Genomic DNA, 40433 nt, shown 5'->3' on the forward strand with positions numbered 1-40433 from the left:
CCCGACCGGCGACGCAGACCCGGCACGGCCGGGGGCCGTGTGCCGTCAGCCCAGGCCGCAGGCCGGCTCTGCGGCGGCCGGGAGCGGGGCGGGGACGCCGATGCCGGGCAGGCCGAGCATCACCCCGGCCGACGGGGCGGCGGCGGTGCGCCTCTCCCAGGCGTCGCCCGCGCGGGTGGACCGTACGGCGAGCGGCGGGCCCTCGGCGAGGAGGTGGTGCGGGGCCGCGTAGGTGATCTCGACGGTCACCACGTCGCCGGGGCGCACGGCCTGCCCGGGCTGGGCGAAGTGGACGAGGCGGTTGTCGGGGGCGCGCCCGGAGAGGCGCCGCGTGGCACCGTCCTTGCGGCCCTCGCCCTCGGCGACCATGACGTCCAGGGTGCGGCCGACCTGCTTCTTGTTCTCGTCCCAGGAGATCTGCTCCTGAAGGGCGGACAGGCGCATGTACCGCTCCTGGACGACCTCCTTGGGGATCTGGCCGTCCATGTCGGCGGCCGGGGTCCCGGGGCGCTTGGAGTACTGGAAGGTGAACGCGTTGGCGAAGCGGGCCTCGCGGACCGCGTGCATGGTCTCCTCGAAGTCCTCGTCGGTCTCGCCGGGGAATCCCACGATGATGTCGGTGGAGATGGCGGCGTCCGGCATCGCGGCGCGCACCTTCTCGATGATGCCGAGGAAGCGCTCCTGACGGTAGGAGCGACGCATCGCCTTCAGCACCCGGTCGGAGCCGGACTGCATCGGCATGTGCAGCTGCGGCATCACGTTCGGCGTCTCGGCCATGGCGGCGATGACGTCGTCGGTGAAGTCGCGGGGGTGGGGCGAGGTGAAGCGGACGCGCTCCAGGCCGTCGATCCTCCCGCAGGCGCGCAGCAGCTTGGAGAAGGCCTCGCGGTCGCCGATGTCGGAGCCGTAGGCGTTGACGTTCTGGCCGAGCAGCGTGATCTCGGAGACGCCCTCGGCGACCAGGGCCTCGATCTCGGCGAGGATGTCGCCGGTGCGGCGGTCCTTCTCCTTGCCGCGCAGCGCCGGGACGATGCAGAAGGTGCAGGTGTTGTTGCAGCCGACGGAGATGGAGACCCACGCGGCGTAGGCGGACTCGCGGCGGGTGGGGAGGGTGGAGGGGAAGGCCTCCAGGGATTCGGCGATCTCGATCTGCGCCTCCTCCTGGACGCGGGCGCGCTCCAGGAGGACCGGCAGCTTGCCGATGTTGTGGGTGCCGAAGACGACGTCGACCCAGGGGGCCCGCTCGACGATGGTGTCGCGGTCCTTCTGGGCGAGACAGCCGCCGACGGCGATCTGCATCCCGGGGCGCTTGGTCTTCATGGGCGCGAGCCGCCCGAGGTTTCCGTACAGCTTGTTGTCGGCGTTCTCACGGACCGCGCAGGTGTTGAAGACGACGACGTCGGCGTCACCGTCAGAGCCTTCGGGGGCGCGGACGTAACCGGCGCCCTCCAGGAGACCCGACAGCCGTTCGGAGTCGTGGACGTTCATCTGGCACCCGTAGGTGCGCACTTCGTAGCTCTTCTTGACGTCCACTGCTTCGCTCCGGTTGCCGCTGCTCATGGGACAAGGGTAGGCGGTTGCCGGGCAGGCCCCTCCCTTCCCCGTCCGCCGCCGGCCGGGCCCCATGGGAGGCCTGGCCAGCGGGGCGGGTGAACTGGCAGGATCGCGCGCATGTCCCACGCCCCGTCCCGATCCGCCCTCCGGCGCCCCGTCCAGGCGGGCGCCGTGCTCGCGGTGGTGCTCGGGTTGCTCGCCTGGTGGCTGCTGCCCCAGCGGGAGAGCCGGCCGAGCGGGCGACTCACCTTCTCCACCGGGGTGCCCAGCGGCGTCTACCAGCGGTACGGGGAGCGTCTCGAAGGCGCGCTGGCCAAGGACATGCCGGAGGTCTCGATACGGCTGCGCACCAGCGAGGGCTCGCAGCAGAACCTCGCCCGGGTGGCGGCGGGCGAGGCCGACTTCACCATCGCCACCGCCGACGCCGTGGCGACCTATCTGCGGGAAGGCAGGCCGGGGGCCCAGCGGCTGCGCGGCTGTGTCCGGCTGTACGACGACTACGTCCAGCTGGTCGTCCCCCGCGGCTCCGACGTCCGCGCGGTCTCGGATCTGCGCGGCAAGCGGGTCGGCGTCGGCCAGGAGGGGTCCGGGGTCCGGCTGATCGCGGACCGGCTGCTGACGGTGGCGGGTCTGGACCCGTCCGAGGACATCACCCCGGTGCCGGTGGGCATCGACACCATGCCGGTGCGGCTGGTGCAGGGCGGGCTCGACGCCTTCTTCTGGTCGGGCGGGCTGCCGACCGCGGCGGTGCAGGAGCTGTCCCGGAGCTTCGACATCCGGCTCGTCCCCTTGGAGGCCTCCCTGGTCGCGAAGTTGCAGGCGGCGTCCGGCCCCACCCGGTTCTACCGGTCGGCCATGATGCCCGGCGACGCCTACCCGAAGGCCCAGCAGGCCCAGCCGGTGCCCACGGTCGCCGTCGCCAATCTGCTCGTGACGACCGACCGCACGGACCCGGCGATGACGGAGGCCTTCACCCGGACGGTGATCAACAGCCGGGACCGGATCGGCCGCGAGGTCCACGCGGCGCAGCTGGTGGACCTGCGGACGGCGATCTACACGGACCCGCTGGACGTGCACGACGGGGCGAAGAACTACTACCGCTCGGTGAAGCCCTGAGGCTCGCGCCCGGCCCGGGCCCCGCTCGGGGCGCTCACCCCTGCGGCAGCTCGCGGGGCAGGGAGACGGTCACGCGCAGGCCGTGCGGTTCCTCGCGGTCGTACGCGAGCGAGCCGCCGCCCGCCGCGAGGAGCACCCTGGCGATGGACAGGCCCAGCCCCGACCCGCTGACGTTCTGGTGGCGGGTGCTGCGCCAGAAGCGGTCCCCGACGCGCTCCAGCTCCTGCGGGGTGAGGCCGGGCCCCCGGTCGGCGACCACGACGGTGGTCGCGGCGGCGCCCGGGGCGACCGTGACCCGTACCTCCTCCCCGGCGGGCGTGAACTTCAGGGCGTTGTCGACGACCGCGTCCAGTGCGCTGGAGAGCGCCACGGGGTCGGCCCAGGCGGTGGCGGCCGGGGCCCCGCCCAGGGTGAGGCGCACCCCCTTGTCATCGGCCATCGGGCGCCAGGAGGCGATCCGCTCGGCGGTGAGCGGGACGATGTCGATGAGCTGGAGGTCCGCCTCCGCGTGCTCGGCCAGCGCCAGGTCGAGGAGATCGTCGAGGACCCGGGCCAGCCGCTTGCCCTCGGTGCGCACGGCGGCGATCTCCTCGCTGCCCTCGGGCATCTCCAGGGCGAGGAGCTCGATGCGCAGGAGGAGGGCGGCGAGCGGGTTGCGCAGTTGGTGCGAGGCGTCGGCGACGAAGGCGCGCTGCTGCTCCAGCACGTCCTCGACGTTGTCCGCCATCTCGTTGAACGAGCGTGCCAGGCGTCGGAGCTCCGGCGGTCCGGCCGAGGCGGCGACCCGCGAGCGCATGCGGCCGCCGGCGATGTCGTGGGTGGCGGCGTCAAGGGTCCGCACCGGCAGCAGCACCCAGCCGGTGAGCCGGAAGGCCGCGCCGATCGCCACCAGCAGGGCCAGGGCCTCGCCGAGACCGATGGCCCACCAGATCCGCAGGGTCCGGGACCGCATCTGGCCGGTGGGCGAGTCGAGCACGACGACGGCGACCACGTCACCGTCCCGCACGACGGGCGAGGCGACGACGACACGGCCGTCGCGCCAGGGCCAGATCTGCGGGGGGTCGTGGGACCGGCGCCCGAGCAGCGCCTCGTTGAAGGCCGTGCGCCCCTCCCCTTCCGCGGGAAGACTCCAGGAGCCGGGGGCCTTCGCCAGGGCGCGGTCGTCCCGGTAGAAGACGCCCGCCCTGATGTCGTACACCGAGGCGTAGAGGTCCAGGTCGGTCTGGAGGGTCCGCCGTCGCTCGTGGCTGTCCGGGGAGGTGTCGGTGATGGACTGCGCCAGGGCGGCGAAGCGTGCGGTGTCGTCGATCCGGTCGATCACCAGGCGCTGCTGTTCCGCGGCGGCCACGCTCACCCCGAGCGGGAGGCCGAGGGTGAGCAGGATGGCGGCCATCAGGATGATGAGCAGCGGAAGCAGACGGGTGCGCACCGGGGCTCGGGCCGCCCGCTACGCGGACGGCGCGACGAGCCGGTAGCCGACGCCCCGTACGGTCTCGATCAGGGCGGGCAGCCGCAGCTTGGACCGCAGGGAGGCGACGTGGACCTCCAGGGTGCGTCCGGTCCCCTCCCAACTGGTGCGCCAGACCTCGCTGATGATCTGCTCACGGCGGAAGACGACACCGGGTCGCTGGGCGAGGAGGGCCAGCAGGTCGAACTCCTTGCGCGTGAGCTGGACTTCGGCGTCATGGACGCTGACCCGCCGGGTCGGCATCTCGATGTGGACGGGCCCCAGGCGCAGCGCGGCGACCGGCATCGGCCCGGTGTCCTCGCCCCCGGTGGTGCGCCGGGCGACCGCGTGGATACGGGCGAGGAGCTCGCCGGTGTCGTAGGGCTTGACCACGTAGTCGTCGGCGCCGAGATTGAGCCCGTGGATGCGTGAGCGGACATCGGCGCGGGCGGTCACCATGATCACCGGGGTGGCGGTGCGCTTGCGGATCTTGCCGCAGACCTCGTAGCCGTCCTGGTCGGGCAGGCCGAGGTCGAGGAGGATCACCCCGAAGGGCTCCTTCTCCGGGGGCAGCAGCGCGCGCAGGGCGTCCTCGCCGTTGCGGGCGTGCACGACCTGGAACCCGTGGCGCGCGAGCACGGCGGACAGGGCCGCCGCGACGTGGTCGTCGTCCTCGACGAGCAGCAGTCTCATGGCCCTCCCCTCTCCGTCCTCCGGGCCCTTCGGCCCCTCGGGTTCCGCTCGTGTTCCTGTGACCGCGGCAGTGCGTCACCTGGTGAGGCCCGACATTAACCCGCGCGCCGTCCACCCGGTTCCCGGTGGGGGCTTTCGTCCGGTCCGCGCCCGGGACCACCTTCGCTCCAGGCATCCACGCCGATGAGCGGCGCGCCAGTCAAGGGCCCGCAGGCCGCCTCCGGGGTTCCGTTATGCACCCGGTACACCCCGGGACGAGGTGTGGCGCCCCGTTCACACGGTGTGTCCGGGTGAGGCCGGATCGTTATGCTCAATTTCCGCTCAGATGTAATGACGCTGGTCGCACCGCGTCATTAGTGTCCTGTGGCAACCGAGGAGGACGGAGCAAGAAGCCGATGAGCGGAGTTTCAGTGACCAAGGCCGCCGAGGATGCCGCGCCTGCGGCGAACGACCTGGTCGTACTGAGCGACGTCAACAAGCACTTCGGCGCGCTGCATGTGCTCCAGGACATCGATCTGACCATCGCCCGTGGCGAGGTCGTGGTCGTCATCGGGCCTTCCGGGTCCGGCAAGTCCACGCTGTGCCGCACGATCAACCGCTTGGAGACGATCGATTCGGGCGCGATCACGATCGACGGCAAGCCCCTGCCCCAGGAGGGCAAGGAGCTGGCCCGGCTGCGCGCCGACGTGGGCATGGTCTTCCAGTCGTTCAATCTCTTCGCGCACAAGACGGTGCTGGAGAACGTCATGCTGGGCCAGGTCAAGGTCCGCAAGGCGGAGAAGAAGGCCGCGGAGCAGAAGGCCCGGGCCCTGCTCGACCGGGTGGGCGTCGGCGTGCAGGCCGACAAGTACCCGGCGCAGCTCTCCGGTGGCCAGCAGCAACGCGTCGCCATCGCGCGGGCGTTGGCGATGGACCCGAAGGTCATGCTCTTCGACGAGCCCACGTCGGCTCTCGACCCGGAGATGATCAACGAGGTCCTCGAAGTCATGCAGCAGCTGGCCCGGGACGGGATGACGATGATCGTCGTCACCCACGAGATGGGCTTCGCCCGTTCCGCCGCCAACCGCGTCGTGTTCATGGCCGACGGCAAGATCGTCGAAGAGGCCGCGCCCGACCAGTTCTTCAGCAATCCGCGCAGCGACCGGGCCAAGGACTTCCTGTCGAAGATCCTTCACCACTGACGCCTACGACCTACGACCTAAGGACTGTTCCCATGAAGCTCCGCAAGTCGGCCGCCGTCGCGGCCATCGCCGTGCTGGCCCTGACCGCGACCGCCTGTGGCGGCAAGGAGGGCTCCGCCGGCGACAAGCCGGGCGGCACCAAGCCCGGTTCCTCCGAGGCCCCCGAGCTGCCCACGTACACGGTGGCCAAGGACGTCGACCTCGACTCGCCGGTCTTCAAGAAGGCGAAGGAGCGCGGCAAGCTGATCATCGGCGCCAAGGCCGACCAGCCCTACCTCGGCTTCGAGGACCAGTCGACCAAGGAGCGCTCCGGCTTCGACATCGAGATCGCCAGGATGATCGCGGCGGACCTGGGCTTCTCCGACGAGCAGATCGAGTGGAAGACCGTCGACTCCGGCATCCGCGAGACGGCGATCTCCAAGGGTCAGGTCGACTACTTCGTCGGTACGTACACGATCAACGACGAGCGCAAGAAGCAGGTCGGCTTCGCCGGTCCGTACTACAAGGCCGGCGCGGACCTCCTGGTGCGCAAGGACGACACGTCGATCACCGGCAAGGAGTCGGTGAAGGGCAAGAAGGTCTGCTCGATCGTCGGCTCCACCCCGCTCCAGGAGATCAAGAAGCCGGAGTACGGCGCGAGCGTCGTCGAGCTGGCCAAGTACTCCGACTGCGTGCAGCAGCTGCTGACCAAGCAGGTCGACGCCGTCACCACCGACGACTCGATCCTCAAGGGCTACGCGGCCTCCAACCCCGAGAAGCTCCGGGTCGTCGGCAAGCCGTTCACCGACGAGCCCTACGGCGTCGGCCTGAACAAGGACGACAAGGTGCTGCGCGAGGCGATCAGCGACTCGCTGGAGAACCACATCAAGGACGGCACCTACAAGAAGATCTACGACGCCACGCTGGGTCTGTCCGGTTCGGAGTACTCCGCCCCGCCGGCCATCGAGCGCTACTGACGCCGTCCGCCGTCCCCCGGCCGACCGCGCGTCCCTGACGCCGCACGCGTGACCCGGGCGTCCCGTACCCCGCCGCTGCCCGAGCCCTCTCGGGCGCGGCGGGCGTACGGGGCGCGCCTTCCCCTGCCCTGATGCCGCTGACCGCCGACGCGGAGACCTCATGAACGTACTGCTCGACAATTTCCCAGAGTTCCGCGACGGCTTCATAGGAACCGTGTCGATCACCGCCGTCAGCTCGGTTATCGCCCTGGTCCTCGGTGTGCTCATCGCCGGATTCCGGGTGTCGCCCGTGCCGCCGCTGCGCTTCTTCGGCACCGCCTGGGTGACGCTGATGCGGAACACCCCGCTGACCCTGCTCTTCCTCATCTTCTTCTTCGTCGTGCCGGAGATCCTGTTTCCGGGGATGAGCTCGTTCGTCCTCGGCTCGCTGGCACTCGGCTTCTACACCTCCTCGTTCGTCTGCGAGGCGGTCCGCTCCGGCATCAACACCGTGCCGCTGGGCCAGGCCGAGGCGGCACGGTCCATCGGCATGACGTTCGCCCAGACCCTGCGCATCGTGGTGTTCCCGCAGGCGACCCGGATCGTCATCGCCCCGCTGAGCAGCATCTTCATCGCACTCACCAAGAACTCCGCGATCGCCGGCGCCTTCAGCGTCGCCGAGCTCTTCGGCTGGCAGAAGCTGATGAGCGACCGGGGCTACGACATCGTCCCCGTCTTCCTCTGGGTGGCCCTCGGCTACCTGGTCGTCACGTTTACCATCAGCGGCCTCTTCCGGCTGCTGGAGCGTCGTATGGAGGTCGCCCGATGAGCGCCAGCGTTCTCTACGACGCCCCGGGGCCCAAGGCCGTCGTCCGCAACCGGATCTACGCCGTCGTCGGCACCCTCGTCATCGCGGCGCTGATCACGGTGAGCCTGCTGCGACTGAGCGCCAAGGGCCATCTGGCCCCTGAGATGTGGGACATCTTCAACTACACGGGCATCCGGCAGAACATCGCCGACGCCCTGGTCGCCACGCTCAAGGCGTTCGGACTGGCCGCGGTCGGCTCGCTCGTCCTCGGCGTGGTGCTCGCGGTCGGACGCCTCTCCGACCACCGGCCCGTCAGCTGGGCGGCGACCACCTTCATCGAGCTGTTCCGCTCGCTGCCGCTCCTGATCACCATCTACGCCATCTGGGTCGGCTTCCTCACCGACTACTCGATGTGGGCGCTGGCGCTGGGCCTGTCCATCTACAACGGCTGCGTGCAGGCCGAGGTGCTGCGGGCCGGCATCAACGCGGTGCCCAAGGGCCAGAGCGAGGCCGCGTACGCGCTCGGCATGGGCAAGACCCAGGTCATGGTCAGCGTCCTCATACCGCAGGCCGTCCGGTCCATGCTGCCGACGATCATCAGCCAGCTCGTGGTGACGCTCAAGGACACCTCCCTCGGCTTCATCATTCTCTACCCGGAGCTGCTCCAGACCGCGCGGCTGATCGCCTCCAACACCCTGGTCAACTCCCAGTACCCCTACGTCTCGACGATCGCCGTCATCGGCACCCTCTACATCGGCATGTGCCTGCTGCTGTCGGCACTGGCGACCTGGGTCGAGAAGCGGGGCCGCCGAGCCAGGACCGGCATCACGGTGGCCCCCGGGATCGAGACGCCCGGCATCACGGAGGCGGGCGCGGCCACCGGCCCGCAGCCGGGGGGCGCAGGGGGCGCAGACCCGAGGGCCGACGGCGCCGGCGGGACCGGCGTGGCGAAGGACTGACGCCCGTCGGCGCGATCGTACGAGGCAGCGGCGCACGCGTCGCTGCCTTGGTCACTTGACGCAAGCACCACCAGTGGGTTGCATACGTTCTGTGATCACGCACCCGGCTTCCACTGCCACGTTCCGCTTGACCGTACGGGCCGGAGGGTACGCGCCGTGGACCCGGTGATCGTCGTCGGCGCCGGGCCCGTCGGTCTGACGCTGTCGCTCGCCCTCGCCGCCCAGGGCGTCCCCTCGGTCGTCCTCGACGAGGGGGCCGGAGCCAAGGAGCCCCGTCTCGCCCGCACGGTGGTCCTGCGCGAGGACACCGCCGACCTGGTGAGCCGTCTCGGCTGCCGGGACCTGGACCGGGCCGGGCTGCGCTGGACCGGCTGGCGCTCGGTCCGCCGGAAACAGCTGGTCCGTGACGTGCCGCTGGGCGGGGGCCCGGGGGGTGAGGGCGACGGGCCGCTCAGCACGCTGCCGCCCGCCCCGCTGCATGTTCCGCAGCATGCGCTGAGCGCCGCCCTGCGCACGGCGGTCGCCGCGACCGAACTGGTCCGGCTGGTGCCGACGAGCCGGGTCGGCGCCCTGGAGCAGGACCCGGCCGGGGTCACCGTGCACAGCGGGGGGTCCGGCCCGAGGTGGCGCGGAAGTTATCTGGTCGGCTGCGACGGGGCCCGGTCCACCGTGCGCAAGCTGCTCGACATCCGGTTCCCCGGCCGTACGGCGGTGGAGCGGCACGCCGTCGCGGCTCTGCGGGCCGAACTGCCCTGGCCCGGCGAGGCCGTGCTGCACCGGCAGCCCCCCTGGCGGACCGGGGGCCCCGAGGTCACCGCCCGGCCGCTTCCGGACGGGGTCTGGCGGGTGGACTGGCTGCTGCCGCCGCGCGGCGAACTGGTCACCCCGGAAGCCCTGGTCACCCGCATCCGCGACACCCTGGCCGGCTGGTGCGGCGAGACCCCGGCGTACGAACTGCTGGACACCGGCGTCCACACGCTGCACCACCGCCTCGCCCGGCGCTGGCGGCGGCAGCGGGCCTTCCTGGCGGGGGACGCCGCGCATCTGCTGGGGGCCCTGGGCGCCCAGGGCCTGGACGAAGGCCTCAGGGACGCCGAGAACCTGGCGTGGAAGCTGGCCCACTCCTGGCACCACGGCCACGCCGACCAGCTCCTCGACAGCTACCAGGCCGAGCGCCGGGCAGCGGTGGCCGCCCGGCTGCGGGCCGCCGACCAGTCGCTGCCGATACTGCGCGGCGGCGGAGGGCTGCGGACCCTGGTCCGTGGGGCCGCCCGCAGCCACGACACCCTGCTCGCCGACAGCCACCTGGGGTGCGGAGCCCTCGGCGCGCCTCCGTCGTACTCGCACTCACCGCTGTCGCCTCCGCACGTCGAGGCGCACACGGCCGTGGGTACGCCCCCCGGTGCGCCGGTGACCGATGTACGGGTCACGGCCCCGGACGGGACGGTGACCCGGCTGCGGGAGCGGCTCGGACAAGGGCGCCCGCTGGTCGTCCTGGTCGCGCCGGGCACGGGTGTGTGGGACCGGCGGCACTGGCAGCGGGCGGGCGTCATGCCGCGCCTCACGGAGGCTGTGGCGGCGCTGCCCGTCGCCGCGGAGCTGCTGGTCACGGAGAGCTACCCGGGGGCATCGGCCCACACCGTCCTCCTTGTCAGGCCGGACGGCCACCTGGTGGCGGCCTTCGGCGGCGTGCGCCCCGCGGAGCTGCTCGCCGCGGCGCGGGCCGCACTGGGCGGCGCTCCCGGCGCCGAGGCGCCTTCCGCGGAGGGCGAGGGGGGCGGCGGGGAGTGCTGCGGGCGTGGGCCCTCGGAGGCCGGGCCGGGGCGCGACGGGCCCCCGGGCGGAGACGGACCGGACCGTGACGGGCTGCCGGGCCGGGAGGAGCCGCCCAGTGGGAGCTGGCAGCCGGGCCGGAGCCGACTGACCGACGGGGGCGAGCGCCTTGGCGGGCGCGGCGACGGGGCCGCGGGCGAGCTGAGTGCGGGACGTGCTCCCCGCTTCCCGGCACGGGTTCACGCCGACGGAACCGCCGACGTGAACTGACCCGCCGTCTGCCGTCACAGCCTCGTACGGCGCGCTGTGGCACGTGGCCGTCGCCGACGCGCGCCTCCGACGGACCGGCGGTCCGTCGGAGGCGCTGAGGCCGGAAGGCCGACCGGTCGGGGGGCCTGACTGGTCGGGGGCCTTGGTGGGCAGCCGGTTCCTCCCGGGACACCGTTCACCGAATACGAGGCGCCGCAGCGGCGGGCGCGGGCTCCGGGGCGGCCACCATGCCCGGAAAGGCTCGGCCGCGGCTCGCGGAAGGCGGTCGTGGGCGACGAGAGGCACCCGACGGGCTTGGCGAGCACCCCGCTGCGGCAGCGGGGACCGCACCGGGCCGTCCGCCTCATGACCGCTTCCCGCTTCCCGACCGCGAGACTCCCGGCAGCAGGGCTCCCGGGAGCAGGCAGAAGCTCCTCCCCGGGGTCCCGCTCCACCGCGGGGAGCCACGGTGCCCGAGCGGAGGAAGAAGACCCGGTGCGTCCAGGCCGGGGAAGGGCAGCCACCGCCCTGGTGGGGCTGCCCCCTCCCCTGCGGCCCCTCCCCCGCGGGCTCCAGACGACTGTTCGAGGCCGGCTGTTCTCGCCGGCCCGCCTCGCACGCCACACACCCGAACGCCACGTTCCAGTGGAGCGATCGCCACGCGTGACCGACATTCACCTCACACAGAGGCCCGAAATGTACGGAGATGACGCACTCATGGCGACCCCCGTCCTCACCCCCGGCCAGCTCGACGACGAAGCTGCCCGGCTGCACGACAGTCAGGCGTGGCAGCAGATCGTCACGGGCTGGGAGTACACCGCGCCGGAGCCTGCGCTCGCCCCGGCGGAGCCGGCGAGACCCGGGCGACCGAAGGAGCGGGCAGCCGGGCGGACCGCCGACTGGCGGGCCCTGCTCTCCATGCCCGTGGACCGGCTCGTCGAGGACTCCCTGCGAGCACTGCCGGCGGCTCCGCCGCACGAGCGCCCGCTGCCGGGACGGCTGGGCGCGATGCTCCCCGACCTGGTTCACGTCTGGCGTCGGGTCGGCCAGGCCGATCTACGGCCCTCTACCCATCTCGGCTACGCCCGGCAGATCCTGACCGAGTGGGGTTGGCAGAACACCCCGTACCGGCTGCGCGACGCCCGCGGCGCACGCTGCGTCTGCGGCGCTCTGCTCTCCGCGCACCGGCTCGGATATGGCTCGCTCGACACCGTGAACCGGGCCGGCGCGTGGTTGATCACCGAACTGCGCTCCCAGGGGTGGCCCGGGCTGATCGGCCCCTGGAACCGCCACCCCGGCCGCACGGCCGCAGACGCCCTCGCTCTCCTCGACGCCACTATCCGCCGCGCCTCCCTGGCCGGACACTGAGCGACGAACCCTTGAGCGTGCGACGCCACCGGCTCGTCGTGATCCCTCCTGAACCAGCGGGCCCCGGTTCCGCGCCGGTCCCCGTGCCCTTGCCCGCAGGGCTTGCGCCGGGGCCGGGACACAGCCGTCGCGGAGCGGCGCCGCCTCTCCGCCGAGGCCCCGGCTGGACGTGCCGGAGCCCTCAGCCGATCTGCTCGGAAAGCATGATGATGATCCCCTCCGGGCCCCGGACATAGCAGAGCCGGTAGCTGTCTTCGTAGCGCTCCACTCCACCCACGAGCTGCACACCACGGGCCCGCAGCCCGGCCACGGCGGCGTCGATGTCATCGACGGCGAAGGCGATGCGGCGGATGCCCAGGGTGTTGGCCGGCGCGTGCCCGTCGCCGACCCTCGCCTTCGGGGCACGGAACTTCATCAGCTCGAGCCGTCCGTGGCCGTCCGGAGTCCCGACCATCACGACTTCCACGCGCACGCCGTCGAGTCCCACCACGCGATCCACCCAATCACCCTCGACCGGTCCCTCGCCCAACACCTTGAGACCGAGTTCGACGAAGAAAGCCTTCGCGGCCTCAAGGTCCTCGACCACGATGCCCACGTTCTCCATGCGTTGAATCGTCATGCCCCGGACGGTAGCGACAGAGCGGAACAGCTACAACGACATCTCGGGACGGCCCGGCCGGCCGGGTCCTCGCTCATGACCTGCCTGACAGCCTGGCTTCTGTGGCCGGGACGGCGCACCCGTGCCGCCACGCCAGGCGGCTCCGGGCCGGTCCGGGCCGGAGCCGCCTGACCTTGCGGGCCCGCGCGCCCGGGCCCACGGTCCGTCCTCCCGGAGGAGGCCTCCTCCGGGAGGGGGCGCTACCGCACCGCCGTCCACCTCACGCCCCGCGTGGGTCGCGCGCCTGAGACCGCCCCGCCGGGCTGCCCGCCTCGTGGGTCTTCCGGCTCGGGGCGAGCGCCTCAGGCCGTGCGCCTCCGCCACCCGTCCACGCCCCTCCGCCTCAGAAGGGCTCGTCCAGGCCCTCTGTGTCCTGGCCTTCTTCCTCCAGCGCCTGACGCACCACCCGCAGGGCCATGCCCTCCCCGTACCCCTTGCGGGCGAGCATCCCCGCCAGGCGACGCAGCCGCTTGTCCCGCTCCAAGCCCCGTGTGGAGCGCAACTTGCGGGCCACCAGCTCGCGGGCCCTCTCCTCCTCCTGGTCGGCGTCGAGCTTCCCGACCGCCTCGTCGATCACAGCGGAGTCCACGCCCTTCGTGCGCAGCTCACGGACCAGCGCGCGACGGGCGAGCCCCCGGCCGTGGTGCCGTGACTCCACCCATGCCCCGGCGAACGCCGCGTCGTCGATCAGCCCGACGTCCTCGAAGCGTGCGAGAACCTCTTCGGCGGCCTCGTCCGGGATCTCTCTCTTGCGTAGAGCGTCCGCGAGCTGTTTGCGCGTTCTCGGCGTGCCGGTGAGCAGCCGCAGGCAGATGTTGCGCGCCTGCTCGACCGGGTCACGCGGCTCCCCCTTCTCGGCCCTCGACGAGGAAGGGGAGCCGCTGCTTCTGGTGCCGGAACGGGCACGGCGGCCCGATCCTTCGCCGAACCCGCCGCCCGTGTCCGCCCCGCCGCGCGAGCGGCGTCCGGACCGCCCTGCGGCGCCGGCCTCCGGCTCGGGGGCGGACTCCTCGCAGAGTCCGTCGCCGAATCCGTCACCGAATCCGGGGGCGACGCCGGGTTCAGCTGGGCTGCCCGGCCATTCCGTACGACGCGTCACGGCCTAGCTCTTGGCCGCCGCGGTCTTCGCCGGCTTGGCCTTGGCCGCCGCAGCGGTCACCGGCTTCGCCGCCCCCTCGGCCGCCGGGCCCGCAGCGGTCTCCGCGGGGGGCTCGTCCACCGGGGCGTCCGGGCGGACGCCGACGCCCAGCTTCTCCAGGATCTTCTTCTCGATCTCGTTGGCGAGGTCGGGGTTGTCCTTGAGGAAGTTGCGGGCGTTCTCCTTGCCCTGGCCGAGCTGGTCGCCCTCGTACGTGTACCAGGCGCCGGCCTTTCGGACGAAGCCGTGCTCCACGCCCATGTCGATCAGGCCGCCCTCACGGCTGATCCCCTGGCCGTAGAGGATGTCGAACTCGGCCTGCTTGAACGGCGGGGCGACCTTGTTCTTGACGACCTTGACGCGGGTGCGGTTGCCGACGGCGTCGGTGCCGTCCTTGAGCGTCTCGATCCGCCGGATGTCCAGGCGCACCGAGGCGTAGAACTTCAGCGCCCGGCCACCGGTCGTGGTCTCCGGAGAGCCGAACATCACGCCGATCTTCTCGCGGAGCTGGTTGATGAAGATCGCGGTGGTCTTGGACTGGTTGAGCGCGCTGGTGATCTTGCGGAGGGCCTGGCTCATCAGCCGGGCCTGGAGACCCACGTGCGAGTCGCCCATCTCACCCTCGATCTCCGCACGGGGCACCAGGGCCGCGACGGAGTCGATCACGATCAGGTCCAGGGCGCCGGAGCGCACCAGCATGTCGACGATCTCCAGCGCCTGCTCACCGTTGTCCGGCTGGGACAGGATGAGGTTGTCGATGTCGACGCCGAGCTTCTTCGCGTACTCCGGGTCCAGCGCGTGTTCGGCGTCGATGAACGCCACCGAGCCACCGAGCTTCTGCGCGTTCGCCACGGCGTGCAGCGTCAGCGTCGTCTTACCGGAGGACTCCGGGCCGTACACCTCCACCACGCGGCCGCGCGGCAGACCGCCGACGCCGAGCGCGACGTCGAGGGCGGTCGATCCCGTGGGGATGACCTCGATGGGTTCGTTGGGCCGCTCACCCAGGCGCATCACCGCGCCCTTGCCGAACTGTCGTTCAATCTGCGCGAGTGCGGCGTCCAACGCCTTCTCGCGGTCGGTTCCTGCCATGGGTTCCACCCGATTTGCTTGAGTCGATCGCTTCACGTCTCAGACGCTAACCCCTGCCACTGACAATGGGCCTCGACGTCCTGCCGGCCTGTGGACAACTCCACGGTCGAGCCTGGGGAAAACCGGGCCGGATTCTCATCAGAATGGATGTTCGATTTCCCTGTCAAGCGCGCCACGCGGGCCCCGCCCGCCACAAGCGGCGGACGCCACTCGCCCCGGCGCGCCTCACGCCGGGCCGGGACCCGCCGCCCCCGGCCGCACGGAAGCACAGCCCCGCAGGCCGACAGCGGTGAGAGACTCCGACGCGCACAGCGCCTCCGCGACCGCCGCGCAGGTCACATCTGCACCCGAGGTCATATCGACTTATATTCGGTCACTATGGGAGCGACAGCCGAACCGGGGACCGACGGTGAGCCCGGCCTCGGGCCCGACCTGGCCGGCCGGGTGGCGCTCGTCGCGGGAGGCACCCGCGGAGCCGGGCGCGGGATCGCCGTCCAGCTCGGCGCCGCCGGGGCCACCGTGTACGTCACCGGCCGCACGAGCGGTGACGAGCGTTCCGAGATGGACCGGCCCGAAACGATCGAGGAGACGGCGGCCCTGGTGGACGCGGCGGGGGGCCGGGGCATCCCCGTGCAGGTCGACCATCTGGTGCCCGACCGGGTCAGCGCCCTTCTGGCCCGCATCGCCGGCGAGCAGGGGGCCCTGCACATCCTGGTGAACGACATCTGGGGCGCCGAGATCGAGTGGAACAGGACGGTCTGGGAGTCCTCGCTCGACAACGGTCTGCACACCCTGCGGCAGGCCGTCGACACCCACGCCATCACCAGTCACTTCGCTCTGCCGTTGCTGATCGAGACTCCGGGCGGCCTGGTCGTCGAGGTGACCGACGGCACGGACGAATACAACGCGTCCCACTACCGCGTCTCGTTCTTCTACGACCTGGCCAAGGCCGCCGTGAACCGCATGGCCTTCGCGCTCGCCCATGAGCTCGCGCCGCACCGCGCGACCGCCGTGGCACTCACCCCGGGCTGGCTCCGGTCCGAGGCCATGCTCCAGGCCCACGGCGTCACCGAGGCGACCTGGCGCGACGCGATCGCGCGGTCGCCCCACTTCGCGGTCTCCGAGTCCCCCGCGTACATCGGCCGCGCCGTGGCCGCCCTCGCCCGCGACCCCGACATGGCGCGCTGGAACGGAAAGTCGCTCTCCAGCGGGCAGCTCGCCCAGGTGTACGGGTTCACCGATGCCGACGGGAGCCGCCCCGACGCCTGGCGCTACCTGACCGAGGTCCAGAACCCGGGTCGGCCGGCCGACGTGACGGGGTACCGCTGAAGCGCGACCGCGGGCCCCACGCCCTGCCCGTCGGCGCTCCCGGCCGCCCCTACGGGTCTACCCGTGGCACGACCGCGGCGGGGCTCGCCGGTCGCCTCGCCCTCAGCCGGTCGGCGAGCCCCTGCGCAGCCCCTACGGACCGGCCGCCGGCGGGCCGTCGCCTCTGTCACCGCCCGCCCGTCCGGCCGCCCAGCGCCGGTCAGCCGTCCGGCCGGCCCGGCAGCGGCTCGTCCGCCTCGCCTTCCGCTCCCCCCGTACACGCCGCTCGGCCGGGGGCGACCGGTGCCCGGCGTATCCGTGACAGCATCGACCTCCCCCGCGGCCGGCTCTGCCCCCCGTGCACGCGCGGGTCGTCGGTGACGTCGTACCGCTTCACGTAGGCGCCGAGGAACGCCTGGAGCGTGGCGACGGCGGGGATGGCGATCAGCGCGCCGACCGCGCCCAGCAGGGCCGTGCCCGCGACGACGGAGCCGAAGGCGACCGCGGGGTGGATGTCGACGGTCTTCGCGGTCAGCTTGGGCTGGAGCACGTAGTTCTCGAACTGCTGGTAGACCACGACGAAGCCGAGCACCCAGACCGCGTACCAGGGGTCGACCGTGAAGGCGACCAGCATGGGCAGGGCGCCCGCCAGATACGTGCCGATGGTGGGGATGAACTGGGAGACGAGTCCGACCCAGACCGCGAGCGCCGGGGCGTAGGGCACCCCGAGGCTCACCAGCAGGATGTAGTGCGCGACACCGGAGATCAACGCCATCAGGCCGCGGGAGTAGATGTAGCCGCCGGTCTTGTCGACGGCGATCTCCCAGGCCCGCAGCACCTCGGTCTGGCGGGCCGGCGGCAGCACCGAGCAGAGGGCCCGGCGCAGCCGGGGCCCGTCGGCCGCGAAATAGAAGGAGAACAGGAAGACCGTCAGCAGCCGGAAGAGGCCGCCCAGGACCGTGGTGGAGACGTCGAGCACCCCGGTGGCACTGTTCTGGACGTACTTCTGGAGCCAGTCGGAGTGCAGCAGGCTGTCTTGGACCTCGACCCTGGAGAGGTCGGTGCGGAAGGTCTGGTTGACCCAGTGGATCACCGAGTCGATGTACTGGGGGAAGTCGTCGACCATGTCGACGATCTGGCCCGCGATCATCGACCCCAGCAGCACGACGAACCCGATGCCGAAGATCAGCAGGCCGAGGAAGACCAGGAACGTGGCGAGCCCACGCCGCATGCCTCGCCCCGCCATCCGGCCCACCGCGGGCTCTACGGCGAGCGCGAGGAAGAACGCGATCAGCACGTTCGTGAGCAACCCGATGAGCTGGTCGAACGCCCAGCTGCCGAGCTGGAAACAGGCGTAGAGCGCCAGGGCCAGCACCATCGCACGCGGCAGCCAGCCGGGCATGCGAACCCCGCCGCCGGACGACGGCACGGTCGGCGGGGCGGGCGGGAGGGGCGGGGCGGCGGACGGCTGGTCCGGGACGGTCTCGTCTGTCGATGGCACGGAACAAGTCTCGCCTACGCCACCGACAACCGGTCCCCCACCTGGATCACACGCACTCCGGTCGGGGCCGGACACGGCGGGACCGGGTCAGCGCTTGTCCGCGGGTACGTCCATGGCGGTGCAGACGGCGCGCCACACGTCTTTCGCGTCCCAGCCGGCGTCCAGGGCCTGGTGCACCGTCCGGCCGCCGAGTGCGGCCATCACGTGGTCGCGCGCGAAGGAGTCCGCGTAGACCGCGCCGAAGTGGTCCGCCATCCGTTCCCAGAAAATCGTCAACCGCATGCCCTCAGTATCGCGCTCCTGAGAGTGCAGCCGGTCGTCCGGGCCTGTGCCCGGGCCTCGGGGCGTTCTACGGTCGCTCCATGGCTGGAACCGGAGCAACCCCCCTCTCCCGCGCCGAGCAGTTCATCTGGCTCACGGCCCGCGTCCTCGAACAGCGGCGGTTCGCCCATCGCTTCCTGGGCGGAGATCCCGAGGCCGTCGAGACGGCCCTCGCCGCCTATCTCAACGAGGACGGCGGCTACGGTCACGGGCTGGAACCCGACCTGCGCGGCCCCGTGAGCCAGCCGCTGCACACCGCCCACGCACTGAGCGTCCTCGACTCGATCGGCCGCTGTGACGGACTGCGGGCGGACCGGATCTGTCGTTTTCTGACCGAGGCGTCCACCAGGGAAGGGGCGCTGCCCGCGCTGCTCCCCGCGCAGCGCGGCTATCCCGCGGCTCCGTTCCTTGCGATCGTCGACGCACCGCCGGCGGAGTTGCTGGCCACCGGTCCGGTCGTCGGCCTGCTGCACCGCAATGAGGTGTGGCACGCCTGGCTGTTCAGGGCCACGGACTTCTGCTGGAGCGCCGTCGAGTCCCTGGAGCAGTCACACCCCTGCGAGATCGAAGCCGCGGTCGCCTTCCTGGACGGCGCTCCGGACCGGGCCCGCGCCGAGGCCGCGGCGGACCGGCTCGGCCGGCTGGTGCGCGACCAGCGGCTCGCGGTGCTCGACCCGTCCCGCCGGGCGGAGTACCCCGTGGCGGAGGGCTGCCCCCCGGCAGAGCACCGCTTCCCGCACGACTACGCCCGTACGCCTCGATCACTGGCCCGCCAGTGGTTCACGGACGAGGAGCTGGAGCGCTCGCTCGACCATCTGGCAGCCGAACAGCTCGACGACGGCGGCTGGCCCGTGAGCCGACGGCCGTGGGCGCCGGGCACCGCCCTGGAAGGACGCCCTCTGGTGACGCTCAGGGCGCTGGAGACCCTGCGTTCGTACGGCCGGGCGCTCGGCTGACCCGCTCACCCCAGCGCGCGCACGAGGGCTGTCACGAGCACGGCAGCCGCGACGACGACCAGGAAGTGCGCGCGCAGCACCAGGGCGAGGGCGGCGGCCGCGAGTCCTGCTCCCCGGGCGTCCCAGACCAGTTCCTGGCCGGCGCCGAAGGTCTGTTGCGCCGTGAGCGCGGCGAGCAGCGCCACCGGGAGCAGTGCGGCCATCCGTTGGACGAGCGGCCGCTCCAGGAAACCGGCGGGCACCAGCAGACCGAGGAGTTTGGCGAGGTAGCAGCCCACGAAGGTGAGGCCGATCGCGATCCACACACTCACCGTCGTCCTCCATCGCTCTGCGCACCGTCCGTGGGGGGCGTCGGCCGCTTCGGACGCCCCATGAGGCAGAGGACGAGGGGAGCGGCGAGCGCGGACAGGAGTACCGGAACGCCTGCGGGCAGGACCGGCAGCAGGCCGAGCGCCAGCAGTACGGCGAGCCCGGCCGTGAGGCGTTCACCGGTGCTCCTGAGCATCGGAGAGAGCAGGGCGAGGAACACCGCGGGGCTCGCCGCGTCCAGCCCCCAGGCGTCGGTGTCGCCCAGAGCGCCCGCCCCGAGCGCTCCCGCCAGGGTGGTGAGGTTCCACAGGACGTAGAGGGTGAGCCCGGTGACCGTGAAGCCGATGCGGGCGGCACGCCGGGTGGGCTGGGAAAGGGTCACCGCGGTCGTCTCGTCGATCACCCAGTGGGCGGCGAGGGGCCGTATGGAGCGCGGCAGCGCGAGCAGTTGCGAGAGCCGCAGACCGTAGAAGGCGTTCCGGACGCCGAGGAAGAACGCCCCGGCCGCCGCCGTGTACGGGTTGCCGCCCGCGGCCAGCGCTCCGACCAGGGCGAACTGCGAGGCGCCGGTGAAGACGAGGAGGCTCAGGGCGCAGGTCTGGAGCAGGCTGAGCCCGGCCCCGGCGGAGGTGACGCCGAAGGCGAAGCCCGACAGCCCGACAGCGATGCCGACGCCGAGCGCGTCCCTGACCACGGCCGAGTCCGGTTTTTCGATGCGGGCCTCGGCAGCCGGGCCGGGCGGCCCGCCGACGGTGGCGCCGGTGCTCTCTCGGGGAGCTGTCTGTTCTGTCACGACCGGCACGCTACGGGGGCCGCCCGCCCCGGTCTTGTACGTTCTTGCACGCCCGCGCCGGCACCGGGGCTGGCGGGCGCGTCGGTGTCCTCGGCGCCGTACGCCCGAAGGCGCACGCCGGTACGCGCCGTTTCCGTCCGGCCGCCCGGGCCACCCCGGGGCCGTCGCGCAGCGCACCGCCGCGCGAGAGGCTCGGGCCGTCACGCACCGGGCTCACTCCGGATCACGCTGCGCTCACGCTGGTACGCGCCGGGCGGAACGCCCACGATCCGGGTGAAGTGCCGGTTGAGATGGGGCTGGTCCGAGAAACCGACGGCTGCCGCGGCGTCCGCGGGAGCGACGCCCGTGTCCAGCAGGCGGCGGGCCCGGCGCACCCGGGCGTCGGTGAGCCAGGTGTGGGGCGGCATTCCGTACTGCTTCTTGAAGGCTCTCAGCAGCGCGAACGGGCCGGTGCCCAGCTCAGCGGCGAGGGCTTCCAGCGTGGGAGGTGCGGCCATCCGTTCCTCCAGCGCGGCGCGGGCTCGCACGGCGTTTTGCACGCCCCCGGCGTGCGGGAGCGGGAGGGGCAGTGGACTGCCGTGCCGACTGAGGAGTCGGGCGACCAGCACCCGCAGAAGACTGTCGGCCGCCAGCGCGTTGCCCTCCTCCGCGGCCCGGTGGATCTCGCTGATCAGCCGGGAGGCACGGGGGTCGGTCACCCGGTTCTCGGTGAAGCCGACCGTGCCCCGCAAGGACGTCAGCTCGGCCGCTATGGCGTTGACGACCTGGGTGGAGGGGTACAGCGTGGCGTACGTCCAGCCCTCTGGCGCTCCGGAGCGGGCGGTGTGGGGCACCTCCGGGTTGATCATGACGACGGTACCGGGGACCGCGTGCACCGTGCCGCCGGGCAGGCCCACGTCCTCCACCCCGCCCGTGACCGCCCCCAGGACGTACCCCTCGTGGCTGTGCCGGGGGAAGGCGTGGCGGACGTACCGGGCACGCAGCAGATCGAGGTCGGGCAGTTCCGCGTACTGCCAGTGCCTCGCCCACTCCCGCACGTCGTCCGCTTCCGGCATGCGGCCATTCTCGCAGGTCCCGGGCGTACGCCCGGGGGTGAGCGGCCGGCGGGGGGCGGTGTCACCGGCCGGTTGTCAGTGGCGGGGTGCACGATGGGGGCATGACCGGCTCCGCACTCGATGCGTTCTCGCCCGCGACCCGCAGTTGGTTCGCCGGCGCTTTCAGCGTGCCCACCGCAGCGCAGGAGGGCGCCTGGCGGGCCATCGGCGAGGGCAGTGACGTGCTCGTCGTCGCGCCGACCGGCTCCGGCAAGACGCTGGCCGCGTTCCTCGCCTCGCTGGACCGGCTGGCCGCGGGACCGCCGCCCGCGGAGGCGAAGAAGCGCTGCCGCGTGCTGTACATCTCCCCGCTCAAGGCGCTCGCGGTCGACGTCGAGCGCAACCTGCGCTCGCCGCTGACGGGCATCCGCCAGGAGTCGGTGCGTCTGGGCCTGCCGGAGCCCGAGGTGCGGGTGGGCATCCGGTCCGGCGACACCCCGCCCGCCGAGCGGCGCTCCCTGGTGACCCGGCCGCCGGACATCCTGATCACGACGCCCGAGTCCCTGTTCCTGATGCTGACGTCCTCCGCGCGGGACGCCCTCGCGGGGGTCGAGACGGTGATCCTCGACGAGGTGCACGCCGTCGCCGGAACGAAGCGCGGCGCTCATCTCGCCCTGTCCCTGGAGCGCCTGGACGAGCTGCTCCCCCGGCCCGCGCGGCGTATCGGGCTGTCCGCGACGGTCCGGCCGGTCGACGAGGTGGCCCGTTTCCTGTCGCCGCAGCGCAGGGTGGAGATCGTCCAGCCCCGGTCCGCCAAGGAGTTCGACCTCTCGGTGGTGGTCCCGGTCGAGGACCTGGGCGAGCTGGGCGGCTCCCCCGCCACCGACAGCGACTCGGGCCAGGCGGAGAAGCCCTCGATCTGGCCGCATGTCGAGGAGCGCATCGCCGACCTCGTCCAGGCGCACCGCTCCACCATCGTCTTCGCCAACTCGCGCCGGCTGGCGGAGCGGCTGTGCAACCGGCTGAACGAGATCGCGTACGAGCGGGCGACCGGCACCGCCTTCGACCCGGACGCCCCGGCCCCGGACCTGCCGGAGGCGCATGCCCCCGCGGAGATCATGGCCCAGTCCGGGGCGGCCAGGGGGGCGCCCGCCCTCCTCGCCCGAGCGCACCACGGCTCGGTCTCCAAAGAGCAGCGGGCCCAGGTCGAGGAGGACCTCAAGGCGGGCCGGCTGCCCGCCGTGGTCGCCACCTCCAGCCTGGAGCTCGGCATCGACATGGGCGCGGTCGATCTGGTGATCCAGGTCGAGTCGCCGCCCTCCGTCGCCTCCGGCCTCCAGCGGGTGGGCCGGGCGGGGCACCAGGTGGGCGCGGTCTCCACCGGAGTGGTCTTCCCGAAGTACCGCGGCGACCTGGTGCAGGCAGCGGTGGTCACCGAACGGATGCGCGAAGGGGCCATCGAGGCGCTGCGCATCCCGTCGAATCCGCTGGACGTCCTGGCCCAGCAGCTGGTCGCCATGGTGGCGCTGGACAGCCTGCAGGCAGACGACCTGCTGGCGCTGGTCCGACGGGCCGCCCCGTTCGCCTCACTGCCCGAGTCGGCGTTCACCGCCGTGCTCGACATGCTCGCCGGACGCTATCCCTCGGACGCCTTCGCGGAGCTGCGCCCGCGCGTGGTGTGGGACCGGGTCGCCGGTACGGTCACGGGACGGCCCGGGGCACAGCGGCTCGCCGTCACCTCCGGCGGCACCATCCCCGACCGCGGGCTCTTCGGGGTCTTCCTGGCCGGAGCCGACCCGAAGAAGGGCGGCGGTCGGGTCGGCGAGCTGGACGAGGAGATGGTCTACGAATCCCGGGTCGGCGATGTCTTCACCCTGGGCACCACGTCCTGGCGGATCGAGGACATCACCCGGGACCGTGTCCTGGTCTCGCCCGCCCCGGGCGTTCCGGGACGGCTGCCGTTCTGGAAGGGCGACCAGTTGGGGCGCCCGCTGGAGCTCGGCCGGGCGCTGGGCGCCTTTCTCCGGGAGATCGGCGGCCTGTCGGAGGAGGACGCCCGGCTCCGGCTGCGTGCCGCCGGGCTCGACGCGTGGGCGGCGGACAACATCGTGGCCTACCTGGACGAGCAACGCCGGGCCTGCGGTCATGTCCCGGACGACCGGACCATCCTGGTCGAGCGGTTCAGGGACGAGCTGGGCGACTGGCGGGTGGTCGTGCACTCCCCGTTCGGAGCCCAGGTGCACGCCCCGTGGGCGCTCGCCCTCTCCGCCCGCCTCGGCGAGCGGTACGGGATGGACGCCCAGGTCATGCACGCCGACGACGGCATCGTCCTGCGGCTGCCGGACGCCGATCTGATGGGTCTCGACCTGTTCGACTTCGACGCGCCGTCACCGGACGCCTCCGGCGGCGACGCCGGGCCGGGCGGCCCGGCGTACGACAGCGACCAGCCGCCGGTCGCGGCCGCCGACGTCGTCTTCGACCGGGGCGAGGTCCAGCAGATCGTCACCGACCAGGTGGGCGGTTCCGCGCTGTTCGCCGCCCGGTTCCGGGAATGCGCCGCGCGCGCCCTGCTGCTGCCCCGGCGCTCCCCCGGCAAGCGCACCCCTCTCTGGCAGCAGCGTCAGCGCGCCTCCCAGCTGCTCCAGGTCGCTTCCGAGTTCGGCTCGTTCCCGATCGTCCTGGAGGCCGTCCGCGAATGCCTCCAGGACGTGTTCGACGTGCCCGGCCTCACCGAGCTGATGGGCGACCTGGAGGCGCGGCGGGTCCGGCTGGTCGAAGTGACCACCCAGGAGCCCTCGCCGTTCGCCCGCTCGCTCCTCTTCGGATACGTCGCCCAGTTCCTGTACGAGGGCGACTCGCCGCTCGCCGAGCGGCGGGCGGCCGCCCTCTCCCTGGACTCCCACCTCCTCGCCGAGCTCCTGGGCCGCGCCGAGCTGCGCGAGTTGCTCGACCCGGAGGTCCTCACCGAGCTGGAGCGGGAGCTGCAGTGGCTCACGGAGGACCGGCGGATCAAGGACGTCGAGGGGGTGGCGGACCTGTTGCGCGTGCTCGGTCCGCTCACCGACGCGGAGCTGGCGGAGCGAGGCGCCGAGCCCGCCTGGGCGCCGCAGCTCGCGTCGGCCCGCCGCGCGATCCAGGTCCGGATCGCCGGGGCGGCCCGCTGGGCGGCGATCGAGGACGCGGGCCGGCTGCGCGACGCCCTGGGCACCGCGCTGCCCGTCGGGGTGCCCGAGGCGTTCACCGAACCGGTGAAAGACCCGCTCGGCGATCTCCTCGCCCGCTTCGCGCGGACCCACGGCCCGTTCACCGCCGCCCGGGCCGCCGAGCGCTTCGGGCTCGGCACCGCCGTCACCGACGGCGCGCTGCAGCGGCTCGCGGCGTCCGGCAGAACGGTCCAGGGCGAGTTCCACCCAGCGGGCATCGGCCAGGAGTGGTGCGACGCCACGGTGCTGCGCCGGCTCCGCCGCCGTTCGCTGGCCGCGCTCCGCCAGGAGCTGGAGCCGGTGCCGCCCGCGGCCCTCGCGTCCTTCCTCCCGCAGTGGCAGCACTTCGGCGGCAACAGCCTGCGCGGCCTCGACGGGCTGGCCCGGGCGGTCGAACAGCTCCAAGGGGCGCCCGTGCCGGCGTCGGCCCTGGAGAAGCTGGTCCTGCCGAGCCGGGTCACGGGCTACAACCCGGCGATGCTCGACGAGCTGACGACCACGGGCGAGGTGCTGTGGGCCGGTGCGGGGGCGCTGCCGGGCAAGGACGGCTGGGTCTCCCTCTACCTCGCCGACAGTGCGCCGCTCCTCGTGCCCGCCCCGCATCCGCTGGAGCTGTCGTCGCTCCACGAGTCCGTGCTCACCACGCTCCAGGGCGGGTACGGCCTCTTCTTCCGTCAGATCGCCGACCAGGTCCGCGCGACGACCCACCCGGACTGCACCGACCAGCAGCTGGCCGACGCCCTGTGGGAGCTGGCCTGGTCCGGGAGGCTCACCAACGACACGCTGGCCCCGCTGCGCTCGCTCCTGGGCTCCGGAAAGACAGCGGGCTCCACCGCACACCGCTCCCGGCGCAACGTCCCGCGCGGGCGCTACGGCTCGCTCACCGCCGCCGGCCGGCCTGCCTCGCGCACCGGTCCCCCGACCGTCTCGGGCCGCTGGTCCCTGCTGCCTCCGGGCGAACCGGAGGCGACCCACCGGGCCCACGCCCTGGCCAGAACCCTCCTGGACCGGCACGGCGTGGTCACCCGCGGCGCGGTGCAGGCCGAGGGGGTGGAGGGCGGCTTCTCCGCGACGTACCGCGTGCTGGCAGCCTTCGAGGACAACGGGCGGGCGCGGCGCGGCTATGTCGTCGAGGGGCTGGGGGCGGCGCAGTTCGCGATGGACGGCGCGGTGGACCGGCTGCGGGCGGCGTCCACGGCTCGGGACCGCCGCGATCCGGGCGCCCCGCCCCAGGCCCTGGTGCTCGCCGCGGCCGACCCGGCCAACGCGTACGGCGCGGCGCTGCCGTGGCCGGAGCCCCCGGACGGGGCCACCCACAAGCCGGGCCGCAAGGCGGGGGCTCTCGTCGTCCTCGTCGACGGCGAGCTGACGCTCTACATGGAGCGCGGCGGGAAGACCCTCCTGGCCTGGCCTTCCGACCCGGATGCCCCCGCGCTGCGAGCGGCGGCGGAGGCGCTGGCCGCCTCGGCGCGCGGCGGAGCCCTGGGCACCGTGACGGTGGAGCGGACGAACGGCGTCTCCTCCCTCTCCTCCCCGCTGGGCCGGGCGCTGGAGGCAGCCGGGTTCCTCGCCACGCCCAGGGGTCTGCGCCTGCGCGCCTGAGGCCGGCTCCCTGTCGCGCCGCGGCGCGCGACCCGGGGCCGACCGGCCTCCACCGCCCGTGAGACTCCTCGGGGGCGCGCGGGCGCAGGGCCGGGACGCGCGGGCTCCGGCGCGCCCATCATGGAGGCATGCCCGAAGGAGACACCGTCCTACAGACCGCCGCACGTCTGCACGCCGCGCTCGCGGGACGGGTGCTGACCCGGACCGATCTGCGCGTCCCCCGGTACGCCACCGCCGACCTCACCGGCCGGAGCGTGCTGGACGTCACCGCGCGCGGCAAGCACCTGCTGGCCCGCATCGAGGGGGGCCTGACCCTCCACAGCCACCTGCGGATGGACGGCGCCTGGCGGGTGTACTCACCACAGGAGCGCTGGCGGGGCGGCCCCGGGCACCAGATCCGCGCGATCCTGGCCAACGCGGACAAGACGGCCGTCGGCTACCGGCTTCCCGTCCTCGAACTGCTGCGCACCAGCGAGGAGAGCCGGGCCGTGGGGCATCTGGGGCCTGATCTGCTGGGCCCCGACTGGGACCCGGGCATCGCCCTGACCCGGTTGCACGCCGACCCGGACCGCCCTCTCGGCGAGGCTCTGCTGGACCAGCGCAATCTCGCGGGCATCGGGAACGTCTACAAGTGCGAGCTCTGTTTCCTGGCCCGCGTCACCCCCTGGCTCCCGGTGGGCGCTCTCCCCGAGGACGTACTCCCCCGGCTGGTCACCCTGGCCGAGCGGCTGCTGCACGCCAACCGGGACCGTCCGACGCGGACCACCACGATCACCGCCGAACGCCGCATCCAGCCCGGTCCGCCCGGTCCACCCGCCGCTGAGCGGAACGCCCCGCCACCGCCCACCGCACCGGAACCCGCCTCATCGCCGATGCCGAGCCGTGCCCGGCCACGACCGTCCGTCCGCGTACAGGAGCGGCTGTACGTCTACGGGCGGGCCCAGCGCCCCTGTCTGCGGTGCGGCGCCCCGGTCCGGGTGGCCGACCAGGACGACCGGCCCACCTTCTGGTGTCCCGGGTGCCAGGCGGGCCCGACCCCCTGACCGCCGTCCCGGCAGATGGGAGGGCACTGACCGACCAGGACCCGCTCCACGCGGTGGGGGCGCTGTACAGCTGCCGGGCCGGTGCCCCCGGCGTCGCGTCCGCCCGACCTCGGACTCCGTTCCGTCCGGCCCCCCGGCTCACATCCGGCCAGCCCTCGACTCGCGTCCGCCAGGCCTCGGCCGTCTCCGGCTTCAGCGGGGGTGAGACCCTCCGCCCGAACGGCGGCTTCGCCCTGCCCTGGCCGACCGTCTCCACCTTCCTGCCCACCCACCGCCCACCGCTCGGCCCCGCTCGCCCGGCGGGAGCACCGAGGCCACGTGGACCGGCAGCAGACTCAGCCCCCAACCGCCCGCCGCCACCGTCGCCTCCACCGCCCCCGCCTGGTCGGGCGCCACCACCAGTCGGAGCACTGCCCACCACCACAGCGCGCCGAGAAGCAGCGCAGGCGTCCACCGCCGTCCCATGCCTGCCTCCTGCGGCCGAAGTCCTTCCGGCAGTTTCCCCTGGCCGTTGCGGTGCTGCACCCAGAACGCCCGGCCGCCGTGCCGCCCACGCAGGAGTGCCCCCCGCCGGAACGGCGGGGGGCACTCGGTGCTGGGGACGGCCGGTCGCGCGGAGCGCTCACGGCGGGAGGCGGCGGGACACGACACCGGACGCGGTTCCCGACGGTTTCGCCGGCCCAGCCGCAGGAGCAGATCGGCCTACTGCTCGTCGTCCCGGCGGAGGGAGTCCTTGACGCCCTTCCCCCGTTCGCCGGCCTCGTCCATCGCGTCCCTGGCCTGGCCCTTGACCTGATCGGTCTTGCCCTCGGTCTCCTTGCGGCGGTCGCCGGTCAGCTTGCCGACCGCTTCCTTGCCCTTGCCCTTGATCTTGTCCATGGCGCTGTCACCACTCACGATGTCACTTCCTTCCGCTCAACCGCTGTTCGGGTCAACCGCTGTTCGGGGGCTCCTCAGGCGCTTTCCGCTTGGAACATCCAGGCGTGCTTCTCGAGGTCTGCCGTCAGCGCGATCAGCAGGTCCTGGGTCACCGGGTCCGGCTCGTCCGTCGTCGCGATGCGCTCGCGCATGCGGCCGATGACCACGCTCAGAGCGTCCACCAGGATCTTCACGGCGTCGACGTCCTTGATCCAGCCCTCGGGCACGGACGCGATGGCGGTCTCGGCGGCGACCGTGCCGGAGCGTCCGTCCGGGTTGACTCCCATGGCCGAGGCGCGCTCGGCCACCGTGTCGGAGTGCTGCCGGGCCGTGGTGACGACGTCGTCGAGCTGGAGGTGGACGGATCGAAAGCGCGGACCGACCACGTTCCAGTGGACCTGCTTGGCCACGAGAGAGAGGTCCACGAGGTCCACCAAGGCACCTCGCAACGCTCCACCCACGGCCTTGAGATCTCCCTCGGACAGCGTGCTCTTGACCACAGACATGTGCGCTTCTCCTATCCGTCGGACGCTTCACTGACCGTCTCGGTGCATCACCCACGATGGCACATATGAAGCAAAACGGTCATGTGGGCCTTGTCTGTCGGATGCCCAGCGCCGGGCGGCTCACACTCCTCGATCGGACAACTCACACAAAAAGTCCCGGTCGGCCCCCATGGGGGCCGACCGGGACTCCGATCAGGCGACAGCGCCGCGTGTGTCAGGCGGCGACGACGTCCACCGCTTCCGCGGGCGCCTTGATGGTCACCCGTCCCGACGGCACGCCTGCGACCGACGAAACGGAGACGGAATTGAGCATGGGACGAACCGGCACGGGGACCGGATCACTGACAGCTGCCGACTCGGCCAGCTCAGCGAGCGAGAGCTCGTCGCTCACTTCACGCATCAGCTCGGACATCCGTACGTCAAGCGCGTCGCAAATCGCGGAGAGCAGCTCGGAGGACGCCTCCTTCTGCCCCCGCTCCACCTCGGAGAGGTAACCGAGCGAGACCCGGGCCGACGAGGAGACTTCGCGCAGAGTACGGCCTTGACGCTGGCGCTGCCGACGCAGCACGTCACCCAGCAGGCGACGGAGCAGAATCATCGGTGGCTCCCTCCTCGGACCGCGTAGCCGCATCCTTCACGCCCTACCGTACCGCCTCGCGCAGCGGCCGTGCGGGGAGCGATGTCGTGTTCACTCAGGGCTGCAAACATCCCTTCCCCCCGTTGTGTTCCGTATCCTGTGCCCGCGCGTTCCCCCCGAGTTCGCCCGCGAGCAGTTCGAGGACTCTTCGCACACTCTCTCTACGGATATCCGCCCTCTCCCCATTCAACCGCAGAGCCGTCACTTTCTCGACGCCGGAAGGTCCCGCGACGGCGATCCAGACCGTTCCGACGGGCTGCCCGTCCTGTGGCTCAGGGCCCGCGACACCCGTCGTGGAAATGCCCCAGTCCGTGTCGAGAGCGCGGCGCACGCCCGTGGCCATCTGCCGTGCGACCTCCGGGTCGACCGCTCCACGCTCCGCCAGAAGCGCCCCGTCCACGCCCAGCACCTCGTGCTTGAGCGGGGTGGCGTACGCCGTCACCGATCCTCGGAAGGACCGGGAGGCGCCCGGTACGGACGTCAGCTCCGCGGCGACCAGGCCGCCTGTCAACGATTCGGCGACGGCAAGCGTGTCTCCCCGCTCCCCGAGCAGCCGGAGCACCCGGGCGGCCACGGTCACCGTTCGGCCTCCGCCGCGTTCCGTGTCCGGGCCACTCGCACATCCGTCGCCACCGACCGGTGGCCCGCCGCCACGGATCGTCCGGCGGCAGCGGCGCGCTCGGCGGCGATGCCTCTGCGGCGCAGGACGACGGCCTGGCGGACGTAGTCGAGTCCGGTGACGACCGTGAGCACGACGGCGACCATCATCACCCAGAAGCGCAGGGTCGCCAGCGGTCCGGTGAGCGCCAGGACATACATTCCGGCGGCCGTCCCCTGGGCGAGCGTCTTCAGTTTGCCGCCGCGGCTGGCCGGAATGACCGCGTGCCGGATCACCCAGAACCGCATCAGCGTGATACCCAGCTCACGGGCGAGGATCACCCCGGTGATCCACCAGGGCAGATCGCCCAGGACGGAGAGCGATACGAGCGCCGCGCCCATGATCGCTTTGTCGGCGATCGGATCGGCGATCTTCCCGAAGTCGGTGACGAGGTCGTACGCCCGTGCCAGGTGGCCGTCGAACAGGTCGGTGATCATCGCGACGGCGAAGGCCGCCCAGGCGAAAGAGCGCCAGACGGGGTCGTGACCGCCGTCGTGGAACAACAGCAGGACGAAACCGGGCACGAGCAGCAGCCGCACCATGGTCAGGATGTTGGCGATGTTCCACAGGCCGGCCTGGTTGACGGCCGCAGTGCCCAGCTTGCCGCCGCGGGCCGGCTTCGCGCCGGGCCCGCCTGCCGCGGATGCCGGGGCTCCGGTCATCTGGCCGCCTCCGCAAGCTCGTGGTGTTCGGCCACCAGGTCGACGCCCTCGGTGCCCACTGCCTTCGCCTCGACCATACGGCCCGGCACGAGGCCCTCGCGTGTGGTGAAGAGCACCTGGCCGTCCGTTTCGGGCGCCTGGTGCGCCGCCCGCCCGACGGCGACCTCGCCCTCGTCCTCCGACTCGACGGACTCCACCAGCACCTGAAGGGTCTGGCCCACCCGCTCCTCGGCCCGCTGCGAGGTCAGTTCCTCGGCCAGCTGGGAGATATGGGCGAGCCGCTCCGCGATGACGTCGGCGTCGAGCTTGTTCTCGTAACCCACCGCCTCGGTGCCGTCCTCGTCCGAGTATCCGAAGACGCCGATCGCGTCGAGCCGGGCGCCGGTGAGGAAGCGTTCCAGCTCGGCCAGGTCGGCCTCGGTCTCACCGGGGAAGCCGACGATGAAGTTGGATCGGGCTCCGGCCTCCGGGGCCTTGCTCCGGATGGTGTCCAGCAGCTCCAGGAAGCGGTCGGTGTCGCCGAAGCGCCGCATCGCACGCAGCACACCGGGGGCGGAGTGCTGGAAGGACAGGTCGAAGTACGGGGCGACCTTGGGGGTCGAGGTGAGGACGTCGATGAGCCCCGGGCGCATCTCGGCGGGCTGGAGGTAGCTGACCCGGACCCGCTCGATGCCGTCCACCCCGGCCAGCTCCGGCAGCAGCGTCTCCAGCAACCTGATGTCGCCGAGGTCCTTGCCGTACGAGGTGTTGTTCTCGGAGACGAGCATGACCTCCTTGACGCCCTGCTCGGCCAGCCAGCGGGTCTCCTGGAGCACGTCCGACGGCCGCCGGGAGATGAACGATCCGCGGAAGGAGGGGATGGCGCAGAAGGAGCAGCGGCGGTCACAGCCGGAGGCGAGCTTCACCGAGGCGACGGGGCTGGTGCCGAGCCTGCGGCGCAGGGGCGCACGCGGTCCGGAGACCGGTGCGACGCCCTCCGGGAGGTCGGCGGGAACGAGGGCCGGCTCGGCCTCCTGGGCGTGGCCCGGCAGGGCCACGGCGGCGTCCTGCCGCTCCGCCGGGCTGATCGGCAGGAGCTTGCGGCGGTCGCGCGGGGTGTGCGAGGCGTGGATACCGCCGTTGAGGATGGTCTGGAGGCGGTCGGAGATGTCGGAGTAGTCGTCGAATCCCAGGACGCCGTCCGCCTCCGGCAGGGCCTCTGCGAGGTCCTTGCCGTAGCGCTCGGCCATGCAGCCGACGGCGACGACGGCCTGGGTGCGGCCGTGGTCCTTGAGATCGTTGGCTTCGAGCAGGGCGTCGACGGAGTCCTTCTTGGCGGCTTCGACGAACCCACAGGTGTTGACGACTGCGACATCCGCGTCGGAGGCATCCTCGACGAGGTCCCAGCCGTCCGCTGCCAAGCGGCCTGCAAGCTCCTCCGAGTCCACCTCGTTACGGGCGCAGCCAAGAGTGACAAGGGCGACGGTACGGCGTTCGGGCATGGACTCAAGACTACTTTGTCCCGGCGGCGCCCCTGCCGTGCAGGGTTCCCCACTCCCCCGCCGGCTACGGGGAGCAGCGGAGTCCCGAGCCGGGGAACGCCTGAGGGCGCCCGGCACGGGCCGGGCGCCCTCCGGGGCGGGACGTGGTCGGGGGGCGGCGGGTCAGCCGGCCTCGGGGTCGCCCTTGGTGTACGAGAGCCGCTCGACCTGGCCCGTAGCGAAGCGGTCCTGGACCTCCTTGCCGTTCACGAAGAGCTCGATCACTCCCGCGTTGCCGAGGACGAGGTCGATGCGCTCCTCGTCCTGGAAGGTCTTGGACTCGCCCTTGAGCAGCAGCCCGTCGAAGAGCATCCGCCCGTTGTGGTCCTTCGCGGAGATCCAGCTCTCGTCCCGGGTCGCGCTGAGCTTGACCGTCACCTTGTCCCGGGGGGCGGCGGCGATGGCGCTCTCGGACGGCGCGGGCTTGGGGTCGGAGGGCTTGGTGGCGGTGGGCTCGGCCGTGGCTTCGTCGGGCTCCGAGCCCTCCGCGACCTGGGCGGTGCTCGCGGGTTCGTCGTCACCGCTGAAGAGCGTGAAGCCGACGAACCCGACCACGACGACGATGGCCGCGGCCATGGCGGCGTTCCAGTTGGGCCGCCGGGGTTCGGAGCGGATGCGTTCCGCTTCGAAGAGCGGTGCCGCGGGGGTCGGCGCGGGGCGGCCGCCGTGGTCGGCGTCGTACTCCTCGACCAGCGGTTCCGGATCGAGGCCGACGGCACGGGCGAGGGTGCGGATGTGGCCGCGGGCGTAGACGTCGCCGCCGCAGCGGGAGAAGTCGTCCTGCTCGATCGCGTGCACGATGGGGATGCGCACCCGGGTGGAGCTGCTGACTTCCTCAGCCGTCAGACCTGCGGCGACACGGGCCTGCTGAAGGGCACGACCGATCGAAGGCCGGTCGTCTTCGGGGGAGTTGCCGATGGACACGGGGGCGCCTTTCGAGCGTGAGCCACCTGCTGGATGTTCAGTCTAGAGGGGGTGCGAAAGGGTGGGGCAACCGGGAGGGACGACTTTGTACGCCATCGGGTTCGCCGGACGGCCCTGCCGCCGGTCCCGCGGGCGGAGCGGGCACGGAGCACGGCCCCGATCGAGGACTGGGCAACCGGTGGTGGGCCGAACGGGGTGGGAGGACGGACGGAACAGCCGGGAGGGGCAGCGGTCGTCCCTCCCTACAACTGGACGGACGACCGCACGAAACGGTTGCCCACAAAAGCTTTACGGAACTGATTCCCCGCGGATGACGGCCAGTACCCCGTCGAGTTCGTCGGATGTGACGAGCACGTCGCGGGCCTTGGACCCCTCGCTGGGTCCGACGATGTTGCGGGACTCCATCAGGTCCATCAGCCGGCCCGCCTTGGCGAAGCCGACCCGGAGCTTGCGCTGGAGCATCGAGGTCGATCCGAACTGGGTCGAGACGACCAGCTCGGCCGCCTGGCAGAGCAGGTCCAGGTCGTCGCCGATGTCCTCGTCGATCTCCTTCTTCTGCTTGGTGCCGACCACGACGTCGTCGCGGAAGACGGGGGCCATCTGGTCCTTGCAGTGCTGGACGATCGCGCCGATCTCGCCCTCGGTGACGAAAGCCCCCTGCATGCGCGTGGGTTTGTTGGCCCCCATCGGAAGGAACAGGCCGTCGCCCTTGCCGATCAGCTTCTCCGCGCCGGGCTGGTCGAGAATGACCCGGCTGTCGGCGAGGGAAGACGTGGCGAAGGCGAGCCGGGAGGGCACGTTGGCCTTGATCAGGCCGGTCACCACGTCGACAGAGGGCCGCTGGGTGGCGAGCACCAGGTGGATGCCGGCCGCGCGGGCCAACTGGGTGATGCGGACGATCGAGTCCTCGACGTCGCGCGGGGCGACCATCATCAGGTCGGCCAGCTCGTCGACGATCACCAGCAGATACGGGTACGGGGAGAGCTCCCGCTCACTGCCCTCGGGCGCCTTGCACTTCCCGTTGCGCACGGCGTGGTTGAAGTCGTCGATGTGCCGGTAGCCGTAGGCCGCGAGATCGTCGTAGCGCAGGTCCATCTCCCGGACGACCCACTGGAGCGCTTCGGCGGCCTTCTTGGGGTTGGTGATGATGGGCGTGATCAGGTGCGGGATGCCCTCGTACGCGGTGAGCTCCACGCGCTTGGGGTCGACGAGGACCATCCGCACGTCGTCGGGGGTGGCCCGCACCATGATCGAGGTGATCAGGCAGTTGATGCAGGAGGACTTGCCGGAACCGGTGGCGCCCGCGACCAGGACGTGCGGCATGTTGGCGAGGTTGGCCATCTCGTAGCCGCCCTCGACGTTCTTGCCCAGCGCGACGAGCATCGGGTGGTCGTCCTCGGCCGCGTCGGCGAGACGCAGCACGTCGCCGAGGTTGACCATCTCCCGGTCCGAGTTGGGGATCTCGATGCCGACGGCGGACTTCCCCGGGATCGGCGAGATGATCCGCACATCCGGACTCGCCACGGCATACGCGATGTTCTTGGCGAGGGCCGTGATCTTCTCGACCTTCACCGCCGGTCCCAGCTCGATCTCGTAGCGGGTGACCGTCGGGCCCCGGGTGAAGCCGGTGACCACGGCGTCGACCTTGAACTCGGTGAACACCGTCGTCAGCGAGTTCACCACGGCGTCGTTGGCGGCGCTGCGGGTCTTGCCCGGCCCGCCGCGCTCCAACAGGTCGAGGGAGGGCAGGGCGTACGTGACGTCACCGGACAGCCGAAGCTGCTCGGCTCTGGCGGGAAGCGCGCCCGAGCGCTCCGGCGCGGGCTTCGTCAGGTCGGGCACACCCCCGGAAGGGCCGTCTGCCGCGGCGGCGCGGCCGGGCGTGCCACCCGGACGGCCGGAGCGGCCGGCGCCCTCGCGGGCCCCGGGCACGGGCGTCTGGGTGCGCTCACGCTCGGCGGAGACGCCCTGGGTGAGGTCGGCGACGACCGGTGAGGGCGAGATGCCGTTGAGCACGGCTCCGTCCAGCGCCGCGGCGGCGGCGGCCGCGACGTCCACCGCGTCCATCGAGCGGTTCATCGCGGGCTGGGCCGAGGGGCGGCGAGGCCTCCTGCGGCGGGTGAGCGCTTCCGCCTCCGCCTGGTCGTGGTCCGGCCCGTCGCTCCGCCGGCGTGCGGCGCCCCGGCGCGACCGGTCGGGGAGCGCCTCGCGCCACTGCTCGTCGTAGCGCTCGTCGTCGTCGCCGTACGGGTCCCCGGGCGCGGGCGCGGCCTCCACGACGCCCAGCCTGACACCGAGCTGACGCAGCCGCCGGGGGATGGCGTTGACCGGGGTGGCGGTGACGACGAGGAGCCCGAACACGGTCAGCAGCACCAGCAGCGGCACGGCGAGGACCTCGCCCATCATGAAGATCAGCGGCGTGGACGTGGCCCAGCCCACCAGCCCGCCCGCGCCCTGCATCGCCTCGGTGCCCGCGTCCCGGCCCGGCGAACCGCAGGCGATGTGGACCTGTCCCAGGATGCCGAGGACCAGGGCGGACAGCCCGATGACGATGCGGCCGTTCGCCTCCGGCCGTTCCGGATAGAGGATCAGCCGTACGGCCATCACGCCCAGCAGTATCGGCGCGAGCAGGTCGAGCCGGCCGAAGGCCCCGGTGACCAGCATCGCGACCAGGTCGCCGACCGGCCCCTGGAGATGGGACCAGGTCCCCGCCGCGACGATCAGGGCCAGGCCGAGGAGCAGCAGCGCGAGGCCGTCCTTGCGGTGGGCCGGGTCAAGTCCCTTCGCCCCGCGTCCTATCGAGCGGAACACCGCCCCGATGCCGTGCGCGGCCCCCAGCCAGACGGCGCGCACCAGACGGTAGACGCCACCGGTGGGCGACGGGGCAGGCCTGGGCGAGGGCTTCCTGGCCGCCGCCTTCTTCGCCGGAGCCTTCTTGGCGGGGGCGGCGGACTTCTTCGGCGCGGTCTTCTTGGCGGGCGCGGTCTTCTTCGCCGGGCCCGGGGTACGGCCGACGCTCTTCGCGGTGCCCGCCGTGCCCTGGGAACCCTTGCCGGACGTACGTGAGGCCATGGTGCCGAGGTTACCGCTGTCGCCGCCCGTGAACATGTTCGCCTACTGGTTCACCCGCCCGTGTCGCCTCCCGGAGGCGGGGAACTGACGCCTGATCACAGCAGCGCGCCGCGCCCGGGGACCGGAAGTCCGGGGAACTCCGGGACCGTGGCCCGGCGCGCAGGGCCGTGACGTCGAAGGGCCTCAGCTCTGAGCGGGCAGTACACCCGCGCTGCCGCCCGTGCCCGGCTCCAGCGCGTCGAGCGCGCGGCGCAGGCCGGTCAGCTTGCGTTCCAGGTGGGCCGCCGTGGCGACGGCCGCGGCGTCCGCGGACTCGTCGTCGAGCTGCTTGGAGAGCGCTTCCGCCTGCTCCTCGACCGCCGCGAGCCGCGCGGACAGTTCGGCCAGCAGGCCGGCCGGCTCACCGCCTGTGTGGCCGTCGCCCTCCAACTGGAGCCGCAGCAGTGCGGCCTGCTCGCGGAGCTTGCAGTTCTTCATGTAGAGCTCGACGAAGACCGACACCTTGGCCCGCAGCACCCATGGGTCGAACGGCTTCGAGATGTAGTCCACCGCACCCGCGGCGTATCCGCGGAAGGTGTGATGCGGGCCGTGGTTGATCGCGGTCAGGAAGATGATGGGGATGTCCCGGGTCCGCTCCCGCCGCTTGATGTGCGCGGCGGTCTCGAAACCGTCCATGCCCGGCATCTGGACGTCCAGCAGGATCACCGCGAAGTCGTCCGTGAGCAGCGCTTTGAGCGCCTCCTCCCCTGACGATGCCCGGACCAGTGTCTGATCGAGCGCAGAGAGGATGGCCTCCAGCGCCAGCAGATTCTCCGGCCGGTCATCGACCAGGAGGATCTTGGCCTTCTGCACCATGGCCCGTCCTCCTCGCCCCGGAAATGCACCGGGTGCCGCCCCAGGGGACGACTCCCTTACGCCGTCCGTCCTTGTGCCGGTCATGGTAGCCGCACCCCGCCCGGCACCACACCCTGTCACCGCGATGTCACCGTGCACACACCGAAAACGCGGTGGGAGACCGGAAAGTTCCCCGGATACAGGGTGTTCACACCCGTTCGAGCACAGTCGGTCAACAAATCACGGCAGTTCGCTCCAGACCTGATCACTCTCCGTGCATCCACTGCTCCATCACCGAAAGCAGGTGGTCAGGATCAACCGGTTTCGTCACATAGTCGGAAGCGCCGCAGTCGATCGCCTTCTCCCGGTCGCCCTTCATAGCCTTCGCGGTGAGCGCGACGATCGGCAGGCCGGCGAACTGCGGCATCCGCCGGATCGCGGTCGTCGTCGCGTAGCCGTCCATCTCCGGCATCATGATGTCCATCAGAACGACCGTCACATCGTCGTGCTGCTCCAGGACTTCGATCCCCTCGCGGCCGTTCTCCGCGTACAGCACCGCCAGTCCGTGCTGCTCCAGCACGCTGGTGAGCGCGAACACGTTGCGGATGTCGTCGTCGACGATGAGCACCTTCTCGCCTCGGAAGCGGAACGTCCGCCGGGGCTCCGGCTCCTCCGCCGCCCGCTCCTGCCCCTGGCCGCCCTGCACCCACTCCTCCGGCTGCGGTGCACCCTCGACAGCGGCCGTCCGGCCCGTCGGCAGCGCCGGCCGTCGTGCCGTGTCCCCCAGCGCCTTGCGCCTGCGCCGGAAGAGCCCGGCGGAGTTGGCCGGGTCCCCCAGCGGAGCCGAGTCGCCCCGCGGAGACGGGTCGGGGCCGTATTCGTCCGCGCCGCCCAGCGCCTCGGCGGAACCGGAACCCACCTGGGGGTACCCGGGGGGCGGCAGTTCGGCACGGTGCAGCGGCAGGTACAGGGTGAAGGTGGAGCCGCGACCCGGCTCGCTCGCCGCGTGGATCTCCCCGCCGAGCAGCCGCGCGATCTCCCGGCTGATGGAGAGGCCGAGCCCCGTCCCGCCGTACTTGCGGCTCGTCGTGCCGTCCGCCTGCTTGAACGCCTCGAAGATCACCAGCATCTTGCTCGACGCGATCCCGATCCCCGTGTCGGTCACGGAGAAGGCGATCAGCTCGGCTTCCGCGTCCCGCAGTGAGCCCGCCTCCAGCAGATGCTCCCGAATGCCGTTCGGCACGTTGGGGCCGGCCGGCCGGATCACCAGCTCCACCGCGCCGCTGTCGGTGAACTTCACCGCGTTGGACAGCAGGTTGCGCAGCACCTGGAGCAACCGCTGCTCGTCCGTGTGCAGCGTCGCGGGAAGCTCCGGAGACACCCGTACGGAGAAGTCGAGCCCCTTCTCCGCGGTGAGCGGCCGGAAGGTGGCCTCCACGTAGTCGACCAGCTGGACCAGGGCGATCCTGGTCGGGCTGACGTCCATCTTGCCCGCCTCGACCTTCGACAGGTCGAGGATGTCGTTGATGAGCTGGAGCAGGTCGGAGCCGGCCCCGTGGATCGTCTCGGCGAACTCCACCTGCTTCGGCGAGAGGTTGCCCTCGGCGTTGTCCGCGAGCAGCTTCGCCAGGATCAGCAGCGAGTTGAGCGGCGTCCGCAGCTCGTGCGACATGTTCGCCAGGAACTCCGACTTGTAGCGCATCGACACCGCGAGCTGCTCGGCGCGCTCCTCCAGCACCTGCCGGGCCTCTTCGATCTCGGTGTTCTTCACCTCGATGTCGCGGTTCTGCTGGGCCAGCAGCTCGGCCTTCTCCTCCAGTTCCGCGTTGGACGCCTGGAGGGCCTTCTGCCGGTTCTCCAGCTCCTGCGACCGGTCGCGGAGTTGCTCGGTCAGCTCCTGCGACTGCTCAAGGAGCTTCTCCGTCTTGGTGTTGACGCTGATCGTGTTGACGCTCGTCGCGATCATCTCGGCGAGCTGGTTGAGGAAGTCCCGCTGGATGTGCGTGAACGGCTGGAACGAGGCCAGCTCGATGACGCCGAGGACCTTGCCCTCGAAGAGCACCGGCAGCACGATGACATGCGCGGGCGGCGCCTCGCCCAGACCGGAGGAGATCTTCAGGTAGCCCGGCGGCACGTTGTCCACCTGGATCGTCCGCTTCTCCTCGGCCGCCGTCCCGATGAGCGTCTCACCGGGCCGGAACGAGGTCGGCATCGAGCCGGCGGAGTAGCCGTAGCTCCCCCGCATCCGCAGCTCGTACGAACCGTCGTCGGCGTCGTCCGGGCCCACTTCGTCGGAGTCGGGCGCCATCGCCAGGAAGAACGCGCCGTGCTGCGCCGACACCACCGGAGTCAGCTCGCTCATGATCAGCGACGCCACGTCCTCCAGGTCCCGGCGGCCCTGCATCAGACCGGAGATCCGGGCCAGGTTGCCCTTCAGCCAGTCCTGCTCCTTGTTGGCGAGCGTCGTGTCGCGGAGGTTCGCGATCATCGTGTTGATGTTGTCCTGGAGGACCTGGATCTCCCCGGCCGCGTCCACGTCGATCTTCAGGTTCAGATCCCCCCGGGTCACCGCGGTGGCGACGGCCGCGATGGCACGGACCTGACGGGTAAGGTTCCCGGCCATCTCGTTCACCGACTCGGTGAGGTCACGCCAGGTGCCGTCCACGTCCCGGACCCGCGCCTGCCCGCCCAGCTGCCCCTCGGTGCCCACCTCCCGGGCCACCCGGGTCACCTGCTCGGCGAACGAGGACAGCTGGTCGACCATCGTGTTGATGGTGTTCTTCAGCTCCTGGATCTCACCGCGTGCGTCGATGTCGATCTTCTTGGTCAGGTCGCCCTTGGCGATGGCCGTGGTGACCGTGGCGATCTGCCGCACCTGGCCGGTCAGGTTGGAGGCCATCGAGTTCACGGACTCGGTGAGGTCCTTCCACGTACCGGAGACTCCCGGCACCCGGGCCTGGCCGCCCAGCTCGCCCTCCGTGCCCACCTCGCGGGCCACCCGCGTCACCTCGTCCGCGAACGAGGACAGCGTCGTCACCATCGTGTTGACGGTGTCCGCCAGCTCTGCGACCTCGCCGCGCGCCTCGACGGTGACCTTCTTCGTCAGGTCCCCGTTGGCGACCGCGGAGGAGACCCGGGAGATGTTGCGCACCTGACTGGTCAAGTTGTTGGCCATCAGGTTGACGTTGTCGCTGAGGTCCTTCCAGATGCCGGTCGCCCCGCGCACCCGTGCCTGGCCACCGAGGATGCCCTCGGTGCCGACCTCGCGGGCCACCCGCGTCACCTCGTCGGCGAAGTTCAGCAACTGGTCGACCATCGTGTTGACGGTCGTGACCAGTTCGAGGATCTCGCCCTTGGCGTCGACGGTGATCTTCTTGGAGAGGTCGCCCTTGGCGACCGCCGTGGTGACCTCGGCGATGTTGCGGACCTGGAGGGTCAGGTTGTTCGCCATGCCGTTGACGGACTGGGTGAGGTCCTTCCAGGTACCGGACACCCCCTGCACCTCGGCCTGTCCGCCGAGGATGCCCTCCGTGCCCACCTCGCGGGCGACCCGTGTCACCTGTTCGGCGAAGTTGGACAGCTGGTCCACCATCGTGTTGAGGGTGTTCTTCAGCTCCAGGATCTCGCCGCGCGCGTCCACGTCGATCTTCTGCGACAGGTCACC

33 protein-coding genes are annotated in these 40433 nt (G+C 71.9%); 11 read left to right on the forward strand and 22 right to left on the reverse strand.

Translation table 11 applies throughout. The features are described from left to right. Positions 1–45 precede the first annotated feature (45 nt). Entirely contained in the window at positions 46–1560 is a 1515-nt protein-coding gene (gene miaB / locus V9U70_RS19110; RefSeq protein WP_336676776.1) for a tRNA (N6-isopentenyl adenosine(37)-C2)-methylthiotransferase MiaB, read from the reverse strand. A 111-nt stretch (positions 1561–1671) separates the two neighbouring features. Here miaB and V9U70_RS19115 point away from each other — a divergent pair, with 111 nt between their 5' ends. Beyond that, positions 1672–2670: a TAXI family TRAP transporter solute-binding subunit gene (locus V9U70_RS19115; protein ID WP_336676778.1), complete on the forward strand. Its 999-nt coding sequence runs from the start codon at positions 1672–1674 to the stop codon at positions 2668–2670. Positions 2671–2704: 34 nt separating this feature from the next. Here V9U70_RS19115 and V9U70_RS19120 read toward each other — a convergent pair whose 3' ends face one another. Both V9U70_RS19120 and V9U70_RS19125 read right to left on the reverse strand, forming a co-directional pair. After that, positions 2705–4099, reverse strand: a complete 1395-nt coding sequence (locus tag V9U70_RS19120; protein ID WP_336676780.1) for a sensor histidine kinase — start codon at positions 4097–4099, stop codon at positions 2705–2707. An 18-nt stretch (positions 4100–4117) separates the two neighbouring features. After that, positions 4118–4810, reverse strand: coding sequence for a response regulator transcription factor (locus V9U70_RS19125; protein ID WP_336676782.1), 693 nt, complete (start codon positions 4808–4810; stop codon positions 4118–4120). A gap of 395 nt (positions 4811–5205) precedes the next feature. Between V9U70_RS19125 and V9U70_RS19130 the strand changes: the two genes are divergently transcribed. From V9U70_RS19130 to V9U70_RS19155, 6 genes are all read left to right on the forward strand, one after another. Further along, on the forward strand, positions 5206–5991 hold the full coding sequence (locus tag V9U70_RS19130) for an amino acid ABC transporter ATP-binding protein (protein ID WP_336676784.1): 786 nt from the start codon (positions 5206–5208) through the stop codon (positions 5989–5991). A 32-nt stretch (positions 5992–6023) separates the two neighbouring features. Then, positions 6024–6947, forward strand: a complete 924-nt coding sequence (locus tag V9U70_RS19135) for a glutamate ABC transporter substrate-binding protein (protein WP_336676786.1) — start codon at positions 6024–6026, stop codon at positions 6945–6947. Positions 6948–7107: 160 nt separating this feature from the next. Next, the gene (locus V9U70_RS19140) at positions 7108–7755 is read left to right on the forward strand and encodes an amino acid ABC transporter permease (protein ID WP_336676788.1); all 648 of its coding nucleotides are present in this window, start codon (positions 7108–7110) and stop codon (positions 7753–7755) included. Continuing rightward, a complete protein-coding gene (locus V9U70_RS19145; RefSeq protein ID WP_336676789.1) occupies positions 7752–8693 on the forward strand; it encodes an amino acid ABC transporter permease in 942 nt (313 codons plus the stop codon). The genes V9U70_RS19140 and V9U70_RS19145 overlap by 4 nt, the downstream gene beginning before the upstream one ends. 156 nt (positions 8694–8849) lie before the next feature. Then, the gene (locus tag V9U70_RS19150) at positions 8850–10736 is read left to right on the forward strand and encodes an FAD-dependent monooxygenase (RefSeq protein WP_336676790.1); all 1887 of its coding nucleotides are present in this window, start codon (positions 8850–8852) and stop codon (positions 10734–10736) included. Positions 10737–11432: 696 nt separating this feature from the next. After that, positions 11433–12083 carry a DUF6197 family protein gene (locus V9U70_RS19155; protein ID WP_336676791.1) on the forward strand — a complete coding sequence of 217 codons (651 nt, stop codon included), beginning with the start codon at positions 11433–11435 and terminating at the stop codon, positions 12081–12083. 181 nt (positions 12084–12264) lie between these two features. On the opposite strand, the gene V9U70_RS19160 is transcribed toward V9U70_RS19155, so the two are convergent. The 3 genes from V9U70_RS19160 to recA all read right to left on the reverse strand — a co-directional run bounded on the left by V9U70_RS19160 (position 12265) and on the right by recA (position 14968). Beyond that, a complete protein-coding gene (locus tag V9U70_RS19160; protein ID WP_336676792.1) occupies positions 12265–12702 on the reverse strand; it encodes a VOC family protein in 438 nt (145 codons plus the stop codon). 382 nt (positions 12703–13084) lie between these two features. Further along, positions 13085–13840, reverse strand: a complete 756-nt coding sequence (gene recX / locus V9U70_RS19165) for a recombination regulator RecX (RefSeq protein ID WP_336676793.1) — start codon at positions 13838–13840, stop codon at positions 13085–13087. A 3-nt stretch (positions 13841–13843) separates the two neighbouring features. Continuing rightward, positions 13844–14968, reverse strand: coding sequence for a recombinase RecA (gene recA, locus V9U70_RS19170; RefSeq protein ID WP_336676795.1), 1125 nt, complete (start codon positions 14966–14968; stop codon positions 13844–13846). A gap of 378 nt (positions 14969–15346) precedes the next feature. Between recA and V9U70_RS19175 the strand changes: the two genes are divergently transcribed. Next, a complete protein-coding gene (locus tag V9U70_RS19175) occupies positions 15347–16297 on the forward strand; it encodes an SDR family oxidoreductase (RefSeq protein WP_336676796.1) in 951 nt (316 codons plus the stop codon). A gap of 199 nt (positions 16298–16496) precedes the next feature. Here V9U70_RS19175 and V9U70_RS19180 read toward each other — a convergent pair whose 3' ends face one another. Both V9U70_RS19180 and V9U70_RS19185 read right to left on the reverse strand, forming a co-directional pair. Next, on the reverse strand, positions 16497–17678 hold the full coding sequence (locus V9U70_RS19180) for an AI-2E family transporter (RefSeq protein ID WP_336676873.1): 1182 nt from the start codon (positions 17676–17678) through the stop codon (positions 16497–16499). A gap of 186 nt (positions 17679–17864) precedes the next feature. Further along, complete coding sequence (locus V9U70_RS19185) at positions 17865–18059, reverse strand: DUF3046 domain-containing protein (protein ID WP_336676798.1); 195 nt, start codon at positions 18057–18059, stop codon at positions 17865–17867. 80 nt (positions 18060–18139) lie between these two features. On the opposite strand from V9U70_RS19185, the gene V9U70_RS19190 reads away from it, so the two are divergent. Continuing rightward, positions 18140–19054, forward strand: coding sequence for a hypothetical protein (locus V9U70_RS19190; protein ID WP_336676799.1), 915 nt, complete (start codon positions 18140–18142; stop codon positions 19052–19054). Between the two features lie 5 nt (positions 19055–19059). Here V9U70_RS19190 and V9U70_RS19195 read toward each other — a convergent pair whose 3' ends face one another. From V9U70_RS19195 to V9U70_RS19205, 3 genes are all read right to left on the reverse strand, one after another. Next, positions 19060–19365 (reverse strand): AzlD domain-containing protein, encoded by a 306-nt coding sequence (locus tag V9U70_RS19195; protein WP_336676800.1) that lies wholly within the window; start codon positions 19363–19365, stop codon positions 19060–19062. Then, complete coding sequence (locus tag V9U70_RS19200) at positions 19362–20156, reverse strand: AzlC family ABC transporter permease (protein WP_336676801.1); 795 nt, start codon at positions 20154–20156, stop codon at positions 19362–19364. Before V9U70_RS19200 ends, V9U70_RS19195 begins: the two co-directional genes overlap by 4 nt. Before the next feature lie 200 nt (positions 20157–20356). Continuing rightward, positions 20357–21211 carry an AraC family transcriptional regulator gene (locus V9U70_RS19205; RefSeq protein WP_336676803.1) on the reverse strand — a complete coding sequence of 285 codons (855 nt, stop codon included), beginning with the start codon at positions 21209–21211 and terminating at the stop codon, positions 20357–20359. A 101-nt stretch (positions 21212–21312) separates the two neighbouring features. Here V9U70_RS19205 and V9U70_RS19210 point away from each other — a divergent pair, with 101 nt between their 5' ends. Together V9U70_RS19210 and V9U70_RS19215 are read left to right on the forward strand one after the other, a co-directional pair. Then, positions 21313–25995: an Lhr family ATP-dependent helicase gene (locus tag V9U70_RS19210; protein ID WP_336676804.1), complete on the forward strand. Its 4683-nt coding sequence runs from the start codon at positions 21313–21315 to the stop codon at positions 25993–25995. A gap of 128 nt (positions 25996–26123) precedes the next feature. Beyond that, on the forward strand, positions 26124–27038 hold the full coding sequence (locus V9U70_RS19215) for an Fpg/Nei family DNA glycosylase (protein ID WP_336676806.1): 915 nt from the start codon (positions 26124–26126) through the stop codon (positions 27036–27038). Between the two features lie 192 nt (positions 27039–27230). On the opposite strand, the gene V9U70_RS19220 is transcribed toward V9U70_RS19215, so the two are convergent. The 11 genes from V9U70_RS19220 to V9U70_RS19270 form a co-directional block, all read right to left on the reverse strand. After that, complete coding sequence (locus tag V9U70_RS19220; RefSeq protein ID WP_336676808.1) at positions 27231–27503, reverse strand: hypothetical protein; 273 nt, start codon at positions 27501–27503, stop codon at positions 27231–27233. A 237-nt stretch (positions 27504–27740) separates the two neighbouring features. Continuing rightward, a complete protein-coding gene (locus V9U70_RS19225) occupies positions 27741–27917 on the reverse strand; it encodes a CsbD family protein (RefSeq protein WP_336676875.1) in 177 nt (58 codons plus the stop codon). A gap of 74 nt (positions 27918–27991) precedes the next feature. Beyond that, positions 27992–28462 carry a Dps family protein gene (locus tag V9U70_RS19230; protein WP_336676810.1) on the reverse strand — a complete coding sequence of 157 codons (471 nt, stop codon included), beginning with the start codon at positions 28460–28462 and terminating at the stop codon, positions 27992–27994. 214 nt (positions 28463–28676) lie between these two features. Continuing rightward, a complete protein-coding gene (locus tag V9U70_RS19235; protein WP_336676812.1) occupies positions 28677–29060 on the reverse strand; it encodes a helix-turn-helix domain-containing protein in 384 nt (127 codons plus the stop codon). A 94-nt stretch (positions 29061–29154) separates the two neighbouring features. Beyond that, positions 29155–29679, reverse strand: coding sequence for a CinA family protein (locus tag V9U70_RS19240; protein WP_336676814.1), 525 nt, complete (start codon positions 29677–29679; stop codon positions 29155–29157). Further along, entirely contained in the window at positions 29676–30419 is a 744-nt protein-coding gene (gene pgsA / locus V9U70_RS19245; protein WP_336676816.1) for a CDP-diacylglycerol--glycerol-3-phosphate 3-phosphatidyltransferase, read from the reverse strand. The genes V9U70_RS19240 and pgsA overlap by 4 nt, the downstream gene beginning before the upstream one ends. After that, positions 30416–31900 carry a 30S ribosomal protein S12 methylthiotransferase RimO gene (gene rimO, locus V9U70_RS19250; protein ID WP_336676817.1) on the reverse strand — a complete coding sequence of 495 codons (1485 nt, stop codon included), beginning with the start codon at positions 31898–31900 and terminating at the stop codon, positions 30416–30418. The genes pgsA and rimO overlap by 4 nt, the downstream gene beginning before the upstream one ends. 162 nt (positions 31901–32062) lie before the next feature. Beyond that, positions 32063–32863, reverse strand: a complete 801-nt coding sequence (locus tag V9U70_RS19255; RefSeq protein ID WP_336676818.1) for a helix-turn-helix domain-containing protein — start codon at positions 32861–32863, stop codon at positions 32063–32065. A gap of 288 nt (positions 32864–33151) precedes the next feature. Beyond that, entirely contained in the window at positions 33152–35971 is a 2820-nt protein-coding gene (locus V9U70_RS19260) for a DNA translocase FtsK (protein ID WP_336676820.1), read from the reverse strand. Positions 35972–36118: 147 nt separating this feature from the next. Then, positions 36119–36790 carry a response regulator gene (locus tag V9U70_RS19265; protein ID WP_336676822.1) on the reverse strand — a complete coding sequence of 224 codons (672 nt, stop codon included), beginning with the start codon at positions 36788–36790 and terminating at the stop codon, positions 36119–36121. 244 nt (positions 36791–37034) lie between these two features. Further along, a partial coding sequence (locus tag V9U70_RS19270; RefSeq protein ID WP_336676824.1) for a HAMP domain-containing protein occupies positions 37035–40433 on the reverse strand: 3399 nt, incomplete at its 5' end.

Origin of the sequence: Streptomyces pratensis (assembly GCF_037137275.1) — a bacterium.
In the GTDB taxonomy this organism is placed as follows: Bacteria; Actinomycetota; Actinomycetes; order Streptomycetales; family Streptomycetaceae; genus Streptomyces; species Streptomyces pratensis_B.

Coding starts and splice junctions, on each gene's coding strand:
- miaB (WP_336676776.1), bottom strand. CDS start 1,560: ATGAGCAGCGGCAACCGGAGCGAAGCAGTGGACGTCAAGAAGAGCTAC.
- V9U70_RS19115 (WP_336676778.1), top strand. CDS start 1,672: ATGTCCCACGCCCCGTCCCGATCCGCCCTCCGGCGCCCCGTCCAGGCG.
- V9U70_RS19125 (WP_336676782.1), bottom strand. CDS start 4,810: ATGAGACTGCTGCTCGTCGAGGACGACGACCACGTCGCGGCGGCCCTG.
- V9U70_RS19130 (WP_336676784.1), top strand. CDS start 5,206: ATGAGCGGAGTTTCAGTGACCAAGGCCGCCGAGGATGCCGCGCCTGCG.
- V9U70_RS19135 (WP_336676786.1), top strand. CDS start 6,024: ATGAAGCTCCGCAAGTCGGCCGCCGTCGCGGCCATCGCCGTGCTGGCC.
- V9U70_RS19140 (WP_336676788.1), top strand. CDS start 7,108: ATGAACGTACTGCTCGACAATTTCCCAGAGTTCCGCGACGGCTTCATA.
- V9U70_RS19145 (WP_336676789.1), top strand. CDS start 7,752: ATGAGCGCCAGCGTTCTCTACGACGCCCCGGGGCCCAAGGCCGTCGTC.
- V9U70_RS19155 (WP_336676791.1), top strand. CDS start 11,433: ATGGCGACCCCCGTCCTCACCCCCGGCCAGCTCGACGACGAAGCTGCC.
- V9U70_RS19160 (WP_336676792.1), bottom strand. CDS start 12,702: ATGACGATTCAACGCATGGAGAACGTGGGCATCGTGGTCGAGGACCTT.
- recA (WP_336676795.1), bottom strand. CDS start 14,968: ATGGCAGGAACCGACCGCGAGAAGGCGTTGGACGCCGCACTCGCGCAG.
- V9U70_RS19175 (WP_336676796.1), top strand. CDS start 15,347: ATGGGAGCGACAGCCGAACCGGGGACCGACGGTGAGCCCGGCCTCGGG.
- V9U70_RS19180 (WP_336676873.1), bottom strand. CDS start 17,678: ATGCCCGGCTGGCTGCCGCGTGCGATGGTGCTGGCCCTGGCGCTCTAC.
- V9U70_RS19185 (WP_336676798.1), bottom strand. CDS start 18,059: ATGCGGTTGACGATTTTCTGGGAACGGATGGCGGACCACTTCGGCGCG.
- V9U70_RS19190 (WP_336676799.1), top strand. CDS start 18,140: ATGGCTGGAACCGGAGCAACCCCCCTCTCCCGCGCCGAGCAGTTCATC.
- V9U70_RS19205 (WP_336676803.1), bottom strand. CDS start 21,211: ATGCCGGAAGCGGACGACGTGCGGGAGTGGGCGAGGCACTGGCAGTAC.
- V9U70_RS19210 (WP_336676804.1), top strand. CDS start 21,313: ATGACCGGCTCCGCACTCGATGCGTTCTCGCCCGCGACCCGCAGTTGG.
- V9U70_RS19215 (WP_336676806.1), top strand. CDS start 26,124: ATGCCCGAAGGAGACACCGTCCTACAGACCGCCGCACGTCTGCACGCC.
- V9U70_RS19220 (WP_336676808.1), bottom strand. CDS start 27,503: ATGGGACGGCGGTGGACGCCTGCGCTGCTTCTCGGCGCGCTGTGGTGG.
- V9U70_RS19225 (WP_336676875.1), bottom strand. CDS start 27,917: ATGGACAAGATCAAGGGCAAGGGCAAGGAAGCGGTCGGCAAGCTGACC.
- V9U70_RS19230 (WP_336676810.1), bottom strand. CDS start 28,462: ATGTCTGTGGTCAAGAGCACGCTGTCCGAGGGAGATCTCAAGGCCGTG.
- V9U70_RS19235 (WP_336676812.1), bottom strand. CDS start 29,060: ATGATTCTGCTCCGTCGCCTGCTGGGTGACGTGCTGCGTCGGCAGCGC.
- pgsA (WP_336676816.1), bottom strand. CDS start 30,419: ATGACCGGAGCCCCGGCATCCGCGGCAGGCGGGCCCGGCGCGAAGCCG.
- rimO (WP_336676817.1), bottom strand. CDS start 31,900: ATGCCCGAACGCCGTACCGTCGCCCTTGTCACTCTTGGCTGCGCCCGT.
- V9U70_RS19260 (WP_336676820.1), bottom strand. CDS start 35,971: ATGTTCACGGGCGGCGACAGCGGTAACCTCGGCACCATGGCCTCACGT.
- V9U70_RS19265 (WP_336676822.1), bottom strand. CDS start 36,790: ATGGTGCAGAAGGCCAAGATCCTCCTGGTCGATGACCGGCCGGAGAAT.